At 46.0% G+C, this 55,163-nt stretch carries 69 protein-coding genes (2 of these 69 cut by a window edge); 29 read left to right on the top strand and 40 right to left on the bottom strand.

Going from position 1 to position 55,163, the window contains the following annotated elements:
- A protein-coding gene (locus OGX90_RS00640; protein WP_047744978.1) for a conjugal transfer protein TraG N-terminal domain-containing protein crosses the window boundary here: on the top strand, positions 1-88 show its final stretch. 3,863 nt of this gene lie to the left of the window's left edge; only the last 88 of its 3,951 coding nucleotides appear in the window; its start codon lies beyond the left edge, outside the window; its stop codon occupies positions 86-88.
- Positions 89-210: 122 nt separating this feature from the next.
- Here the strand turns inward: OGX90_RS00640 and OGX90_RS00635 are convergent, their stop codons facing one another.
- The 4 genes from OGX90_RS00635 to OGX90_RS00620 form a co-directional block, all read right to left on the bottom strand.
- Positions 211-717, bottom strand: a complete 507-nt coding sequence (locus OGX90_RS00635; RefSeq protein ID WP_047744979.1) for a YrhA family protein — start codon at positions 715-717, stop codon at positions 211-213.
- A gap of 9 nt (positions 718-726) precedes the next feature.
- A complete protein-coding gene (locus tag OGX90_RS00630) occupies positions 727-1,788 on the bottom strand; it encodes an HNH endonuclease signature motif containing protein (protein ID WP_000902297.1) in 1,062 nt (353 codons plus the stop codon).
- A gap of 123 nt (positions 1,789-1,911) precedes the next feature.
- Positions 1,912-2,469, bottom strand: a complete 558-nt coding sequence (locus OGX90_RS00625) for an HAD domain-containing protein (RefSeq protein WP_072059872.1) — start codon at positions 2,467-2,469, stop codon at positions 1,912-1,914.
- 82 nt (positions 2,470-2,551) lie between these two features.
- A complete protein-coding gene (locus OGX90_RS00620; RefSeq protein ID WP_047744980.1) occupies positions 2,552-3,091 on the bottom strand; it encodes a lytic transglycosylase domain-containing protein in 540 nt (179 codons plus the stop codon).
- 147 nt (positions 3,092-3,238) lie between these two features.
- Here OGX90_RS00620 and OGX90_RS00615 point away from each other — a divergent pair, with 147 nt between their 5' ends.
- The 3 genes from OGX90_RS00615 to OGX90_RS00605 all read left to right on the top strand — a co-directional run bounded on the left by OGX90_RS00615 (position 3,239) and on the right by OGX90_RS00605 (position 4,861).
- Entirely contained in the window at positions 3,239-3,988 is a 750-nt protein-coding gene (locus OGX90_RS00615; protein WP_047744981.1) for a thioredoxin fold domain-containing protein, read from the top strand.
- A 24-nt stretch (positions 3,989-4,012) separates the two neighbouring features.
- Positions 4,013-4,405: a hypothetical protein gene (locus OGX90_RS00610; protein WP_000843244.1), complete on the top strand. Its 393-nt coding sequence runs from the start codon at positions 4,013-4,015 to the stop codon at positions 4,403-4,405.
- Positions 4,406-4,600: 195 nt separating this feature from the next.
- Positions 4,601-4,861, top strand: coding sequence for a hypothetical protein (locus tag OGX90_RS00605; protein WP_001439466.1), 261 nt, complete (start codon positions 4,601-4,603; stop codon positions 4,859-4,861).
- Positions 4,862-4,920: 59 nt separating this feature from the next.
- Here OGX90_RS00605 and OGX90_RS00600 read toward each other — a convergent pair whose 3' ends face one another.
- Positions 4,921-5,376, bottom strand: a complete 456-nt coding sequence (locus tag OGX90_RS00600) for a hypothetical protein (protein WP_233099146.1) — start codon at positions 5,374-5,376, stop codon at positions 4,921-4,923.
- 262 nt (positions 5,377-5,638) lie between these two features.
- Here OGX90_RS00600 and OGX90_RS00595 point away from each other — a divergent pair, with 262 nt between their 5' ends.
- Positions 5,639-6,448, top strand: a complete 810-nt coding sequence (locus OGX90_RS00595) for a DsbA family protein (protein WP_084833451.1) — start codon at positions 5,639-5,641, stop codon at positions 6,446-6,448.
- A gap of 45 nt (positions 6,449-6,493) precedes the next feature.
- Here the strand turns inward: OGX90_RS00595 and umuC are convergent, their stop codons facing one another.
- Both umuC and umuD read right to left on the bottom strand, forming a co-directional pair.
- On the bottom strand, positions 6,494-7,747 hold the full coding sequence (umuC, locus tag OGX90_RS00590) for a translesion error-prone DNA polymerase V subunit UmuC (RefSeq protein ID WP_233099145.1): 1,254 nt from the start codon (positions 7,745-7,747) through the stop codon (positions 6,494-6,496).
- A complete protein-coding gene (gene umuD, locus OGX90_RS00585) occupies positions 7,737-8,171 on the bottom strand; it encodes a translesion error-prone DNA polymerase V autoproteolytic subunit (RefSeq protein WP_047744984.1) in 435 nt (144 codons plus the stop codon). Before umuD ends, umuC begins: the two co-directional genes overlap by 11 nt.
- A 193-nt stretch (positions 8,172-8,364) precedes the next feature.
- On the opposite strand from umuD, the gene OGX90_RS00580 reads away from it, so the two are divergent.
- From OGX90_RS00580 to OGX90_RS00550, 7 genes are all read left to right on the top strand, one after another.
- The gene (locus OGX90_RS00580; protein ID WP_047744985.1) at positions 8,365-8,982 is read left to right on the top strand and encodes a hypothetical protein; all 618 of its coding nucleotides are present in this window, start codon (positions 8,365-8,367) and stop codon (positions 8,980-8,982) included.
- A 150-nt stretch (positions 8,983-9,132) separates the two neighbouring features.
- Positions 9,133-9,489, top strand: a complete 357-nt coding sequence (locus tag OGX90_RS00575; protein ID WP_042896188.1) for a hypothetical protein — start codon at positions 9,133-9,135, stop codon at positions 9,487-9,489.
- A gap of 251 nt (positions 9,490-9,740) precedes the next feature.
- The gene (locus OGX90_RS00570) at positions 9,741-10,175 is read left to right on the top strand and encodes a hypothetical protein (RefSeq protein WP_286622944.1); all 435 of its coding nucleotides are present in this window, start codon (positions 9,741-9,743) and stop codon (positions 10,173-10,175) included.
- Between the two features lie 13 nt (positions 10,176-10,188).
- Positions 10,189-13,056 (top strand): hypothetical protein, encoded by a 2,868-nt coding sequence (locus OGX90_RS00565; RefSeq protein WP_286622942.1) that lies wholly within the window; start codon positions 10,189-10,191, stop codon positions 13,054-13,056.
- A 567-nt stretch (positions 13,057-13,623) separates the two neighbouring features.
- Positions 13,624-14,139 (top strand): hypothetical protein, encoded by a 516-nt coding sequence (locus OGX90_RS00560; protein ID WP_020833778.1) that lies wholly within the window; start codon positions 13,624-13,626, stop codon positions 14,137-14,139.
- Positions 14,140-14,223: 84 nt separating this feature from the next.
- Complete coding sequence (locus OGX90_RS00555; protein WP_047744987.1) at positions 14,224-14,715, top strand: hypothetical protein; 492 nt, start codon at positions 14,224-14,226, stop codon at positions 14,713-14,715.
- Between the two features lie 166 nt (positions 14,716-14,881).
- Positions 14,882-15,409, top strand: a complete 528-nt coding sequence (locus OGX90_RS00550; RefSeq protein WP_001027750.1) for a hypothetical protein — start codon at positions 14,882-14,884, stop codon at positions 15,407-15,409.
- Positions 15,410-15,459: 50 nt separating this feature from the next.
- On the opposite strand, the gene OGX90_RS00545 is transcribed toward OGX90_RS00550, so the two are convergent.
- The 11 genes from OGX90_RS00545 to OGX90_RS00495 all read right to left on the bottom strand — a co-directional run bounded on the left by OGX90_RS00545 (position 15,460) and on the right by OGX90_RS00495 (position 22,722).
- Positions 15,460-15,867, bottom strand: coding sequence for a hypothetical protein (locus OGX90_RS00545; RefSeq protein ID WP_047744988.1), 408 nt, complete (start codon positions 15,865-15,867; stop codon positions 15,460-15,462).
- Between the two features lie 29 nt (positions 15,868-15,896).
- Positions 15,897-16,358 carry a hypothetical protein gene (locus tag OGX90_RS00540; protein WP_065366462.1) on the bottom strand — a complete coding sequence of 154 codons (462 nt, stop codon included), beginning with the start codon at positions 16,356-16,358 and terminating at the stop codon, positions 15,897-15,899.
- An 81-nt stretch (positions 16,359-16,439) separates the two neighbouring features.
- A complete protein-coding gene (locus tag OGX90_RS00535) occupies positions 16,440-16,937 on the bottom strand; it encodes a hypothetical protein (protein ID WP_112924510.1) in 498 nt (165 codons plus the stop codon).
- Positions 16,938-17,418: 481 nt separating this feature from the next.
- Positions 17,419-18,090 carry a S1 family peptidase gene (locus tag OGX90_RS00530; protein WP_047744989.1) on the bottom strand — a complete coding sequence of 224 codons (672 nt, stop codon included), beginning with the start codon at positions 18,088-18,090 and terminating at the stop codon, positions 17,419-17,421.
- A 44-nt stretch (positions 18,091-18,134) separates the two neighbouring features.
- A complete protein-coding gene (locus OGX90_RS00525) occupies positions 18,135-18,440 on the bottom strand; it encodes a hypothetical protein (RefSeq protein ID WP_020833781.1) in 306 nt (101 codons plus the stop codon).
- Between the two features lie 574 nt (positions 18,441-19,014).
- On the bottom strand, positions 19,015-19,290 hold the full coding sequence (locus tag OGX90_RS00520) for a hypothetical protein (RefSeq protein ID WP_000864986.1): 276 nt from the start codon (positions 19,288-19,290) through the stop codon (positions 19,015-19,017).
- Positions 19,291-19,430: 140 nt separating this feature from the next.
- Positions 19,431-19,628 carry a hypothetical protein gene (locus tag OGX90_RS00515; protein ID WP_001371914.1) on the bottom strand — a complete coding sequence of 66 codons (198 nt, stop codon included), beginning with the start codon at positions 19,626-19,628 and terminating at the stop codon, positions 19,431-19,433.
- Positions 19,629-20,614: 986 nt separating this feature from the next.
- Positions 20,615-20,872, bottom strand: coding sequence for a hypothetical protein (locus OGX90_RS00510; protein ID WP_020833785.1), 258 nt, complete (start codon positions 20,870-20,872; stop codon positions 20,615-20,617).
- 73 nt (positions 20,873-20,945) lie between these two features.
- Positions 20,946-21,260, bottom strand: a complete 315-nt coding sequence (locus tag OGX90_RS00505; RefSeq protein WP_001005009.1) for a hypothetical protein — start codon at positions 21,258-21,260, stop codon at positions 20,946-20,948.
- Between the two features lie 47 nt (positions 21,261-21,307).
- On the bottom strand, positions 21,308-22,204 hold the full coding sequence (locus OGX90_RS00500; protein ID WP_000975181.1) for a hypothetical protein: 897 nt from the start codon (positions 22,202-22,204) through the stop codon (positions 21,308-21,310).
- Positions 22,205-22,206: 2 nt separating this feature from the next.
- Positions 22,207-22,722 carry a thermonuclease family protein gene (locus OGX90_RS00495; protein WP_011152982.1) on the bottom strand — a complete coding sequence of 172 codons (516 nt, stop codon included), beginning with the start codon at positions 22,720-22,722 and terminating at the stop codon, positions 22,207-22,209.
- A gap of 214 nt (positions 22,723-22,936) precedes the next feature.
- Here OGX90_RS00495 and OGX90_RS00490 point away from each other — a divergent pair, with 214 nt between their 5' ends.
- The 4 genes from OGX90_RS00490 to OGX90_RS00475 are packed head-to-tail and all read left to right on the top strand — an operon-like array spanning position 22,937 to position 26,150.
- The gene (locus tag OGX90_RS00490) at positions 22,937-24,364 is read left to right on the top strand and encodes a DNA cytosine methyltransferase (protein ID WP_000833380.1); all 1,428 of its coding nucleotides are present in this window, start codon (positions 22,937-22,939) and stop codon (positions 24,362-24,364) included.
- A gap of 60 nt (positions 24,365-24,424) precedes the next feature.
- Positions 24,425-24,592: a hypothetical protein gene (locus tag OGX90_RS00485; RefSeq protein ID WP_000220758.1), complete on the top strand. Its 168-nt coding sequence runs from the start codon at positions 24,425-24,427 to the stop codon at positions 24,590-24,592.
- Positions 24,593-24,614: 22 nt separating this feature from the next.
- Positions 24,615-25,934, top strand: a complete 1,320-nt coding sequence (locus tag OGX90_RS00480) for a DUF1173 family protein (RefSeq protein ID WP_286622919.1) — start codon at positions 24,615-24,617, stop codon at positions 25,932-25,934.
- 12 nt (positions 25,935-25,946) lie between these two features.
- The gene (locus OGX90_RS00475; RefSeq protein ID WP_000121164.1) at positions 25,947-26,150 is read left to right on the top strand and encodes a hypothetical protein; all 204 of its coding nucleotides are present in this window, start codon (positions 25,947-25,949) and stop codon (positions 26,148-26,150) included.
- Between the two features lie 63 nt (positions 26,151-26,213).
- Here the strand turns inward: OGX90_RS00475 and OGX90_RS00470 are convergent, their stop codons facing one another.
- Together OGX90_RS00470 and OGX90_RS00465 are read right to left on the bottom strand one after the other, a co-directional pair.
- Entirely contained in the window at positions 26,214-27,416 is a 1,203-nt protein-coding gene (locus OGX90_RS00470) for a coiled-coil domain-containing protein (protein WP_000571923.1), read from the bottom strand.
- Positions 27,416-28,234, bottom strand: a complete 819-nt coding sequence (locus OGX90_RS00465) for a DUF4942 domain-containing protein (protein WP_000193208.1) — start codon at positions 28,232-28,234, stop codon at positions 27,416-27,418. The genes OGX90_RS00470 and OGX90_RS00465 overlap by 1 nt, the downstream gene beginning before the upstream one ends.
- Positions 28,235-28,876: 642 nt before the next feature.
- Between OGX90_RS00465 and OGX90_RS00460 the strand changes: the two genes are divergently transcribed.
- The 6 genes from OGX90_RS00460 (at position 28,877) to OGX90_RS00435 (ending at position 31,674) form a co-directional block, all read left to right on the top strand.
- Entirely contained in the window at positions 28,877-29,257 is a 381-nt protein-coding gene (locus OGX90_RS00460; protein ID WP_084833453.1) for a hypothetical protein, read from the top strand.
- Positions 29,258-29,314: 57 nt separating this feature from the next.
- Positions 29,315-29,980, top strand: coding sequence for a hypothetical protein (locus OGX90_RS00455; RefSeq protein ID WP_047744991.1), 666 nt, complete (start codon positions 29,315-29,317; stop codon positions 29,978-29,980).
- 59 nt (positions 29,981-30,039) lie between these two features.
- On the top strand, positions 30,040-30,495 hold the full coding sequence (locus tag OGX90_RS00450; protein WP_047744992.1) for a hypothetical protein: 456 nt from the start codon (positions 30,040-30,042) through the stop codon (positions 30,493-30,495).
- A gap of 41 nt (positions 30,496-30,536) precedes the next feature.
- Positions 30,537-30,773 (top strand): hypothetical protein, encoded by a 237-nt coding sequence (locus OGX90_RS00445; protein WP_024143026.1) that lies wholly within the window; start codon positions 30,537-30,539, stop codon positions 30,771-30,773.
- A gap of 25 nt (positions 30,774-30,798) precedes the next feature.
- Positions 30,799-31,092 carry a hypothetical protein gene (locus OGX90_RS00440; RefSeq protein WP_072052371.1) on the top strand — a complete coding sequence of 98 codons (294 nt, stop codon included), beginning with the start codon at positions 30,799-30,801 and terminating at the stop codon, positions 31,090-31,092.
- Between the two features lie 177 nt (positions 31,093-31,269).
- On the top strand, positions 31,270-31,674 hold the full coding sequence (locus tag OGX90_RS00435) for an H-NS family histone-like protein (protein ID WP_001287391.1): 405 nt from the start codon (positions 31,270-31,272) through the stop codon (positions 31,672-31,674).
- Between the two features lie 607 nt (positions 31,675-32,281).
- Here OGX90_RS00435 and OGX90_RS00430 read toward each other — a convergent pair.
- The 12 genes from OGX90_RS00430 to OGX90_RS00375 all read right to left on the bottom strand — a co-directional run bounded on the left by OGX90_RS00430 (position 32,282) and on the right by OGX90_RS00375 (position 42,360).
- Positions 32,282-33,139: an HNH endonuclease signature motif containing protein gene (locus OGX90_RS00430; protein WP_047744993.1), complete on the bottom strand. Its 858-nt coding sequence runs from the start codon at positions 33,137-33,139 to the stop codon at positions 32,282-32,284.
- 15 nt (positions 33,140-33,154) lie between these two features.
- On the bottom strand, positions 33,155-33,463 hold the full coding sequence (locus tag OGX90_RS00425; RefSeq protein WP_001224686.1) for a hypothetical protein: 309 nt from the start codon (positions 33,461-33,463) through the stop codon (positions 33,155-33,157).
- A gap of 550 nt (positions 33,464-34,013) precedes the next feature.
- The gene (locus tag OGX90_RS00420) at positions 34,014-34,439 is read right to left on the bottom strand and encodes a hypothetical protein (protein ID WP_001043851.1); all 426 of its coding nucleotides are present in this window, start codon (positions 34,437-34,439) and stop codon (positions 34,014-34,016) included.
- Positions 34,440-34,692: 253 nt separating this feature from the next.
- Positions 34,693-35,508: an HNH endonuclease gene (locus OGX90_RS00415; protein ID WP_196357423.1), complete on the bottom strand. Its 816-nt coding sequence runs from the start codon at positions 35,506-35,508 to the stop codon at positions 34,693-34,695.
- A gap of 12 nt (positions 35,509-35,520) precedes the next feature.
- Complete coding sequence (locus OGX90_RS00410; protein WP_047744995.1) at positions 35,521-35,931, bottom strand: hypothetical protein; 411 nt, start codon at positions 35,929-35,931, stop codon at positions 35,521-35,523.
- 100 nt (positions 35,932-36,031) lie between these two features.
- Entirely contained in the window at positions 36,032-36,238 is a 207-nt protein-coding gene (locus OGX90_RS00405) for a hypothetical protein (protein ID WP_000134171.1), read from the bottom strand.
- 60 nt (positions 36,239-36,298) lie between these two features.
- A complete protein-coding gene (locus tag OGX90_RS00400; RefSeq protein ID WP_047744996.1) occupies positions 36,299-37,624 on the bottom strand; it encodes a type II toxin-antitoxin system HipA family toxin in 1,326 nt (441 codons plus the stop codon).
- Between the two features lie 4 nt (positions 37,625-37,628).
- Positions 37,629-37,922, bottom strand: a complete 294-nt coding sequence (locus OGX90_RS00395; RefSeq protein ID WP_032636197.1) for a helix-turn-helix transcriptional regulator — start codon at positions 37,920-37,922, stop codon at positions 37,629-37,631.
- A gap of 398 nt (positions 37,923-38,320) precedes the next feature.
- Positions 38,321-39,709, bottom strand: coding sequence for a hypothetical protein (locus tag OGX90_RS00390; RefSeq protein WP_047744997.1), 1,389 nt, complete (start codon positions 39,707-39,709; stop codon positions 38,321-38,323).
- Positions 39,710-39,713: 4 nt separating this feature from the next.
- The gene (locus tag OGX90_RS00385; protein ID WP_047745035.1) at positions 39,714-40,211 is read right to left on the bottom strand and encodes a hypothetical protein; all 498 of its coding nucleotides are present in this window, start codon (positions 40,209-40,211) and stop codon (positions 39,714-39,716) included.
- Positions 40,212-40,414: 203 nt separating this feature from the next.
- Complete coding sequence (locus OGX90_RS00380) at positions 40,415-41,062, bottom strand: trypsin-like serine peptidase (protein WP_047744998.1); 648 nt, start codon at positions 41,060-41,062, stop codon at positions 40,415-40,417.
- A 905-nt stretch (positions 41,063-41,967) separates the two neighbouring features.
- Positions 41,968-42,360 (bottom strand): hypothetical protein, encoded by a 393-nt coding sequence (locus tag OGX90_RS00375; protein WP_047744999.1) that lies wholly within the window; start codon positions 42,358-42,360, stop codon positions 41,968-41,970.
- A 583-nt stretch (positions 42,361-42,943) separates the two neighbouring features.
- On the opposite strand from OGX90_RS00375, the gene OGX90_RS00370 reads away from it, so the two are divergent.
- The 3 genes from OGX90_RS00370 (at position 42,944) to OGX90_RS00360 (ending at position 44,054) form a co-directional block, all read left to right on the top strand.
- Positions 42,944-43,099, top strand: a complete 156-nt coding sequence (locus OGX90_RS00370; RefSeq protein ID WP_167735332.1) for a hypothetical protein — start codon at positions 42,944-42,946, stop codon at positions 43,097-43,099.
- A gap of 330 nt (positions 43,100-43,429) precedes the next feature.
- The gene (locus OGX90_RS00365) at positions 43,430-43,771 is read left to right on the top strand and encodes a hypothetical protein (RefSeq protein WP_047745000.1); all 342 of its coding nucleotides are present in this window, start codon (positions 43,430-43,432) and stop codon (positions 43,769-43,771) included.
- A gap of 91 nt (positions 43,772-43,862) precedes the next feature.
- Positions 43,863-44,054, top strand: coding sequence for a DUF7706 family protein (locus OGX90_RS00360; RefSeq protein ID WP_000398479.1), 192 nt, complete (start codon positions 43,863-43,865; stop codon positions 44,052-44,054).
- 240 nt (positions 44,055-44,294) lie between these two features.
- Here OGX90_RS00360 and OGX90_RS00355 read toward each other — a convergent pair whose 3' ends face one another.
- The 8 genes from OGX90_RS00355 to OGX90_RS00320 form a co-directional block, all read right to left on the bottom strand.
- Positions 44,295-44,750, bottom strand: a complete 456-nt coding sequence (locus OGX90_RS00355) for a hypothetical protein (protein WP_000374058.1) — start codon at positions 44,748-44,750, stop codon at positions 44,295-44,297.
- 90 nt (positions 44,751-44,840) lie between these two features.
- Positions 44,841-46,082, bottom strand: coding sequence for a vWA domain-containing protein (locus OGX90_RS00350; RefSeq protein WP_001053340.1), 1,242 nt, complete (start codon positions 46,080-46,082; stop codon positions 44,841-44,843).
- Positions 46,083-46,511: 429 nt separating this feature from the next.
- Positions 46,512-47,087: a TerD family protein gene (locus tag OGX90_RS00345; RefSeq protein WP_047745001.1), complete on the bottom strand. Its 576-nt coding sequence runs from the start codon at positions 47,085-47,087 to the stop codon at positions 46,512-46,514.
- A gap of 70 nt (positions 47,088-47,157) precedes the next feature.
- Positions 47,158-47,736 carry a tellurium resistance membrane protein TerD gene (gene terD, locus OGX90_RS00340; RefSeq protein WP_000116680.1) on the bottom strand — a complete coding sequence of 193 codons (579 nt, stop codon included), beginning with the start codon at positions 47,734-47,736 and terminating at the stop codon, positions 47,158-47,160.
- A 48-nt stretch (positions 47,737-47,784) separates the two neighbouring features.
- A complete protein-coding gene (gene terC, locus OGX90_RS00335; RefSeq protein ID WP_000255079.1) occupies positions 47,785-48,825 on the bottom strand; it encodes a tellurium resistance membrane protein TerC in 1,041 nt (346 codons plus the stop codon).
- A gap of 22 nt (positions 48,826-48,847) precedes the next feature.
- Positions 48,848-49,303, bottom strand: a complete 456-nt coding sequence (locus OGX90_RS00330; protein WP_000007449.1) for a tellurite resistance TerB family protein — start codon at positions 49,301-49,303, stop codon at positions 48,848-48,850.
- A 22-nt stretch (positions 49,304-49,325) separates the two neighbouring features.
- On the bottom strand, positions 49,326-50,483 hold the full coding sequence (locus OGX90_RS00325; protein WP_047745002.1) for a TerD family protein: 1,158 nt from the start codon (positions 50,481-50,483) through the stop codon (positions 49,326-49,328).
- Positions 50,483-51,064, bottom strand: coding sequence for a tellurium resistance-associated protein TerZ (locus tag OGX90_RS00320; RefSeq protein WP_000254137.1), 582 nt, complete (start codon positions 51,062-51,064; stop codon positions 50,483-50,485). The genes OGX90_RS00325 and OGX90_RS00320 overlap by 1 nt, the downstream gene beginning before the upstream one ends.
- 321 nt (positions 51,065-51,385) lie before the next feature.
- Here OGX90_RS00320 and OGX90_RS00315 point away from each other — a divergent pair, with 321 nt between their 5' ends.
- The 4 genes in view from OGX90_RS00315 to OGX90_RS00300 are tightly spaced (at most 9 nt apart) and all read left to right on the top strand, a layout consistent with a single transcriptional unit that may run on beyond the window.
- A complete protein-coding gene (locus OGX90_RS00315) occupies positions 51,386-52,444 on the top strand; it encodes an ATP-grasp domain-containing protein (RefSeq protein ID WP_012695441.1) in 1,059 nt (352 codons plus the stop codon).
- Positions 52,445-52,453: 9 nt separating this feature from the next.
- Positions 52,454-53,596: a phosphoribosyltransferase domain-containing protein gene (locus tag OGX90_RS00310; protein ID WP_047745004.1), complete on the top strand. Its 1,143-nt coding sequence runs from the start codon at positions 52,454-52,456 to the stop codon at positions 53,594-53,596.
- Complete coding sequence (locus OGX90_RS00305) at positions 53,589-54,362, top strand: HAD family hydrolase (RefSeq protein WP_047745005.1); 774 nt, start codon at positions 53,589-53,591, stop codon at positions 54,360-54,362. Before OGX90_RS00310 ends, OGX90_RS00305 begins: the two co-directional genes overlap by 8 nt.
- A 1-nt stretch (position 54,363) precedes the next feature.
- Positions 54,364-55,163, top strand: partial view of a cysteine protease StiP family protein gene (locus OGX90_RS00300; protein ID WP_047745006.1) — the 5' portion only. Its footprint extends 280 nt past the window's final position; the window shows 800 of its 1,080 coding nt (coding positions 1-800); the start codon lies at positions 54,364-54,366; its stop codon lies beyond the right edge, outside the window.

Genomic DNA, 55,163 nt, shown 5'->3' with positions numbered 1-55,163 from the left:
CATGAAGTCAGAGCTGAGCAACACAAATGAGCCTTACCAGTCACGTGTCGATAAAGCGGATCAGTGGCTTAATGAAAATAAAAAATAAGGGAGGTTGAATATAACCTCCTGAAATGACTATCAATAGATTGTAAATTACTGCTATACAATTAAGGCCGCAAAGTATGTGTTTGCGGCCTTTTTTTCAGAAGTACCGCTCTTGCGGAACATTCAACTGACGGTTTGAATCAGTGAAGACAAAAATCTATCAAACTCTGTATGAGATTCAATAACATAATCAGTAGATGCTTTGTCTCTTATCTGAAAGCAGTCGTCTGCAAAACTATAAGCGAAAAGTGACATGCCATCTTCTCCGATTAACACCTTATCAGTGAGATTTGGGTCAACGTAGATTTCATTGTCTCGTGCTTCAAAGTTGCGTATGTAAATATTTGACCACAATAGATTTTCGTTCTCTGCCTGAACAAGGTTATAAAACGTAAGTCCGTTGTACTCAAAACCATCCATAGCATTAAACACTTGGGCATAATCAAGCCTGGTTTTAATGAGTTTCTGTATATCTATATAGGCGCTCTTTTTGTGATCTGCCCACTCCACTGGAGGCGGATTGCAGATTAAGTCTTTCAAGACTTCCGGGGCTACCGGGCTGGCTAAAGGGTAGTCATCTGCAACCATCAACCTCTTTAGGCTGCTGAGTAGTTGAGTTAAATTTTTCATGAGCGCCTCTTACTTTCCTACCGGGTAGATAACACCGTTCGGCGATGGCCATAGAACTTTGGTGCTTGAATTATACGGTAGATCCTTCGTAATGATGGATTGTGCTTTCGACAGTGCTGAATGGTATGGTGAATTCTGAATAAGTACCAGGTTGTCTATAGCGTTTGTGCCACCATCATCAAGAGGGATCTTGTGGTGAACCTGCCACCCAGAGGGGACCTTGCCTGTTGCAAGTTTCATCAAATCGTTAGGTTCAAACGTAGCCAGGGCATCTGGGTGGTCTGAAAGTGATTTAAGGAAGTTAGGGCGTACAGTATTGTTGAATTGTCCACGGAGAGCTAAATATTCAGCTCTGTCTCGGCGCATGTAGTTCAATTCGCTAACATTCATATCATCGAGCAAAACGTGTGCTTTTTTGTACTTGCCGAGATAACTTGTCAATTCATCCGCAGACCTTGGATTTCGGATAACCAGAAGTGAAGCCGCTGCAACCAGCATACCTGAAGTTGTTTCGTTCAATACCTGGTCATAGCCTTCAACAGCTTCGCCGCCAAGTTGTTCAGCCGTATGTCGAAATCCCTCCACATTTCCATTATAAAGCCCGCCAGCTGCGAGAAGACGACCAGCCGCTTTGGAATTAATGGTTTTTGTTGATTGGGCGTGCTGTGCTGGTGTCGTTGATCGAACGTAATACCCCGGGCGTTTCAACTGACGAGAGATGATATCGCGCAGACGGGTAAAGAGGGACAGGGGCAGGTCATTGCGTAGGTTGCCATTTGATATAACCCCCGGCCCGGCATTGCCGGTTATGTCTTTTCTAAGCAGAACGATCTTACCGTATCTGATGTCGTCAAGCGTATCGCGGTAAGCGAGCCAGGGGCGTTGATGGTGGAACTGGTGATACCGGCTGACAAACTGTGTATATCCCTGCGGTAAATTCCATTCCTGAATAATCCGGTTTGGCAGGGCGGTATCTTCGAGGTCATGTACCGCCGTGGCCGGATGTATGATGTGGGGAATATCCTCAAGGTATATGTCATCCAGTGACTTAGCCTGACAGTGATGCAGCATAATGTCCCTTTCTTGTCGAATTCATATGAGACATTATTGCGTATGGTATAAAACAATCAATCCTAAAGTGGATGGGCGTACGAGATCAGCAGTGACAGGGTAAAAGGAAAGTTACTTTGTTCATCAGCGTCCCATGAGCTGATGGTACCTTGCGTTAAGAGCTGCAAGGTCAGATTCGGTGAGGCCCGTGTAATAATCGGTTTTGTGCAAATGCGGATAACCGGCCGGAAATAATGATTCGTCGTCATCAAGGCAGATAAATGCTTTAACTCGATGTGAAAAGACAAAGTCCTCACACTCGGCAGCCCGCACACCAGTCTGTCCATGTTTTAAATATACCGAACCGGTTGCACCTATGATTTTGTCTCTATAAGGCACCCGGAACAGAGATTTCAGATAACTTGTATTAGCGCACTCACGCCATGAGCTGGAGATAACAATCACCATGGCAGGGCAGTTATCCAGCAATTTCTCTAACAGTGGCATTCGCTCAAAGGTTTCATTTTTACACCTGTGGCAAACCCCATCGAAATCTAAGAAAAGCACGACATGCGAATCAGGGAGAGGGGCCCATAAACCAGCTGTTGTTTCTTCATGAACACATACTTCTTCATGATGAGGGTTTTTCTGGATCAAGAAAGAAGAGAGAAACTTAAATAAATTTCTTGCAGAAAAAGACAATATATTACTCCTGAGTCAGTGCGAAATATTGGTGGTGGTTTACCCAAGCCACTCGATGATCTTCTGTAATATCGGGTTGAATTTATTTAACAACAGGAGTCGGGTTTTGCTCCGGGACATTTTTAGCTATATGGCCATTGTAACGAGGAGGTTGCTGGGTCCATTGATAAAGCTCACCCATCCCGTTACGCTGCTGGATCCGGCGATTGTACTTTACCATGAAGTTAAATATGTACTTTGCACGTACCTTTGGGGTTTTGCTGTTGTAATCTGCAATCCCTTCAAACACATTGCCCTTGCGATCAACAATTTTTCTATAGAGCCACCATGTTCCAACCCAGAAACTTGCGCAAGCATCGTAAGCCAGAACCCGCCACGTTACCGTCGGGAAATGCTTTTTTATTTCAGGTAGATTGGATGAGTTGATCTGCATTGGGCCAATATCATAAGTGCCGTTAGTATTCCTGCTGAAAGTACCAACCTTACCGCCTTCATTGTCAAACAACGTAAAAACCAGTTCAGCATCAATTCCGAAGTAGCGGGCGGCATCCGTAATGCACTGAGTGTAAATCTCATCAGGAACGGGAATAGGTTTCAAATCATCTGCTGGTGGTGTAAACACAACGATTTCTCCACTGAATCTACGTTTTATCTATTCTCCCATATATCTATCGACTTTCTTTCGGCTTTACCCGTTGATTTAAGCGTTTAAGCAAAATTCTGGAATTTTGGGGCGTGATAATATTAGTGCTCGATTTAAGGAGCAGAAATGAAAAAAATTATTAAGGCATCGGTATTACTTCTTTCATTAAGTACCGCCTTCACGATGAATGCCGAGCCGGTTAATACAATGATACTGCCAGATGCAGCCCGGGATAAGCTCAAAGCCATTGGGCTTTCAATCGAGCACGTCGAACCCTCGCCAGTAAAAGATATTTTTACGGTGATTTCCAGGGAGGGGGTAAGTTACGTGAGCAAAGACGGAGATTACATTTTTACCGGAAGCTTATTCCACGTGAAAGGTAAAGATGTGGTAAACACCACTGAGCAGGCCATTTTAATGGGCGTCCGTGAATTCGCATCCAAAACAAAATCCATCGACTACAAATCACCAAACGAAAAATACCGGCTTGCTATCTTTACCGATATAACCTGTGGATACTGCCAAAAACTGCATCATGACCTGAAGTCTTATCTTGATGCCGGTATTTCGATTAAGTTTCTTGCATTCCCACGTGCAGGACTGAACTCGGTAGTAGCCGGGAACATGGCCAAAATCTGGTGTTCAGCAAAGCCAAACGAAGCTCTGGATGCAGCGATGAATCCGGTTTCAACTATCCCGGAAGGACGTCCTGATGAGGCTTGCTTAAACATTATCAAATCGCATTTCCAGGTGGCCTCAACAATCCCGCTGCAAGGTACTCCTACCATGGTGACACTAAGCGGCAAACCGCAGTTATTTACGGGGTGGCTGAGCCCGGAAAACCTGGTGACCCAAATGGGCGCTGCGCAAAAGTAACTTTTCCGACTGTAAGAGGTGTGTATGAAATCTACTTTACTGAGTACGTTAATGCTGGTTGCTGTAGGTGTACAGCCCGTTTTCGCTGCACAATGTCAGTACGGAGCCTGCGGAACGGAAAACGATCCAGGAATCGTATTTCTGATGTCATCGGTACAAATGGATCAAGGTGAACAACTAAAGGAACTCTCTGGTGTTGCGACCACAGGTGACACCATCTCTAAAAAGATGGAAAGCTACCTGGGAAATAAAAAGCTCAAGGTAAACACCGACAGTACCCGCAAGGGGCCGGGTAATACCACCATCAGGCCTACAGATGAGCTCGCCCCAACGAGGCAACTAAAAGTTATCCGGCCCGAACTGGTAAAAAATCCCGATTCGCAGCTCGTGGTAGCTTTCAATGAGCGCCTGGCCTGATTTATTGACTGAGAGCGTCCAGAAGGAAAAAAGATGTCGATACTCAGTAACTTCGTCATCAGAGCAACGGGGATACCTGACAAAAAGTATCTCCGGGATCCCGTAATAAAACGTTGTTATGAACGTCTGAGTCGTAGGGTGCCTGCTCTAATGACGGGGTGGCTTCTGTGCATTCTGGGTTCAGGGTATGTCAGTATGGCACTGGAACAGCCTGATAGCACGGTGTTACTCAGTCTGCTGCTGTTGTATGTTATGTCAGGCATTTTACTGATGCAGTTCCAGTATATGTATTCAGAGCGAAGCATAGGCTACAAGTTCTACCTGGAAGTGCTTATGAATGCAGCTGCCAGTACTCAACATAAAGAACAGTTACAGTATCTATTCATTAATAAGCCCAATTCCATCACGATGGGCGATCTTTACCGACTTTATGATTTTAATGGGGGAGGGCGATAGCCACGTTTATGTGCGTGTCCAAAAGTCACTTTTGAACATTCTCTTCCCGCCGTCTGCTTTCAGTTCCAGGGGATCACTGCAACATAATTTCCGGAACGCAGCGGCGCATCAAATTTATCAGTAAAGGTGTCGATCATTGCTGAATAAGCAATGCTGTCTGACGGCACAGGTGCATTGCTTTGCATACTCACTTTCAGAACCTGCTTTGCTCCTTTCGCTGACGGGTATACCTCGACATCCAGCTGTCGCATATAGTGCATCTGCGACATCGTCTCAGTGCCTATTACCCCATCGACTGGCTTGTAGTCATAGTCAGTATGCGATTGGCCATGCTTGTCAGTTCTCGTTGTCTTTTTATCTACAACGTAGCCTGTCACCCCAGTAAGGAGCTGCTCGCTATACTGCATGTTCTCCTGTGAGCTGCTCATTCGGAACCTGAGCACATAATCTGGCTGGTGAGTGGAAATAATGACTCCTTTTTTTGCTAAGCCATCAGCAAAACGGCCTGAAAACATTCTGAACTGAATACTTTCGTCCGGAGGGACTATCTGAAACCTTTTATTTGTAACAGGACGAGGCATTAGATCGTACGCATCTACCTGGTTTGCGAAATGATATCCGCATCCACTCAAAAGCATTGCGGTTGTGAGTATAAAGCCCTGCCTAATCATCCTTTAATCTCCAAAAAGCATTGTTTCACGAATAATTCCGATTTCCCGGGCCAGTATAATCCATCGCAGGTTAATAACTAACAGGCTGAAAAGCATAAAGGTAGCTATGTCTAAAGAATTTTATTTAAAACCGATGGCCACGATTTTAATTTCTGCGGTAATTGCTACCGCTGCCTCGGCGTTAATCACGGCAACTTATTTTAAACCGAAGGTGCTCAGTGAGGAAGAAATTGGCAGAATTGCCGCTACTTACCTGGTAAAAAATCCCCATTATTTAGTGGAAGCAGGTAAGGCGCTGGAAAATCAGAACGTGAGTGCCTCAGTGGAACGAATAATTCCATATGCGCCAGCTCTGCTGGATACCAAGGAGACGCCAAACATCGGCCCTGATGACGCCGACGTCGCGGTAATCGAGTTCTTCGACTATCAGTGTATTTACTGCATGCGGGTTACACCTGTTGTTGAATCGGTGATGAATCAGAGCAAAGATGTAAAATTCTTCTTTAAAGAATTCCCGATTTTTGCCGGTTCAAAACCTGTATCTGCCATGGGGGCCGCTACGGGTCTGCACGTCTATCAGAATTTCGGTGCTGAAGCCTATCGTAAGTACCACAACAACCTGATGGCTGTGGCTCATACCTTCATGACCTCTCAACGCAAATTCGAACTCACTGACTTTAATACTGTGGTGGAAAAGTCAGGGTTTAACAGCACGTTTTCTGACAGGGAAAAAAACCGGTATGAAAACGTGATCTCCGGCAACATGCAGCTGGGCGAAGCGCTCGGGATCACCGGCACACCCGGTTTCATCATTATGAATATGAAAAAGCCGAATGCGGCGACTACCACATTTATCCCCGGGGCTATGGACGCAGCAACTTTGCAGGGCGCAATCGAAAAAGCTCGCGGGGCCTAAAGTTACTTTCACTTTTGATGAGTACGGCCATGCCGGACATGGCCGCTACGCTTTTACAACGAGTAATTCATCCCAGCGGGTCGTATATCTCGGTGATAGCATGGCCTGCTTCATACGAAAATCCTGTTGAATGCCTTCCCCCAGTAAAAACAAAGATCCGCGCTTTTCTTTATTGAACCGGTCCATAACTTTCATCAGTGCCTGACTGCCAGGCCTGGCCGGGCGCGCATCAAACAGGCTGAGTTGCTCTGTGCCGTCAGTCATAGCGGAGAGCATTACCCCTGCTTTCGCATACGCTATCCCGGGTTTGTAAATGCGGTTCAGGATGGTCATGGCTGCATCAACCAGATCGCGGGTGTCCTGTGTAGCGGTAAGCGGCTCGATACCACAATTGCTGTAGCGGTTTTCACCTTGCGCATAATTGCTGCTCTGAATGAAGACTGTGATTTGACGGGTCCACGAGCCATCCTTGCGCAGCTGCTCTGCCGCCCGGGCGGTAAAAAATGAAACTGCCTCATGTAGCTTGCCTATCTCATTAAGGCGCTGACCAAAACTTCTGGAAACGATAATCTGTTGCCTGACAGGAGGAGACTCGTGCAGCCGGAAACATGGTTCGCCATGCAGTTCCCGCCAGGTACGCTCGATTTCAACGCCAAAGCTTTTACGTAAAAAGCGAACGTCGCTATTATAAAAATCACCGGCAGTGATGATCCCGAAAGCAGACAGGCGTTCACTAATCTTTCGACCAATACCCCATATTTCTCTGGTACTGATCAGGCTCAGGAGCTTCCTGATCCTGGCCTGATCAGTCAAAACTACAACCCCGCCTGTAGCTGCCCATCGTTTGCTCGCATAGGTGCATAATTTAGCGAGGGTTTTGGTGCTTGAACAACCCACACCACAGGTAAGGGACAGATTATGAAGAAGTGTACTTCTGATCAACCGGCCGTAATCTTCATAATCTATTATCTTGTTCATGTTTTTCAATAACATGAAATTTTCATCTATGCTATATCGACTCGATTGAGGCGCGAAGCTTTCCAGCGTTTCATGGAAGCGATTTGAGTAGTCTTCATACAAAGTAAAGTTAGAGCTCCGGACTTCGATCCGGTGTTGCTGAATCAAATCCCTGCACTTAAAAATTGGGGTCCCACGCTTAATACCAACGCTTTTAGCCAGTTTATTCATTGCAATGACGGACGAATCGTTATTGCTGGCTATGATGAGCGGCTTTTTTGACAGCTTGGGATCCATCGCACACTCAAATGCCGCATAGGCTCCGTTAATATCAACGTGCATGTACATGGCTGAACTGATTCAGTGCAAAGGTGACGACGCCCCATATCTCAAGGGATTCAGGATTTACACGTATCGGCTTACAGGCTGGATTAGAAGGCATCAAAAGCAGCTCAGGATACGTGTGTAAGATCTTTACCGTAAACTCTCCATCGACCAGCGCAACGACGATAGAGCCGTGTCGTGCTGTTAAAGACCGATCCACAACCAGTATTGCTCCATCATTGATACCGGCATTGATCATACTGAGGCCCGCCGCCCTGACAAAGAAGGTTGAGGGGCGGTTGCGGACTACATATTCATGCAAATTTAATTCATTATCTTCATGCCCGGCGCACGGACTCATCACTCCACAGCTTATTAAATCACTGAAAAAAGGTGCCATTTCGTAAGGCTTGTTGCTAATGTGCTCAAGGATAACAGACATAGCTACACTCGAATTCTTATACTGTATGTATAAACAGTATTGCGAGTTGAAGAGAAAAGATCAAATCTCTCCGGTAAAGCTATCAAGCCTGACGAAAAATTAAGCTTTATCATAAACACCAAAAACCATCTTTTACCGATAATGGCGAGCTGGCCTACGAAGAAGGTATACAAGCTAGGATGAAAGGATTCTGATGCCCCTACCACCAAACCTTTTCTCGCCAGAAGACCAGGCTGAGTACAATGCTTTTATGGCAAGATTCAGCGAGATAAATCACTATTATGATCATCGCACTGTCCCCGTGATTGACTGGTTCTTTAAACAAGCAACCGAGGCGTTGCATCACGAACTATGGATACCGGCCTGTACGAGCTTCCTGAACGGGATTGAAACATCACTCATGGTTACGTTGAAGTCGCTGATGCTGAAACCAACAGTTAACGATCAGCAGCCAGCTCCTGAGCTGGTGGACTTGGAGGGTATCTCCGTAATGAGTAATGCCTTACTGAAAAAGGCCAAGCAGGAAGGGGTGCCGGTAGAATTACTGTCATTTCCAGCCGAGCAGGATATGTTGGCTAAGGTAGCAGCCGGGAGAAAACCTGAAGCAGAAATTGTCAGGCTGAGAAACAACCTATGCCATGGCAACATTCTGGAGTTCATCATGTCTGTTGATATCGGTACTTCAGGCCCCATACGTATTTTTACTCCTGAATGCTGCCGTGAACTGGCGCATGAACTTTCGTCCATTTCCAGGAACTGGGTGGTAGGTTTGCACCAGTACTGGGTCGACAACAATCTGATTTCCCCCTGAAGCTCCTTGAACCTTGCTTTCAAAAGCCAGGTGTATGAAATCCTATTTGGATAATATTTAAAGCCAAAATATGGGGATCTCGTATTCGGTGACAGGCATGGTATAAATGATGTGTCTGAGCAACCATCATTGATAATCATGGAGTGAGTCATGAAATTAAAATACCTTCTGTTATGTGCAACTCTGTCTGTCGCCTTTACCTCCTCTGCGGTCCTTGCATCTGAAAACGGGAAAAAACCGATCCCGGGCAAATCAGATGTGATGGTTGCCGATATTTGTTTAAAACCTGAAATCCAAAGTGAAACCGATTATAAAAAAACGAAAGAACTGGTAAGGACTGAGTTTGAAGAAAACTTGCCTATTGGATCTAAAATCAAAGAAAAAGACCTGAATGCCGTAATTGAAGCCTTTGCTACTCGTAAAAGGGACACGCCGGAGCGAGCGGACCATTGCCAAGAAAACGTACGTGAAAGATACTGGGAAATGAACCCGGTGAAAGATAAATAAAATTCATTCACGTTGTATAATATAGAGGCTTCAATTCTGAAGCCTTTTTTATTTTCAGATTAACTTGATTCTGACAATAAGGAAATAAAAGTGAGCATCATCGCTTAACATTGGATAAGAAAAAGAGCCATCTTTTTATATTGGACAGGTTTGAATTTAAGGAATTTTGAATTCACTGTTTTCTGCGTTATTAGACGACAAAGGCAATCTGGTATGATTCACCTAACACACGAATCTGTAAGGAAAGGTATATGGGTGACCTGGTCAGCAAAAATAACATTGACCGTTTAGAGCGATTTCATTCTTTGCTGGCGGGTCAGTACTGGACGTCCACTGACAGCATCCCTGAAGAGGGTATTGTGGCAGGGGATACGCTGCTCATTACGTCTTTGCGTTACGTTGAAGATAAGCTGCACACAGTAATTCTACGCGCCCATCCCCGCGTTTACGGTCAGACTGTAGCTATTGTCACTGAAGACAGCAGCGGCAACCGTAGGGAACGTGGCAAAGAAATGCGAGAGCATCGCTTCCTGGTTAAGGATTTTCTGTCCAGTTTTGTATTTGAACCCGACCATAAGGTAATCCGGGATGCTGAACTCAGACAAGCTCAGGAAGAAGTGAATAGCCTACAGGCATCGCTTACAGCCCTCGTGAGCGATGCTCAGGGGCTAATTAGGTACAGATGACCGTGAAAACCCTGTGACGGGCATTAGCGTTGCGTTAGTGCCCTCTCAAGAGCAGCAGGCGATCACCTCCCTGGCAATTGGATCAGTTCAGAATGCTCTATCCTCTGGTATTTCAGATACCCGCATAGAACAAATCAGAGAAGCGGCCTTAAAAGAAGGCCAGATCAGCACAGCCATCAGCAAAATCATCACACAACGAACGCAGGCAATCGCTAATGCCAGCAAAAGAATGCTGCCCTATTTCGAGGAAGTTGCAGCGGCAAGTCTGGCCACTACAGAAGAAGCCATGGAATATGTGAAGAAAATCCACGATGGCGTTGGCAGTCTGGAACTGTATACCGGCAAAGATGTTGAGGTAGTGAATATCGTGAAGGGTGAATCCGCTCCATCACACCTCCCGCTCCAGGTCGTTCAGGCAAAGCTGATGGTGGATGAAGAGCTGGCTGTATGGTGCGATCTCGATAGCTGGTTCGACTTCTCTGATATGGAAAAATTTCATGAAACTTTACGAACCAGCCCCGGGCTGGTGGAGCAGATTTTTCCGTCCGAACGTTCCATCGTATGTATGGCCACAACACGACGTTATATCGATTACCGCGATCCCTGGGAAAATCATGTCCGCAATGACAGGAACCGGGTTGTATTCCTTCTGATCCGGGACGGTCAAAATATTCATCAGGTTTACTCTTCGGTAGAAAGCCATCTTGGGGCTTCGCAGCTATTCCCTTCCGCCAGCGAACAGGAAGCACATTTCCAGGGGATTGATGGCAGCACCATAAAGTTTGAGGACGTCAGTTATACCGACCGACTGAAGCAGCATGATCTTATGGCACTTCACTACCGACGTTTCCTGATCCTTATCTGCGGCCTCGATCACCGGCTCAAACTATTTGGTGATTTCTATGATACCAATACCCCTTTCAGTTTTCTGAGCCTTGAGTTCCAGGAACGGTATTTCCAGTTTCTGCACGACAAAGATGGTTCTGGCCTTTTGGGTATGGCTGAGACACGGCCGTCCCTGCAAAGTTATCTCGAACAGGCAAACTCATGCCTTCAGTCCGGATCCCGGGTAATGTGCAACTGGGATTCGTTGATGAACCCAGTGACAGCACCAGGAGCAGTGCAGGAAGACAACAGCTACTCTGGCTATAAATGGCTTGGGAGAACCCATAAAAACTATGAGCCGGTTATTGCATTCCGCCAGGGAGACGATATCTGTGTCAACGCAACAGTAAACAGATACTCAACGGATCGAGATTTCAATTGTAAGGTGAATTTGTCTTTATTTAAGGAGTCCAGCAGGAATGATGCTGAACTGGGTTTCCTGTGCATGGATACCATTAAAGCGGAGGAGCTCGAATGGTACATTCACAGACGTAAATTCAGGTCTAATCACCTGTTTTACATTCGCTTCTTCAAGATGGCTTTAAATTATATTCGTGCCGAGCGTGAGGCAGAAGAACCGTACCGGCAGATGCTGAGCCAGGCTCTGGCCGATGGAAATATTGGCCAGCCTAATCTGAGATCAGAGTTGATAGATCGATGCATTGTAGCCTGGCGAGCTGATAACAGGGGGGCGACGCTGGAAGCTGCCATGAGTACAGAGAAGGGCTCCAAAGAGCTCCTGAACCAGCTCTATATGCTCGCTGATGTGGGGCTCAAACAACTTCCCGGGGTTCGTAATTTTATCAGCAGCAAAGGCTATGAGCTGGTCAGGTTATCGGTAAATGCTTCAGGGAAACTTGTTGCATATGCCGCACCAGCAAATTTTGAATGCGACAACCGGATGGAAGGGCATGCCTGGGTTCATCGAATGGTACTTGCTACATCCCGAAATGGCTTAAACGTCACTCATCAACGTTTTGCGAAAATGAAACACTTCTTACCAGCTGAAAACACCCTGTTCGAAGATGAACAGCTGGTGGCCACATGGTCGGGCAAAAAGACTGCTTTCAAAAGCTTCGAAGAGAAGCAGCGTTATTTTGATACATGCTCCCGTGGCGCTCAGGCTCTTAAGCAGTTTTTAAAGCTGAACGATCCGGTGATTTACACCAATCTGCTTGGCCAGTGGATTGAGGCCTATGAAAGTATCAATGAAACCAGTGAGTACGTACAGCAAGTAAACCTGATGGCTCCTGTTGCGGTCAAGAGCGAAAAAGGTAAAGCCAGCCTCATCTATATTGGCACTAAAGACCTGGCCGACTGGTTTTATCAGAAAGCGCCGACACCCGAGTTGCAGGCGCTGTTCCTTGAGGAATACCTCTCAAAATTTGAAAATAAAGAGGTCAATAAAGAAAAGCTACTTTCACGCAGAAATACCGCTCCGTCTCTCAGTTTTTACACCATGGACAACGGGGAAGTACCAGATGAAATCCTCGTCACCAAATCAGTTGATAATGCCAGACGGTGGTATTCAGGAATGTTCACAAGCATGCCAACGATGTTAAATGACCAGTGGTCCTGCCATGTTGCGCATTTTTCCCGTAACGGAAAACTCTATTTGACGCCTGATCTGGTCACTGATGAAGGGGAACCTGGCTTTGATGAAATACTCGGGTATCCGCGCCCGGAGGGGCTGGTACCGGTAACCGTGTGTGAGTTTGAAATTGACCACTTTAACCGACGTGGCACTGATGCGAATGGTGATAAGGTGAATATTACACAATGGGTCGATATTTATCAGGGTGAGCGTGAGGTTACGGAACTGCTGGGGCCTATTTCTGAAGAAGGGGTGAACATCAAAACCTACAGGATGGACTCTCTTGAGCAGGCGATGAATAACATCTCCCGGGGCTCAACGCGCCTCAGACCGTCAACGGAGAATAGCGAGTGGCAACAACCAGCAGAAGGTGTGAGCCGCTATGTACTTCGGTCATGGTAGAACGCGGGGGCAGATGCCATCAAAACATCAAACAAAAAAGCCATTACAAGCACAAAGACCCCTTATCACTCAAATTTGAAAGAGGGTAAGGCTTTATGATGGGAACCCGGATTATCGCCCATATCGCCGGAGTAACAGGCATAAAAATTGTTTAATCTTTATGCCAGCGCTTCGGCATTTGCTGGCAAGGAGACAGTCTTGAAAGACCATATCGTACCCCCACGAAAAACTAGCGCGAGTTTATCTTATCAACTCAAACGTATTGGGCGCATGCTCCTTCTTTTACTGAGCTTGGCTTTTATAGTTTACGGATTCGTACTGGCTTTCCATCCGCCGCTAACAACCTGGCTACTTCAACCCGGTGGACACTTTGCCCCAGATGATCGATTCATACTGGTTAGTGTTAAGGTTCAGTTTACAACCGGAATAATGGGGCTAATTGTTTGGCGCTTATGGTAACAGTGGCAAGCAATGATGAGAGAAGGATAACGTTGCTCAGCTCCATCCGGTTTACTGATTGCTTTAAATAGAAGGCAGTCATTCCTACATCAGAAAGGAGAAGTATAGATGGTAGAGGCACGTTATCAAGGCAAGCCTGTTAACAGTCTTCCTGAAGAAGCTTTTGCTGAAGGGTTATCGCGATCCGGTTTAAGCCCCGTTCTGCTACTGACATCCCCGACCACAGTACCCGTTACTACGGATGAGCGCTGGTGGCTCGCAAAGGAAAACGTGTCAGGACATTACGGCAGGATTTTTTATGCTGCGGTGCGGGAACTGGTCATAAGGTCGGAAATCCTGTCAGCAGTGAAAAGTATTGCGGATGAGAATTTCACGTCCGAACACATGGGTTACTTCGAGCGACTTACATCTAATGAAAAAGAAGTCGTGTTTAGCGATTATCTTCGCACTCTCGCTGAATGCGGTCTTACCTGCACTGCGAAGAATCTTGTCAAACTGACGCAGGATTTATACCCGATTGATGCCACTCCTGACAACATTAGAAAGCTATCCACGGACAGGGATGCACTGAACGAACTACACATTAATGGTATGGTACTTTTTATTACCGGCCCTGCGCTTTGACTATGGAGATAAAACACGCGGTGTTATCCCTGTTAAGGGTTTAGGTAACATTCTTCTATAACTACAGAAAAATAGAGGTCTAACATGATAGTAAATAAAAACAGGTTTATGCATAAAAACGGGAAAAGGTTTAAGTCCATCGGAAGGTATTTAAGATTTTGGCAAGCAGTAGCGTCCTCTGGTTTACCCATAAACATGGTAATACGGGAAAAACCATACCAACTTATGGTCGCTTTGATTGCTTTATATACGGCCATCCCTGTTGTTACAATAGTAATTTTATCTGGTCAGCAATCGCATAAGTTGGAACTAATTGCTGTGCATTTCATTACATTTATCACGATGGTGTTTGTTTTGCGTCGTAAGATGGGGAAACGTTGGCTGGATTTATTTGAAGAAAAATTAGCCATTTATAAACCTAATGATAAGCTCGCGCTTAGCGAATTAGACGAAAGCATACGTGAGAAAAATGGGCTAGACTTGCAGGATCTACAAGATTGGTACTGGAAAGAGAAGATGACATATGCGTATCACAAAGAACATAAAACAACCATAAGCTATCAAAAATTCAAGTAGCATTTTAAAATGTCAGGGGAGGGCTATTGTGATTTATTAAGTCGGCAAGGTTATTAGGTAGGGGTGTTCAATATGATAAATTCTTCGAGTGTGGTTATTTCAAGAGTTGTTATGGTCCTTTGAGATAGCTAATTATCATTACAGACTTTATCGAAAGGTATGAATTATGAACATTACCGACAAAGAACTTAGCTCAAATACAGTGAGTCAGTATGGATGGAACTTAGGAGAGTTCAATCACTCAACACCTTTTACATCTCATTTTATTTATATCACCGACTATCATAAAGATAATACATGGATGATTTCACTTTCGCAGGAGGATTTTAATACGACCAAAATTTCAACATCGTTAAGTCTAGATGCCTGTGTGTCCATGCTCGGAAAGATACTAAAAAAAATGTCTAACAAAATCGGTATCTCACAAACGGAAGAATCTGAATTCGCATTTCTTTTAACAAACTATATTAAACAAACTTTGACTTTTAGAGAATGGCAACGCAATGCTGAAGGAAATCAACGACTGCACTTTCTTATTAATATCTACGGTGCAAAAGAAGACGGTGGCGAAGTGGTTTTAAGACCATTTATTGTAAATCCTGATGAATTAATGCTTACTCCAGCGGATGTCGTTGAATTTAATTCGCAGGTTATCAAAGTTGATCGGCAGCGTCATCCTGAGTGGTTCCGTTAACAGGTCACAAGGGTTAAGAGCCTGAAAGGCTGCGATAGGGGATACGCAGCCTATTCTGTATAGCCGTCGAGTAATAATTGTTCTAAATGACTATCGACCGTTTCCTGATCACCAGGAATATAACGAGGCCATCCTGTTATATCGTTGACGCGTTTCACAATGTATGGATGAAACCCAAACTGCTCGGAAGTGATGTCAATATAATATTGCACTTCTTCGAAATTTAATTCGCACCAATAATGGCCAAAGCCACCACTCTCTGTAAATATACCGCCATCATCTGCACCGTTACCCCCACGAACAACAGCATCTAGACCTTTAGATTTTGCGAAATAACATACAAGATAGCTTGCAAAAAGGCATGTGCCTGTCGTCTTCTCTGTGCCGCACTCCGTTAAAATTGAAAGTAGCTTTTCATGCGCCACTCTTGCAATGTCTGATACCAAATCCCGGGACATGTTAGCTCCAGTGAAATTGTTAGATCGACTTAAACAGATAATAACTCAATATTTTCATGAAGTACTTGTGGGTTCTTAAACCAATAGCCGGAACCACACATCCAGGGTTCACCTGGGAAAACAAAACCTTCTTGAATAAGGTATTTGCGGAATAGGGGAGGCAGTACATTTTCAATTTTCAAAATGTAATTTTGTTCATCTGCAATACATTTCAATTCTGCAAGAAGCGCTCTTAAAATGCCTGTGCCGGGCTCTTTAACTGAGATAGTAGAAACAACCATGACCGGATATCCCAGGACCGAACACATGCCTGCTCTTGCCCGGATGTAGAGCTCCTCGAAATGGTGTAAGCCGTGTACATGAGAAGACCTTATGGGTATCTTACCATCTGATGCCTGCGTTATAAGGTCGGCGAAAACCTTTTTGATTTTCAGCAAATCTGCCTGAAAATTTTTATCGTTTAAAGGATAATCGGAAAGCGAATTTGTCATGTGATATCTTATGTTTATAAAAGTAAACGATTATCTTAATTCTATTCTAAGACCTATAAAAGTAACTTTCTTCATTACCACTCAGTTCTTAATTTCAGGGATATCATGTGAGTGCCGTTTGAACCAGTCTATTGTCGACTCAGGAATAGTTAGTCTGTCCGAAAAACCATCTGAGATAAAGCTAAGGAGGTCTTTATCTAACAGCTTAGCGGGGACGATTTTATGTTTTTCATACAGATAATTTATCTCATCCGAATTGGCAGGAAAAATCCCATGCGGAGCAGTGTCGGAAACTGACGTCCCGTCAGAAAGGTTTACCCACATCCTTAACCGGTAGTCGATTATATAACCATCTAGCATCAGCCAGAGATGAGGATACAAACAAAATCCATTGTGCTGGCCGCGAACGGTGCCAAGAATTCGTTCATGAGGGATACAGGCTTTTACAAGAGCATTACTTATTATCATGGTATGCCCATCGCATTCCAGTGGAGCCTCGTCCATTAAAAGGAAGGCATTATGAAGGTCAACAAGATGGCTTGGTAATATAATACTCATTTTATTTTTTAATAATTTCACACGGTTTTCATCGAAAATAGTAATCCCGCCAGTTATATTCTGATTCGTCAATATTAGTCGCAAGAGTCTGTAGCATTCGATGTCCATCAGGGACTTTTGAAATGAAAGTCTGCATCATTTCAAATGATATATTGTCAGAAATATCAATTCTAATGAAGTCCTTTTCTTCAATATAGGTTATACAAAAGTGCTTAAATACACCATTTATAAAATGCTGAGATAGAATTGATTGAAGGTGCTCTCTATCAGATTCAACTTCGGAATGTAAAAAGTATGTTTTCATTTAGACGCCCTCACTTTCATAAATTGATAGTACTTACAAATGCACTTAAAAGCAAGGGTGAAAAAAACAAAGAGTTTGACCTTTATGAGGATTGCTAGGTTAAAGGAGGCATTCAAATCCTCCATATGAAATCTCATTCCTGTTTTTTAGGAATTAAAGGCCACAAAGGAAAATGTAGCCAAATTAAAAGTCACCCAATTAGTAATTATTATGATCGATGAACCCGCGTATAATCTCATTTGTTGTAATTCTCGTGATATATATCTGATAGACATTTATTTTTTTAATGTCTTGTTGACTCACAACACCATATAAGCAACTCTTAGACTGGTTTAACACGGCGCTTCCACTTACTCCATTTTGGAAAAAACCAGTCAAACCATCAGAACCCACGATGCCTTTATAATAGTAGGTAGAGTCGGGAGAGGCATACGTATTTGAAAGAGTATTATACATGCCAGATAAAACCCAAACAGACTCACCTGGAGCAAGCGGTTTTTCACATACTGGAAGCCTCCAATTAGGTGGGGCTTTAACAAGACTATTTTTTTCTACTTTTAATAGAGCAAGATCCCGGTTCTGAGGATTATCAATATTGATAACTGTTGCTTGTTGACTCCCATTCCTTGTTATTATACTTAGACTATAATCCTTGCTTGCATCAAGCCATAAATGTGAGGCGGTAAGAATATGTTGTTCATCGATCCAAGTGCCTGAACCGGAAATTGTCATATTTCCAGACTTTATTTGAATTTTTACAGCAGAGTCCGAAAGCTCAAAATCATTGTGGTGCATACTTTGTTCATGATGATTATCGGTGGAACAAGCAGAAATCATTAAGGCTGAAAGTGCTAAAACCGTTCTATACATAGTCAGTTTCCTTCGAATGAGGCGAGTTTGGTTTCAAGAATATTTTATCCAGCGAGGAATTGTGCTAGCGTGTTATCTTCGTACTGTGGATATATCTGCTTCATCATGCCAAAAGCAGCAACCGCTACGCTTTCTAAGTCGGAATAGAATTTAGGCTCCGTATTAAGATCATCACCATTCTTCAGAACGCCCTCGAAGCAGCTATAATCATTTCCGAACTCCTGAACAATAATCCAGCGACCATCACGGCAACCAACGAGCATAACCGCTGAATTAGGATAGTCGCCAGCAGGCGTTAGCCAATCAAAGTGATAGTGGTCTATCGTGTCATATTTCAGATGTACATTCATTATTCCTCCGCTGTCGATTACATTATTTAAGTTTTTTCAAGGCCTCAAAAGATGCGAGGTAGGAATTATAGCGATCACCAAATTTTTCTATCGCACGCTTAACGCGCATTTTCTCCGCGAGTTCAGTCTTGTTTTCGGCCTGGTAGGACCTATTATTTTGCATCTTTAATTCTTCCCCTGGGCCTGCTGCGTACGTTTTGTTTTTCTCACTTAATATGGAGTGCGTAACTCGTCGGCTGGTATGAGGTTTGCTCATTGCCGACCGTAAGGATGAGTGGAGCAGGGAACAACATGGCCGGGGGCGATAAGCTTGAGACAACTGAGACATCCTCAGAGAGGTTCGTGGATATGAAGAAAATAGCTCTTAAACATAACGCCAGCAAACTAAAGATTAAGAGGGGGCTTAACCCTATGATTTTATGCGAGCCATCTAAGTTCATGAAGTAAGTTAACAATCAACATGATTTAACATAATCCTCGTTATGTGCACTTAAGTTATTGATTCATATATGGTTATTTTTTAACATTTACGTTTCAAGTACTGATAGATTGCCTTTGAAGCCAACGCTGACCGTCATTCATCTTGATCAGGAATTTGGGCATCTTCTAAAAACACCTTTGTACGGTAATCATCTTTCCAGCCTAACCAAACTGAATCTTCACCACCGGAAGAAACAACTTTACGGTTTCCTGTGAGATTATCAGCCTGTTCTAAGCATATTGACTGCATATCAATGAGCAAATCAGCTTCTGCGACTTCCGTGCCGCCGATCGTTTCATAGCCGGAAATCAGAACAATTGCCTCAGGGTCTCTTTCGTTCAGCATGGCGATCAACTCTTTCACTTTCATTTTAAGATACCAGTAGTTTATTTGTGTGCATTGCTGATGGATTTTATAGTGCTGCCGACCTTTTTCAAGGTGCTTCCGTTGCTTCCAACGATCATGCTAACGACCTTGTTGTCTGACCTGGTATTGCCGTGGTCATCCTTTTAGAGAAATGCTCCAAAGATCAACATGGCGGCATAGGTTTTCCAGCTTGACCAATCAATCGTGGAACCAAGCAACAGATAGAATGCCAGGGCTACCAGCCCCAGCTTTACTACTAGCGCGATTATTATGGTGAAGATAGACTCATCGCGTTCGCCTTTAAGTATTTTATACCGCGTAATTAAACTGTCGTTTTTCATGTAGCATCCGTTATAGTTATTAAAGTCCTGCATTAGAAGTTGTTATTTGCCGAAGTTACCTTGTATGAGTTAACTGTGGATCCAAAAATACAAAATATAAGCTGTGCCAATTGAAAGGATTAGAAAAGCACAGTTACTAATAAAATCTACTAATGCTTGTAGCTTCTTTATTCTCACAATTGCTGGACCGTGTTCAGTAGAGGTACTACTCAGCCCTTTTGTTCTGGCACTCTCTGCTTTTCTGAAAAAATTGTAATGCAATCCTGACCGCAAGCAAAACCATGCCAAACCAGTCGTTATTACGATATTTATGTAGAAAGCATATTGAATCATTTGTTCAGTTTCGAAGCTTTCCATTGAAAACCCTTTGTTGAAATGTTGAATAAAATTATTTTTAGTAAATGTAAGCAATAAATAGAACGAATATTAATAGTGAAAGATGCAATGCCAACATCTGCTTATGATGCCTTATGAGGATTTCTTCCTTCGCATTCATTAAATCGTACATCTCATCAATATTTTTATTGCTGGTATATTCGAGACGTTCATCACGAAGTAATTTGAACTTTACCAATACGACAAGTGATTTAATAATAAAGCTCGTAAGCATAACAGTTATAGACAAAAATAAAAAATAGGCCAAATTCATATATCACTCCATGGAGATTAATAGAAAAATTTATAATAAGTAATCTCATAGAGCATTACTTGAATCTTCTTCCCATACTAAGGACTCACCGAGAAACTTAGTTAAAGATGATTTGGCATACTGTGGTTCGGAAAAAAAACGTGGGAACCAGCCGTCAAAGCTTTGGGTACCATTGTGACGATTTTCAGGCGAGACTGATAAGCGGTACCCGTCTTCGTAAGGTGAAATGCTAAATGTGTATCCATCATCTGTCTTTGAGATCAGCGTTTTGCATGTCATATGACTGTTTGCTCACAAAGTTACTTTTCTAAGATATCGAAAAGTGTGGATTAGATCATCATTCAGATAGTCTTTTCATCACAAACTTTCCTGCCCACATTATCACAATTATAAAGGTAATAAAACCGATCTGCTCCCAACCTAAATTGGTTTGCTGTTCGGAATCATCCAAATGAATTGCATAAATGTAACATCCGAAGGTAAGCGTGAGTGGAACAACAAGCATCCCTACCTTTTTAGTAATATTTCCAATAAACCACCAATAAAGAACCCAGGAAATAATAGAAGAATAAAAAATTGCTTCTGAAACTATCATATGTAACCTCTTGAATTAGTCGATGCTGTGGGTAAATAAACCCGGACCGTCAAATGATGCAATTGCAAAATATTTAGTAACCATGAATCCTTCGGTTATCTATTTCAGCCATGTATGCAGTAGGCTTTTTTAAGAGATAGATTGGTGAAACGACATTCGTTTTGACTTTATAAGCCAGAATGAAAACACCTGCGGAGCTTGCCATAAGTACCGCAAGAAGAATAGATACCGTTAACTCCTTTGGTGTTTGTATCACCGAAAGAAGAAACAATGCGCTTATGGCTGCAAAAATCCAGCAATATAATGATGCATCCATAAAACCAGCTACAACACTCGATCCAAAAAAAAACCAAAATAAACTTATTAAGATTACTGAGTTTTCATTCATGTCTGTTCCTTGTTATTACTAATTATATTATGCTTTATAGTTGACCGTCAGACTACCCACGGGTTTTGACGAACAAAGTCACGCACTCCATTTATACATGCTTTTGAGATGACTTCAAAATAAGGATGGTTTGATGGAATCATATTCCCGGTATTATCAAGAAGCATAATAGTCCCTAAAGACCGAACCAGTTGATATTCATTGAGCTTACGCTTTAGCAAAGTTTGCAATCTATAAATTGTCTCACCGGAACTGTTACCTTCGATACCTACAACAGAGACCGTACAGTTCACTTCCTGATTATCAGATTGATAATCGAACCAGTAATTTTCGTTGCAATTTCCTTTTTGCGCATGCTCAATTTTGCCAGGCCATTTTACCCATAAAGAAGAGTTGTTTTTAGATCGTAAGATCTGCTTCAGCGTTTCCAATGGATTTTTTTCATCAACCTCAGACCAGGCCGAAATAAATTCTTTCTGCATTGCCTTAGGGTCTATAACGGCAATGAAATCAAATTCCTCTTTATTGATAGAGTTGGCTCGATCTTTGAGATAAAACAGACCGAGTTTATATCCCTTTTCACTTTTCCAGTTTGCTCCCACAGGCTGATAGTCTGTATTTATAAACGGTTTGAAAGTGTGAGTGTCGGGAGAAAAAATTACTGAGGGTGCCAGCACCCGGCCTCGGTATCGTATTGGATTTACAAATATTTTTTCCCCGTCACATAACATTTCAATAATTGCTTTTGTCACAACTACTGAAATAGAAGGTCTACATGTATTTTGATTTATTTCCCCGAGGTGCGCCAAACTTCCATCCTCACTCTTCAACACCTTTGTAAGGCAAGTCGGGCAATACTGTTGATCTCTATAATAAACAGGCATGGTTAGACGACCGGAATCGTTTAGTACCAACTGAAGTAACGGATGAGGCTCTTTCATCATGGTTATTTCTTCTCTTTCACCTTTCTGGGCTTTTCGTTTGCCTGTCTCCACTGCCATGGTGGGACAGGGTTGGTGTCTGCCCATAACCCTTTTGCCTCCTTTTGTGCTGCGGATTCATATTTGATATAGCCAGGGACAATGGCGTTATCTTCGAACCGATAAACCCACGCATATCCACTGTCCACCATAGAGGCATTGATATCATATCCATCTAACCAGATGGTACCTAACATACGGCCATAGATATCCGTACCATGGTCTATCACGGTAACGATTTTAGTTGCTATAGCTGTGGTTAAGGCCTGTTTTGCTTTTTGGCCAAAAGCCTGTTTAGATTCAGGAGCGTCTATACCATACATCCGTATTTTGATGGTTGTGTTTTGAGCATCCAACGCAGTTATGGTGTCACCGTCAACAATCTTAACCACCTTTGCCTCAAAAGTTGTTGAGTTCCCCCAGGACGCCACTGGGAATACAACAATCATGATGGGCAAAAGTAACTTTGTAAAAAAAAACATCATTTCACCTGGATTTGTTGAGTACAGACATGTATCCACAAGCCTATTTACAGGCAGTATTTTAACAAGTCATTATTTCATGGGCGGGCTTAAAACCAATCTTTTTGCAACTTAAAGGCAGAATAATCACAATAAATTTAGAACCTGAACCAAAAAATAATCCAAATTAAGCGTGTTAATCTATCTCAAAGATATTATTCCTGAGAGAGTTTGGATGAAACGTTACACTCATGATCTTGAGACAGACCTGAATGATGTGGATAAAACACCATCTCTGATCCACAAAACTTTGTTAACAGCTTCGACTATTTATGACCTGAAATATCTGGCTCAGGTATTAAATGATGAAAATGGCAGTAATTGGTCCCGTGCATCCCTTAAACGTCAGGTTACATGCATACCTGAGCATTGTGATCTGAGTATCGCAGATGGACGCTATCTACAGACTTTAATACCTTCACGACCTGCTGATTATGAGGACAGGCACTTTAGCTTTATCGATCTGTTTGCAGGGATAGGTGGACTGCGAAGCGGATTTGATGCCATCGGTGGTAAATGTCTTTTCACGAGCGAATGGAATACTTATTCCAGCCGTACTTACCGGGCGAACTGGTATTGCGATGAGAACGAGCACCGCTTCAATTCAGACATCCGTGACATCACTCTTAGCAACCGGCCCGAGGTTACTGATGACGAGGCATACAAATTTATCGATGCCTCTATCCCGGATCATGATGTTCTTCTTGCGGGATTTCCATGCCAGCCATTCAGCATCGCCGGTGTCAGTAAAAAGAACTCTATGGGTCGCAAACACGGTTTCGAGTGCGACACTCAGGGTACGCTCTTCTTTGATGTGGCCAGGATCATCCGGGCAAAACAACCTGCAATTTTTGTTCTGGAAAACGTAAAAAATCTGAAGAGTCACGATAAGGGTAATACCTTTAACATCATCATGAAAACGCTCGATGAGCTTGGCTACGACGTCGCAAACAGCGAAAGCACGGGCGCGGATGATCCTAAAGTCATCGATGGCCGTCATTTCCGACCCCAGCACCGTGAACGTATCGTCCTTATTGGTTTTCGCCGCGACCTACGTCTGAAAGACGGTTTTACTCTGAGAGACATTAAAGACTTTTATCCGGACAAGCGCCCTTCTCTCTCAGATTTACTGGATCCGAGCGTAGATAGTAAATACATCCTCTCCCCTAAACTCTGGGAGTACTTATACAACTATGCAAAGAAACATGCGGCAAAAGGCAATGGTTTTGGTTTTGGACTAGTAGATCCTTCCAATGTTAATAGTGTCACCAGAACCCTCTCAAGCCGCTATATGAAAGACGGATCTGAAATTCTTATTGATCGGGGCTGGTCTCATGAGCTGGGAGAAACTGATTTCCATAACACATACAACATGGACCGTCGGCCACGCATGCTAACGCCACGTGAATGCAGCAGGCTAATGGGCTTCGATAAACCCGGGGAAAGTGTTTTCCGTATCCCTGTGTCCAATACACAGGCTTACAGACAGTTTGGGAACTCCGTGGTCGTTGATGTCTTTGCGGCCGTCGCCAAACTGCTGAAGTCTCGAATTGAATTTGCAGCCTCCCAGCGCTTGCGGCAGTTTTACGACGAAGTCAGCTGACCTGAGCTCCTTCATCAATTTAAATGCTTAAGATTGTTGTAATAATGTCAGAGGTCAACCATGACGTATTTCGAATCAGCTGAAGGTGAGACGGTATCTAAAGAACGAGCATTACAAGAACTGTCCAGGCATTGCGTTCCCGAAACAGATTTCGAAGAATTCTTTAGCGACATGGGCGTAAAGGAACAGTATGACGCTCAGGAAGTGTTGCTTTGGTTGGGATATTAAACTTCCTGTTTAGGAGACTACTATGAGCCAAAAATTCGCAGTGATGATTGCTTACGACGACGATCCAAACGTCAAAAGGTATTCACCTGACTTTCAAACGCAGGATGAGTTTGCTAAAGGGTGGCAGTCGGCTCTTAAAAAGGCACACCACACCTCAGGTCAAAAATCAGTCATCACCTGCGGATGTCGTGGAAAAGGAGAAAAGCGACTTTATGTTCGTGCTTTACCGAACGGTGATGCCTTTATTCTCGTCAAAGCCGCTAACACGGGCATTGAGCATGATCCTTCCTGTGTATTCTTCTCCCTTGATGCCCGGCATACCGGCCTGAAAGGATATGCGAGTGGTGTGGTCCGGATTACAACCGAAGGTGATATGGCTGTAAGGCTCGGTATCGGTATGACAGAGAAAGATCCTCCTGAAAAATCAGAAGTGCCTCCCCTGCCCCATGTTCAGCGACCAGAAGGAGGTCAGGCCTCAATGACCCTCCTGGGCTTGCTTAGTCTTTTGTGGACAGAGTCTGGTCTGAATGTCTGGTACCCGAAAATGGCAGGGAAACGTAACGATTCACTGGTACGGTATCGTCTGCTTGAAACCGCTAAACAAATTCGTACCGGCAGAGCCTGCATAGGTGACCATTTATTCATTGGTATACCTGACCCGAAACAACCTGTCGCTCAGTCGCAAATTCAGCGTCTTTCATCACAGGCGATGAGTGATAAACGTCTCATGCTCCTGTCAGTTTTACCTCGCTACGATGCTGAAAAGCATGAGAAGCCACTTAAATTTTTACCCCTGCGGAATTTTGGGGGGCTACCGCTGATTTTTTTCAATTCAGAAGGCCATTGGGATAGCGTAAAGAAACGATTTTCATCGGAGTACGCAGCATGGAAATCCGGGGCGAAAATAGTTGTCTTTGCGTTGACGTCACCAGCTGCGGTAACCGGCAGAGGCCCTTCTGTAAGAGCTCATCAAATTGTGCTGATGCACGTTAGCGAGAACTGGATACCTCTGGACTCCTCCTATGAGGCGGTTGTTGCAGAAAAGCTGGATGCAGAGCACCGGCAGTACGTTAAGCCCATGCGTTATGATGCGAGTATTAGTGAGGTGTTCCCTGACTTCTACCTGCTCGACACAAAAAGCGATAAGCCGTTCCCGATGGAAGTATTTGGTATGGCCACTCCTGCTTATCTGGCCCGAAAGCAACTCAAAAAAGATTATTACAACCGTGAATATGGGCCTTATGGATGGTGGCACTGGGATGCGACCACAGCATCTGAAACTATGGTGCTGCCTCATTTTCCAGAATCACGTAAACCTCTTTCAACTGGCACACCTGCTTAAAATGGAGAAAAAATGTCATACATGCTTTCACTAAGCGAACAGACAAAACTGAACGCTTTCCTGTCAGGGATCCTTGATGATTACAAGACTGGGGTTATCACTCAGATACAAGCTGTTGGTAAAATCGGTAACGTGTTTTCTGCACTGGAAAGTGGAGACTCAAAAAAGGTAGTGCATTTGTTGACTGAAGGACGAAAACTCCTGCGGACGGGCTGAATGTCCGCAGAAGGTCTACTGTGCCAGGGGATGCAGAGAAGTCTATCAACCTGGCTTCATTTATCATGATGTTTTTCTACTACGCGGCTGTTTTGACTTTCCAGTACCTCCCCCTGCCATTGCACCAGTCAATGTATCAATGGTGCCTTTCAGGGATTCTGAGATTGTTTTCTCTGCCTCCAGGGTAGCTTCCAGCTTCATTACTTTGGACTGGAGCGTTTTTAATTCACTGCTTTGTTCAGCCACTTCCGCTTCATAGCCCTGGCTGACCAAAGTTACTTTTTTCAGGTCGGCGCTCAGCGACTCGTTTAGTTTATGGAGTTCAGTAAGCTCGGCATTCACCGCCACCAGGTCACCCTCCTTCCCGGACAGTGCACTTTTCAGCTCAGCACAGAGGTTCTGTGCAGCAATCAATTCCTGTTCAAACCTGTCCCTCTCTGCCTTTGTATCTGACACAGTCTGACTTAACTGGTCGCATTGTCTGGAAAGACCGGCATTATCAGAACGCTGAGTGTTGATCTCTTCGTTCAGCTTTTTTTGATATTCAAGGTGACCAGCGATCTCTGTTTTACGTTCAGCCAGTTGCTGGGAGAGTGAGTCATTTGACTGCTGTGCGAGGCTTAATTCATGCCGTGTGCTATCTAACTGGTGATGGCAGGTTTCGAGTTCTGCTTCGGCAACATTCAGCCTTGTTTCTAACTCCTTGACGGTACTGTCCCGGATCTCTAATCGACCCTGTAGCGCCTGATTCTCAAGTTTCAGCTCATCCATATCGGTAGCGCTTTGCTCAAGCCGCTGTAAAAGCTGCGTTACCTCCTCCTCCAGCTGCATGCTACGTGCTTCAGCTTTTTTAACACTATCACTCTGTATTGCGGTATAGCTTCTACGGTAGTGCCAGGTGATGTACGAGATAATATCGCCGAGTGCAACCTTCACCTCATCGGGTATATCCAGGTAACGGGCCTCTTCAGGAACCTCTTTAACATACTTCTGGTACTCAGCGAACATCTCCTGTGACCTTGCAAACGAGCCGCCAACAGCGTTTCTGAGCCAGTGAACTTTGAAGCTCAGATCGATATTTTCCGGGTTAATTTTTTTCTCTTCGCACAGACGTTCGATTGCATTGAAGTAATCGATCATCGCAATAGATGAGTACCTTGAACGACCCATTTCCTTTGATTTTTCTGTGGATTCGCTGCGGATGTCATTCTGCACCTCTGGCGAGGTAGCATCGTTCAGGCTTTTTTCTTTATCGTTTTCGATCATCATTTTTTTCCTGCGGCCGGAAGCTGGTTTGCAAAATATATGCTGATAAGATCGTTCAGAGCATTCAGAAGCGAGATACTGTCGATACAAATATGAACGTTTCCATTCTCAAACAGGCGACACCGCCAGCCATTCTCATCGCAGACCTCGCCTGTGAAATCTGTATTTCTCATGGCCGTCAGCCTGTCGACCATACTCAGCCCACCGCCGGTTGCAGGTGTTGGAGTATCAGAACAGATGCATACAATATTCTCAAAGTCGCGTAAACAAAAGTGATTGTCCTGCGAGAAACCGTTGTACCTCAGTACGTTCACACCAGGAAAAATCCCCCGAAGAACAAGCTTTTTCGGCATTGTATATTGCCGTGCATTGCTTTTAAAACTTCGGTCAAGCTTGTTGAGAACATCAACGAAACCTTCTGCAAGCGTGTCTCGTCTGTTAGCCAGTGCATGCTGTAATGTTCCCTTAACAATCTCCAGGGAAGCGACGGGCGGATCCGTACGTAGGGATTCGTTAAAGGCTTCTTTTTGCTTATGGTTCCAGTACCGGTCCATACCTGTTTCTTCAAAGAGCCTTTTCCACGTTTTACGGTCAATTTCCTTACGCCCCTCCTCGATGGTGCGATCCAGTGACGACGGAAGACCAAATGCGTTGGGCTGCATAATTCTGCTGGTGAAGAGAGAGAGACCGCACAGTTCCGACGCTTCCGAGATTAACCGCATCCCTTCTTCGAATTTCTGCATGGCCATATCCCGGGCGCTGATGAGCTGCCCTGTCCGGCTCGCCGGTACTGGCTCAGAACCCTGGTTTTGAGTCATTTTACACTCCATTTTGGTATGTCAGAACATTTTGATTTGAGCAAAGGTAGGGACCCTCTAAAACTAATAGAATTTACGTAGAAACGCGTTTAGTAAAGGCTTTACTAATTACTAATGACTAACATATTAGCACTTTCAGATCTGTCAGCAATAACCCCGGGCGGCGAAATAATGAGAAGAGTTCTTACGGAGAGCCTTTTCTTTCTATCTGATTGATTTTTAACACTTTTAAATGTCAGCTTTATGTAAACCTGTGGGATTTACTCCTAATTAAATCCCATAGTATGAAAAACGGGCAATTTTATGCCTTTATGACGTGACGTTGTCACGTCTTGCGATAAAATTTAGTCACTAGTAAAGAGTTAACTAGTGACTACCTGCCTGATCGGAGTGCTTGAACGGTGGACTCCAGGCCGGATATGCAAATGGTGAGAGATATACAGAAAATGATGGACCGGTTTAATAAGCCAGCCTTTCTTGGGCGGATTGATGCTGTTGAACACGCTATAAAGCGAAAATGCCCCTTTTTAACCTATAGGTAGGGCACTATGAGTAAGATACAATCAAATCGCCAGTCAGATGGCTAATTTCATTTTGACCAAAGCGTGCTATTACTAGCGCTCTCGGTGAGACGAGGCTTCAATGACAAGTACACTTGACCCATCACACGAGCAAATCGAAATGTGGCGCAGAGCTACCGGTTCCGAAGGTGGACTCAACGAATACCGCAACTGGGTTCTGGAAAATAGTATGAGATTTACAGCATACGGTATCCATACCGTTATCGTCGAAGGTGAGGCGAAGCATATAACAGCGCTTGATGATGTTACCCTCTGTAACGAGTGGGCGAAGCTTAAAAGAGAAAACAATAGGCTTTACGCAGCAAATGAAAAAATTTGCTCTGGCTGGCGTGGTTTTGTGTTGCGTTTGTTAGGAATAACACTGCCATGCAGAAAACCGGTCATCTTACTGGGGGTAGATGGGAAGAATCAAAATGATGCCGTGAAAGGGGCTGATTTGTAATTTTCAGGCGAGCCCACCGTTCTTAGAAAGCTGTTCTATGGGTATGTAAGGAAGATAATGTTCTCTGAACGCTCAGTACACTTAATCACTTCCTGTACAAAGGGCAAGAATCATCAGGGCCACGTCTGGCCGACATTGAACATAGATCCAAAACAAACCCCGGACGACGCAGCATATGCCTGGAGTAACATTGTAGACGACGCCAGAAGTAATCAGGCGGTACCGGCATTGTCCTTGTATTCAGGTAATCACTGGTCTACGGCAAAGGAAATTTTAAACTCAACCAGAAATCTGGAGTTGTGGATAATCTCTGCCGGGATGGGGTTTTTAAATAGTCGAGATCGGGTGCCCTCTTACGAGGCGACATTTCATCAAGTACCATTCAGGCATGATCTCTGGTGGAAAGCCATCACAAAATCACTAGGAAAGCATAACCGTTGCGCAACTATAAGCCAGTTAATGCAGTCCAGTCCGAATGATGAATATTTGATTGCGGCTTCGCCTGTTTATATTGCTGCTGTCCAGAATGACATCCTGAAGGGCATTGAGAGTTTGACTCATCCTCTTACACAACTAACGATCGTGACATCAGGGGCATATGCTGGCCCACTTGAAGAATACTTAATTAAGAGTTCTTCAAGAATGATGAAAGACCTGGAGTGCAATATGGTGTGCCTGAATATAAAACTGGCTCAATACATACTTAAAAGTGGTAGTCGTTAGAACTAGCCTGTTAATGATACAATTCTCCTGTTATTTTATTTTTATAAAAGGTCCCAAATATGCTCAAAAACAGATTTTCTTTATTGTGTCTTGCTGTGGCATCGTCACTTACTCTTACTGCTTGCGATGTAGTTGATGCAGCCTATGACGAGACTTTAAATGATAATGCACCCGAAATTGTAATAGCTGGAGGATTCAAAATTGATATCCAAGGTAATGCAGTTCCGGTTGAGGGATATGATAATTGCTCTTTGAATACTCTTCAGGGAAGCGTTGATACGGATAAATCAAATTGTATTGTTCTGGATAGAACGCGTAAAAAAGTACCGGTTCTAGTTCATTTGTCATCCGGTCCCGTCAAAGAAGAATGGAAGATCGAGTACCAGGTTGAAAAAACCAAATCCGGCAAAAATTTCATCCAAACTCGTATGATTAGACCTGACGGTAACTTTGTAGTGCCTGCATCCTCAGAACGAGGGATCTTTAGTGGCAAGCATTACAGTCAAGCCAGCTAAGTCAAGTCTGTCCGTTCAAACAGAAAAAAGGTTTCTTAAAAATGACGTTATCCGCTGCGTTGCAAGGTACTTTTAAAGAGATGAGGAAAGACAATACAGTAGGCATCTCAGTTCAAACTTGTTCTGATATTTTTGATAGCAATGTTCCTCCGGCTTATGTTTTCTGGCTTTATCGTCTCAAAGCGGGAGAAACTTTACCGCGCGGAAGGTTTTTTAGAAAAAGAAAGCCAATCATCAATGTTATGGCAGTTGTACATGATACTGCATCCGAAAAATAAAGGCGCTATCAGGAAAGTTACTTTTATGAACGTAATTGCAGCTGGGATTTTTTGCTTTATTTTTTACCCTTCAGCTTTCGCTTATGCTTGTTATAAAAAGAGATGGCTAGAGTGGATTTTTCTTACTTTAATTATGATTTTTGCTTCTGCCATTTCGATTCAACAATACAATGATGCGAATTTTGTAAGTGAGTTAAATTACCCTATGTTTATCTCCGCCATATATGGACTGTCACTGGCATGGTTTCCTTTTCCGATTGCTTATGTTGTTCTGCGCTTCCTTCTTGATGATTTACAGCATGAATACCCTAAACAGTGAGCAGATTTTAAGACTCACGAACAACATCGAAAGCACGAATCAGTCTGCACAAGGAAGATAAGGAGTATTCTTAGCAAGATATCTTTGTACCTGAAGACATAAAGCTGGCATCTTTTTCCTTATAGAGTGTATTATGATTAAGTAAATCCTTATCAAAGAATTAGAAAGTGAGGTCGTATGTCTGAAGCACTCAAATCGTTAAACAATATTCGTACTCTTCGCGCCCAGGGCCGCGAGCTGCCTTTAGAAGTACTTGAGGAAATCCTCGAAAAGCTTAATGTCATTGTTGATGAGCGTCGTCAGGAAGAATCATCCAAAGCTGCCGAACTGCAAGCTCGTCAGGAGAAACTTGACGCCCTGCGTAAGTTAATGGAAGAAGATGGTATCAACCCGGAAGAGCTGCTTGGCTCATTCCAGGCCAAATCTACGGCTACCAAGAAAAGCCGTGAACCACGCCCGGCCAAATACTCATTTACTGATGAAAATGGCGAAACAAAAACGTGGACTGGACAGGGCCGTACCCCCAAAGCTCTGGCAGAACAAATTGCAGCCGGTAAAAGTCTTGATGATTTCCTGATCTAACTTTTGCCACCAGTTTTGATAGAGGCCACTTCGGTGGCCTTTTCTCATACGGAATCAATTTTCAGGTACAGAACATATGAAAAATTCAGAACCTAAGAGCTGTGATCCCTATGTGGACAGTTTGATTAGAAATGCAGATGCAAAGGAAGCCAGGTCATTTCTCAAAATATTGAAGCCCTTACCATTCCTTATCGTTATCATCGCTGTATTCTTTTTTTGGGTATCGTTTTCCCGTTTATTATCCCAGGTCGCGTAAAACCTTTTTAAAGACTCTTCTTTACCAGATATGCTCCCTCACCGGGATGGTTTCAACCTCTTCAGTTTCCCATATTGGCAAAATCGTCAGGAAATAAGACGATACCCTCCACGCTTTCCATTAAAGCGGGATGACGACGCCCAGTTCTTACGACCAGACTCCACGTTTTCGATTAGGATGCCTTTGGGCCCTTCTAACGAGGCCACCTCAACAACTCGCACTTTCCGGATCAGTCTTGGATCCACTTCTTCCCAGATCTGGCCAACTGTAATTTCTTTTTGGGTTTGCATTTAATCTCTCGCTATCATTTAGTGAACAAGACTAATCCTCGCCGTGGTTCAGCTTATGGCTTTATTTACGCTGACGATCCTTAGCCTTAAATTTTTGCCATCGTATCCGAAGGTTTTCGATGTTAACCGGAACTTGCATGCGTGTCGTCTCTATCTCATCGCCATGCCATTTCTGGAGATCATCATCCAACTCCCGGGCCTCCCGGCTGAAGTAAATTTTCATAGTGTCAGGGTTTATGGCGCAATGGTCATTGTCGAACAGTGTATGGATATCACGGCGAAGTAAAATTCCGTTCGTTACGTCGGGAATGCCTTCTTCATGACGGGGCGTTAAGTGCGCGGCTTCAGTACGCCAGGGGGACCTTACGCCGGTGACAACACATCGCCCGTAGCAATTCAACCTAACATCCCGGGCGAAAGGACCTTGGTCAGGGCTGGTGACAGAAGTACATTCCTGGCCCTCTTTGTAGATACGCTTCGGGAAGTCGATAGTGGTTTGAGCTGTTTGGGAAAGTGACACATACGTAACCCCTTTAAATCTCCTAATCCCCCCATTAAAAGTGGTAGGAATCGAGCTAGTTATGGCCACCAGTTTCACATCGCCCATTTCTACGATCTTTAGGCTCTTATTAGCGGCTACATGTAACTGGATGAATTTACCTACGAACACATCATGGTTCTCATCTTGTCTTTCAACACACAAAACGACATGGTCGAAGGTTCTCTTGTCAGAGATTACCCAGTTGCCGGTTTTCACACGGCCTGCTTCACTCACCCCTGCGGTAAGATCGGGTATAAGCGTCCCCTGCATGCCGTCAGTTCGAATTGAAAGAATTTCACCCGATAAACCCAGTTCTGCAAGCTCACTAATAAACGGTCTTTTCATCCGGCTTACTGGTTTTGGCTTCGTCATTTTCATCTTTGCTGTCGCACCTTAGTACCCCATTGCTCGTTCCTGGCGGGACAGCCGTTCATCAGCTGCCTGAAGACGCTCATCACGCCGCCGTGCTGCCAGAACCCGTCGTTCTGAAAAAGACATAGCCGCTACGTTTGGTACGCTGAGCTTACCGTCACCGGCACAAACGTCACAGCGAACATCGAATGCTCCGGCAAAATACTTTTCACGCATTTCTGGCTCCCACTCAGCCATTTCTGATTGGGTGAATCCATTTTCAAAGGCCGGGTTTTCCATGGTCCCGTGGCCTTCGCACTGGTGACAGATTATGTACTTAAATTTGCGCATATAAGCTCCTGTAGATGATGGATGAGCCACTCTCGCTCAGTGTTATGGCGAAACATTTTATCGCCGTTGCAAGACATTCATGCTTATTAGCAGTATTCTCGGAGGTTGTCCGCCTGATTTCAGGGTTAGCAATATTTAACATGGCCAGCTCTACCCTATCATTCATACCGATAAAAGTAGTTATGCCTGTAACTTCGCTCACCTTCCTTGACAACGTATGCAAAGTTTGAAAAATTAAACACCAACGAAAGGCTCATACCTTCGTTAGTGTGCGAAAGCCGCTCGCGAGCGACGGAATAGGTGAAAGCTTTAGTCAGGGTTAATTACCCTGTCTGCGGTGATGGGATGGCTCAGGCGTATATCATCACTCCTTCCAAAGTCCGTACACACTCTTACAGCCCTTGCAGAAATGCAGGGGCTGTTTCATATCAGACAAGCGCAATAAAATCTTCAAATGTTTTCCAGAATTTAAAGCCCTTAAGCTATATCTGTATCTCACGGTTCCCGCACGGAAAAGTAACTTTCCTGATCAGGAACCGCTTCGCCAGTCTTAACTTTCGAAACGGTTAAAGTTACACCAGGCTGTAAATGGTGAAACGGTTTTTGAAGCCCATGTAACACCGCTGTCAGAAAGATAACTAGCCCCAAGACGTCTAACCTCTTTTTGATGAAGAGCTAATTCTTTCGGATCGGCAATATCTTCCACCACACTCATCATGGCCCTCTGAACTCCGGGAGATGCCATTGAATAAGCTGTCGAGCTTACAACTGCGTTTTTCAGGATTGCCACTCTTTCTTTTTCTGGTCGTCCATTGTCAGACGTATTCGCATAAGTTGTACCGGCAATTAACAACGGAAGGCTGGCATTGGCACAGAAATGCATAACGCGTTTTTGCTGGAGCTGTAATTCAGTGGCTGCAAATGCTTTACCACATCCGAGGATTCCCAGAATCATAACTAACGCTGTTTTATTCATATAATTGAAACCGTCCTTTTTAGCTCTTTAACTGTTGCGTTTATCTCGGTGTGGATATTTATGAAGTGTATGATACCCACTTACCTGAGACTGCCAGTATACTGGCTCAGGTATTAAACCTAAGAGGTCTGGTGCACCGGTTTTAACCTTTTCATTTCGCTTTTATCTTGTGCCAGGCTCTTGAGTCAGAATTTAAAGGTTTGTGGCATGCAGGTTTTACTACCAGGTTTTGGCACAACCTGGCTGACACCCTTCATTGGTCCTGAGCAAGGCCCTGGTATTCTGCCCAGCGTACGGCCAACCGCTCTAAGTCCAGATCGTACACCAGCGGTGTGATTTTACGGCCTTCAAACAGCTCGCCCACCTCAATGCCTGGCTTAAAATGAACGGTCAGGGTGGCCGGATCTATGCCCATAAGATCGGCATCAAACAGCGCATGCATTGTTGGAGTCATCAGGATGCCATTAGACGGATTGTACCGGGTTCCATGTTCAATGTGTGCCGCATCCAGGACACCGCCATTAACCCAACCGGTTACCGCACAACGGCCCGCGAAATTCTCGATGAGCAGAGCTTTAAATTTACCCTGTGCCACGCCACTACGTTGCGTCACTACGCGCTCGCAGCGCTCACCCTGGATGTCTACGTCAGGTTTCCGCATTGGTTCGCTGGTGGCCGTCTCAGCTTGTTTTAGGGTGGAACGTGGATAGGCCAGGTTATATGCTGCGCCTGTGGTCATTTGCTCGATGACCGCAGGTGCATAACCTTCTGCTTCCAGCTTACGATATGCAGCCCGGTAGTCTCTTTGGGTTTTCAGCGGGTAAATCTTTCCGCCTTTACCATCGAAAGCGATAAACCAGAAATCGTCCTTGCCAGTTTCCAGATTTCTGCAACGTTTCAGATGCCATCCGCCTTCTCTCGCCCAGATGGTACGGTTATTTCTGGCATTCGTTTTGTCATAACCGTTCTCGTCAAGCCAGCTGTCAAAGCTGGTCAGCCCCAGATCCTGAACCTCCAGAGAAGGCACTCGAATGACTTGCAAGGTATGGCGGGGTCTTGGCTCTCTCATCTTGATCTCTTTCTAGCGCTGGTCTGGGAAATACGGATATTGCGGGCCATATTCATAGTCATGTTGGCCTGGCTCAACTTCCCAGAACGGACGGCCGCTAATTGTCTTTGGACCGCGCTCGTTTACGATGTCTTCTACATCCTGGATATTAAATGGCATCGTTGACAGTAACAGCTGATCTTCGGGTGTCAGCGTCACAGTTGTACCGTCAATACGGCTGTAAAGATCGGCAAACTGTTTACCTGCACCGTGTAACCGGTGCTCCGCTACGCTTCTGATTGCGTGTAAGTCCAGCTCCGCCGCTTCCATGCGATCCACGTACAGTTTCATTTCTTTACGTAATGCACCCAGTTCACGGACTTTAATAAATCCGTAGACGTATCCACCCAGGGCGATAACTGCAATGATTGCTAAAATTGCCATTTTTTTCTCTCACGTGATTGCGGCCGTCGCTTTAGTCTTAATGTGAAGTCTGGGAATTCGCTGGATGTTAAGTACGTTTTCATCCCCAGACCGACAGATGCTAAGGCGCGATCCCAACACTCCATTTGTAAGTATCAGGCCCATCTTCTCCGCTGGTGGCATCAGCTACAATCTGTGCATAACGTTCTCCAGCAAGTTCTCTTACCATCTGATCCACGACCCATTGCAGATGATGCATTTCATCGGTTCCACCGTAACGACAAGCCAACTCAATAGCCCGCTCAATTCTTTTTTGTTCTTCAGTCATACTGAATCCTCACGCTTAAATCAGCTATTCTGAAAACATGCACACTATAAATTGCGGCTGTTATTTCTCAGCCAGGCGCCTGCATTGCTGCCTCATTCCATCAAAAATACTTTCGGCAAGCTGCGGGGGGAACTGGTCCGGAAGAAGCCCGCTAACACGTTCAATGACTCCCGGGGTTCTGGCGATGATTTCCTCTATCATCGCCTCCGTCTGCTGTTTACTCAGGCCGGTTATCTCACCATGCCTGATCCAGTGGCGTCGTTGTATTCGATATATCTGGTAATAGTTGCTACTGCCACGTACGGCCATTGCCAGTTTGCACTTCTGCCAGGATATCTGATTGTTCCCATGACCGATCACCGGCCATGCCGACAACACATCATAGAGTGGTGTAAGGTGATAACGTCCCTGTGGCCCAATAGAAATACTGAAATTTTTAGCGTGGCCATCTGTTGCGGCCATCATCCAGAAAATTATCTGCGTCATAAAAAACTGCGCTTTGTCATGCTCTGCGCGGTCTGAATTACTCAGAACTTCCATAATTTCCGATATACCTGGCCCGCCGTCCGCCTGATATTTTCGTAATGGCGAAACGCCCAGGGCCTGACACATATCCTCCTGGGGTAAACGAATGATCCATTGTCCGTCTCCTGACCATTTTCGGTCAAAACGTTCTACCACCAGCGCTTTCTGATCTTCAAAGTGAGCAATCTGCGTTCTTGCCACGGGGAGCCCGTACTGTTCGAGAAGTACCGAGCAGAGCCATTCATTTTCAACCGACGAGCTCATGTCGGCTTTCATGTTCCCCACAAGTCCGAGTGGTAGCTTGAATATATGCGTCGTTGGTGTATTACCCTCCGGCATGCACCACCGATCTTCATGCCACAGTAGGGCTGTTTTCTCCTGAGCACCGGCAATAGATAAACGTAAGTCGTCATTATCTTCTGGCCTGCCCGGTAGCAATGTCTCCGTGGTATTACGCAAAGTTGCCGCAATTTCTGATTCAGTAAGAGGGTGACACTTCACGGAATATAAATCTGTGGGTTCGTCTCCGTCATGAAGCAGCTGTATCGCGCCCACGCAGTCTTTTCCCAGCTCCGTCAGCAGATCAAAAGGCTCCAGGCTATCGGCCTTGTAACGCATTGCCAGACGTCTGCGTATGCCTTCGCTGTCCGGGAGTAAATTATCAAAATAGTCACGTACCACATTTCCACGCCAGACCTGGTTCCCGGGAGTAAAAGGAAGGGACAATGACAGCGGCCTTCCCTGTTCGTCTGCACTCCAGTCAGGAAGGTATTGTAAGCTGTCTACCCCTTTACTTTTTTCCCAGTATCCGACTTTGATTCCGTTCATCCAGATTGCCAGACGCTGCTGTTTCCGGCTCATATCGTTACCATTTCTCCTGTCGTGCAGGTGAGTTTGATTTAAGCATTTCTTCCGTCTGCTTCCTCTCTGAAGAGGTGGTTGTCGAGGAGAAGCTGATTTTTACGCCCAGGATAGAAAACACCTTGAATAGCCGTTCAATGCTCGCACTGGCAGGGTTGGCTTCCAGACGTGAGTATGTCTGTTGAGTGACCCCTAACCTTTCGGACAGGTCTTTTTGCGTCAGGCCATTCGCCTTGCGAAAACCAATGAGCAAGGGACGCAACTGGTTGAGCGTGTTTAACGGGTAATCATTATTGATCATAAGCTGGCCTCGGCAGTTCCTCTGATACACCTTGCAGGCTGTTTTCTAAACATACACCCTAAAAGCTGTAATATCAAATTAACAGCCTAAAAGCTGTTAAGCAAGAGAAACAACCTTTAGGCTGTTACTAAGTGGCAGCATAAATCTTTATGACGTTTGATATGAGAGAACTATCAATAATAAGCCGTTACGCTCGTACAACATCCGGGAAGAGAGCTGACAGGTCAGGATCATCGGTAAACGAGAAGCGGAGTATCTTGTGGCCCTGTTGTGAGCTGTATAAATAACTATGACCTACTATCTGCCTCGGGGAGGAGGCAGATAGTATTAAAAGCAAAGGCAGACATTTTTAGCAGCTGGTGGGCTATGGGGTTCCAGAGGTGCTCCGGTGAATGTTACTTGACTGGCAAGTTTCCTGCTCTGATGGTCAATGCCTCGATGCTGTCTATATTATTCTGAAGCCGTTCCAGTTCTGCCTTTTCAATACCGGCCCAAAGCTTTAAGTGTCGCTGATAAAGGGACCACTTGAGTGAGTGAAAACCATTCCAGGCCAACCCCATCCAGGAGGCGTAATTCGCATTGAGAATATTGCCGGTGATATACATTTTACCTGCGTTAACAGCACTGGAAGTTCCATAACCCAGGGCAAGCATCATCCGGAAGCGTGGATTTAGCCGCAACGGCATGGTATCCAGTAAGGTCTCCCCAAAAGCTCCTTTTCCCAGCGATACCTGTTTCGCCACATAGAAAACCCGCATCAAAACTTCCATTATGGTCATCGGAATACTTGTCACGATAAACTGACGAAAGTCATACCCGTTGACATACATGTACTCTATTTGTTTGCCGAAGTTAGAACTCCCCACAGGGATCCCCTCAAGCATGCGAAGTAGCCCCATAAAAGGAGCCGGTAAACCCATGCCACGGTTTCCTCTTGCTGAGGGGGCATTAACATCCGATGCCAGGTGTCCAAACATTCTGGCGATGAGCCTGAAAATATTGGTTTCGTCAGTAACGCCTTTACTGGAAGGATAAACCACGATCTGTCCATTCTGAACCACCGTACAGGTCCCGTTCAGCATATCCTTTATGCCGATAATAATGCCCAGTATGGGATCGTGTGACAAAGCACGTAAGCGGTGATTTGTGGGAGACAAAACGCCACCGGCCGCGCCCACTAAATCGCTGGTGATCGAACTGTCCGGTGCCCCTATAGGGAACATTTCTGAGAGTTTTTTACTCAGGTCCTCCGGCAAAATGGTATTGAAGGCTTTCTGCACCTGTTTATTAAAAATACCATCCACTTCTGTCGTAAAGCTTACCGTAGGTTTTAGCGGGGCTCTGACGCACAGTAAATCCAGCATGGAGGCTATAAGCCCGCATCCACAGGCAATGGCATAGTCCCAGGGGTCAAGCGCGTAGCGATCATTAAACTCTTGAATATGATTCTGGATCCGGGCATCTACAATGGACAGGTCACCCGTGGAGAGGATAGTGGCCAATTCAATATCACCACTGACACGCTGGTTAGCCTCGCTAAAGATGGTTTTGAGGCCTGCTGATGGCATGGAAGCATCTGAGGGGGTCATTTCTCGAAGATGATGTTCTTTGAGCGCCTGATGCTCCGCTTCATCAGGTTCAGTGCCGTTCATCAGCCCGGACAACTGTGCCTTAAGGCTTTCTATATCACGGTTTATTGTCTCGTGTGCCTTCGAGATATCCTGGCCACGAAGCTGAATATAACGGATGGCCCTGAGCTCATCATCATAAGGAGACTGACTCATGTGTTTACCTCACCGCGACCAGACTACCTTTGGGAGCTTTTTTAGAGAGCATGTCGATTGTTGCCTTGATCCCAGCAATTTCTGCCTTAAAAAACTCCGCATTCGACATTAACCTTTCCTGAACTTCATAGAGCTTTTGAATGGCCTGACTGAGGGCGGCTGTCAGTTTCGCATTTTTTTGGTGTTTCACTATCGCGTACCCGCCAATCCCTAACACAGCTACAGGTGCGGCCAATACCGCAATGCCTGCAACCATACCACCACCGACGATAGACCCTGCTGTAGCGAGCCCGGAGGTAATGCCAGCTGCTGACACTCCCGTTGTACCAAGCGTATAGAGAGCACCGAAGGAAGCCGCAGCGCCGACGCCGGACCCCGCCAATGCTGCTGCGCCCTCAGTAATACCCGGGAACTTTTTTTCAAGCGCCTGAAGAGCGCTTGTAACTTCATCCATTGCATTCTTGCGAATTTTTTCGAGCTCTTCAGTTTCGGTAGTGTCCATTACAGGCCTCGTATTCATAACTTGCTGTGTGATAGGTGAAAAAGTGCACCATATAAATGATGCAGAAATCATGACTTACTATTGGGGTTCTTTCCAGTTCAAGGTGGTCAGATTCAAAGCGTTTTGCTGATAATAAATGCTGACACCATATTTATCGGCCTCGAAAAATTATCACGCCGGGCACCAGTCGAAAACTGGCCGTACTAGAAGCCGGACGACGATTGAACTGACAGGAAAGGAGGTTTAGAATTATTCATTGCCCCAATTAAACTACCGATTACATAATACTCACCTTCATCAAATATTATATAGGGTCCACCTGAACATCCTTCCTCGTTGTAATGCTTAATAGTAAAACGAGTTGTGCAATGCTGGTTAAAGTGTTTAGAGCAGTTGCCGCAAGTGACTTCTTGAATTTGCCCAAGAACTGATGAAAGTGCAGTCTGACCCAATGGATATCCCACTCCGAATGTAAGCATGTTGTCGACGGGGGGGCGACGCTTAAAATAATTGAATACAGGTTGTTGCATCTCAGGTGGTAAAACCATTTTAGCACTATCTACAAACGGCATATTGCCTTGAAAGTTGCTTTGGTCATTACAGTCCTTAAGAATGAATTCCACAGGTACGGGGATGGTGTTTACTGGTCCGAGATGATTGTGGAATATCACGTAAAGCTTATTGTTGTTGCTACTGGGGTATTTCTTGCCAAGTATATCCGTCACAACATGAGCTGCGGTGAGGAGATGTTTACACTTACCATCATAGAAGCCAAATGCCGTCGCTTCGAGGGATTTACTAAAGCCTGGAGTGTCACTCACATAGATTTTGCAGACGTAGTTTTCAAGCATTTTAACTTCTCCTTCAGAAGGCAGGTAACCACCAGGTCATACGACCGAAGATATGCCTGCTGAGCAAGTCAGGGCAAACAAATGCCTTGGGTGATTTCCCGCCAATTCGATTAGTCTGACCCTCTATGGTACTGCCGCTCCCCCGGACGGGTATGCACAACAGCGTAGGTCAATGACGCCCTCTATTTAGAGAGCAACAGACAAAATTATCGGCAATGTACATGAAATCATTAATCCATTTATCGGTGTACCAGGCTCAACGTATGATCTTCAACCAACCGGCGAGGGCAACGGAGTGCAAACAAAGTAGTAACCGTAAATCAGGCAGTCAGACATTCGTCAGGTCCATCGACTTACTCAGTAAAGGTCTATAAATTCAATTAGTTAAATCTATGAGGAGCTGTAAGTATACAACTTTAATGTCACGACACGAAAATAGCGATACAACTTTAATGTTAGCGATACAACTTTATTGTCTCATCGCTCGTCCATGCAATCAGATGCATACGATCATAAGTGACACAACTTAAATATGACGTGACATCCACTTGAGCAACCTTTGTCCTTTCAGATAGTTATCTCATTTGCATGTCCTCATCCCATAAAGGGGAGGGCCTACCCCTGGCATCGAGCAAACCTGACCACCCTGCCCTCATTTAGACCCCACATGCGGCAATGGTGCCCTGTCCACGCCGCCCGCGAACTTTGAGGAAATGGGGAGAAAATAAAAAGAAAACAAAAAGTTATCGGCTGAAGTACCGGCGCAGATCGGGAATCAGGCGAAGCCTGACAGCACGTTGGGGCCTGGCAGGGGGCTTGAGGGATGAGGACATGCAATTGTGGTAACCTTCCCGCCACGGGGTCGGTTAAATTCGTATCCTGCCGGTGCAATTCCAACGGCCGCGTTACCAGTTCGCCGGGTAGCATGGCCAGCAAAGCCAGGCATCGAGCACCCGGGTTTCACTGACGGCCGCTGCATAGACGCCGGTATCCGGGAAGAAATAAACCGGGGTGGCATTGTTCAGCTGGTCGCCTACATCGGCCAGAGCGCCGATCACCTCATGAGGCTTCAGCAGCATATCCGTTAAATATTCATCCGGGTGGATGGCATTCAGCGATATGGCCATCTCCAGAAATTCATCCAGGGTGTGGCGGGTACGATACCCCCGGAAAACCTCGTATGAAGGCGTGACGCATTCACCATCCAGGGAACAGGCATCGTACCCGGCCAGCTGCTCTTCGGTGAGTCCGGAGGCATGCTTTGCCACAAGATTCGTAAACTGCTCTTTATCGTCCATCACAATCCTTACGCTGTAGGGGCCTGTTTGTGTTATCACTGCTTCCGGTTTTTACTTCGCACAACCCGGCAGGAATCCGGTCGCCCGGGCGTCCTTTGCGGTCTTGTTCGCCCTTAGCCTGAATTACGTCAAATTCCTTTCACTACCCTACCGCAGGGTGACACCTCCCCTTTTCTCCGGAAGCGAAAGAGGAAGAACAGTTTAACAGCCCGGATCCTTAATAATTTTCGCGTAACGGACTAAATGACCGGTTTATGCAGCTTCTGATAACCACAGACCGCGATAGAATAAAACGTCTGGTGAAGAACCGGAGTGTTATGTAAGCGGGTTTTAACTGGGTATCTGTGTAGTCCTGTTTAGCCAGATATCCCGAATAAAAACCTCAACGATTAGGTAAAAGAAATGGATGGATTCTGGTCGATGTTCTGTTTGTTTGTCGTGGTAGTTTCACTGCATAAAGCCCTTTCTGTAGCAGCAGTACGAGCAGACGCAACGAAAATAAATACTCTTCTCAGAATGAGAAAGTTTAAAAAGTAGCTTTCAAGACATCTGAGTATTCTTTTAAATCCGCAGAGGAAGTTATATGTTTATTACAGATGGTATGGTTCGTGTTTTTGTTTATTCGATTGCAATTGTACTCTTTCTGCCGCTTGGCTTGTTGAAAAGCACGTGGTGGTTTTCACCATTGTTTGCGATAGCTGCTATTGATTACTTAATGTTTCTGCGTCGACAAGGCTAGTTGCTGAACCTCATACCTCAGAGCAATCTGTATGTTTTTTTCACCACTGGTTAAAAGGTCAGGCTACGTTCCTGACGTTTTTTAAAAAACAGTTTTATGTTTGATGCGTTACTGGTCTGTCTGGTAACCCAGTGGTACATTACCATTATTAAGGCTGGCTGGCGGTGGTGCATCATGCTTAAACGACCCTCTCTGAGCGTACTTTCCGACAGTCCTGTGCACCACTTACCCGGCAGGCCTATGTCCTGGTTATTCTTCGTTGTACCTTTTTCTTCAGCTTTATCCCTGAGATGTCTGTCTGAACAGTTCTAAGCAAACCGGAATGTTGTCATGGCCAAAGTACAAGGGCTCTTTGTTGGATACCGAAAATTCGCTGTTGATCGCGACTGGCTTCGTCAGCAGGAAGAACAACGTTATCGGGATCGCCAGCGACAATTTGATGAATGGTCCAGGAAATGGGTCACTGTAACCAGGCTCAAAGAGACTCGTTTATGGACTGACGGAGCCATCAGGCGATGGTTGGGTGAACCTCAGCAGCAGGGTAAATATAAAGCTTTCCCCGTTGAAGCGGTTTTGGCTGCTGAGAAGTTGAATGAGTTTCGGCTCTGGCTTAAACCCCGACTGGAAAAGAAACGTGCCCAGCACCACCACTTTTTAATTCCATTTCTGTAAAGTAGAAACAACGGCAGTTCCGGCCGCATTCAAGGCTTCGGCATCTGGTCAGAAATAAAGCGCCATTTTTCAGTATAAGGGAGGTTAGATAGTGGAAGGTATTGAGACACTGAGTTTGCAGCTTGATGAGAATGAAACTATGGCCCTTGCTCAATTAGTTAAACGTCTGAGCTGGAGCGATCTTCGTGGCTGTGCTGTGAGTGACGAAGAAGCCTGGGTAATGAAAAGCGCAATTGAAAAATTACAACAGGCGTTAAGGGAAGAAGGTTATGCGCCTCGATGAGGCTGGCTTCGTTCTTTATTCCGATAACAAATTTGCTTAAGGACTAACTTTGAGCCAGCACTGGTATGAGGTGAAAAGCAATCAGGGAATTGTTCAGGTGATTGTTGGGAGAAGATATTAATGTAATGCGTTTCTGCATTACATCAAGCAGATTAGCTTTTTCTGGTCAAAATAGACGATGTGATTTTTCTTTAGCCGAAGTCCATCCGCTCCCCACGCAACCGGTAAAGGTTCGCAGGTTTAATAAAGATAGGTTTCGTATCTCCCTAAGGGTGGGATGGGTAAACTCATAATGGCATCTGTGTTTACTATGTAAGTATTCGGGTAAAATTCATCTAATACAGTAAAGTTTAGTTTCTTACAAAAGCTTAATAAATATGGGTTTTTCACGTCTTCTATTACAACATCGCACCAGGGATTCGATTCACAGCAAAGCTTCAGAAAAGACTTAAACCATCCCTTGTTTTGTATTTCTTCCGGAAGCCGTACCACATGTATGGTCAGACAATCTCCATGATAACGATTAGTACTTTGTCTAAGCCCTACAACAATCCCCTTTTCTTGAATCTGTACACCTGCCTGATGCTCTTTCATGTCTGGCGTATAGTGCCTTGCTCTGTTTAACCAGGCCACCAGCTGCTGAGCCGTACTTGGTGATTCTTCAGCTATCCATTTCAGGTACTTGATGCGGTCCATATGCGCCTCCCTGTACGATTTCCAATGAACAAAGGCTCTACAGTATTAAGCTGCTGTAGAGCTCATTCAACCAAGCTCAAACTGTGCGTATTAAAGGATGCCTAACCTTTTTGTTTCATCGATCCACGGTCTGAATTCTTCCAGTAGATTATCATATAACTTTTCATCGCTAATCGAACCGAAATCATCCATGGCAAAGAAGTGGGTGTTATCAACCCGGCGGTCAGTAAAGTCATCCAGATTTTTGAGGATACCGTAGCTTGAACCACCCAGGCCGACAAACTTCCAGAAGATGGGGTAGTTGGCAGAACGCCGGATTGCATCTTTAATCGCCCGGGTCTTGCTGATCCCGCCATCGGTAATAAATACAACATACACCGGGATTTTCGAGTCCTTAAAGTAGTCGACTATTTCTTCCATCACAGGAGGCTCGTTGTTTGTCCCTCCGAGGCCCGGCAGGTTCTCCCAGGCTGAACGCTTTCCAGCCCCGCGAATGGACTGAATATATGTGTCCAGGTTGTCCAGTGTGACGTTTGGATACTTCTTATGCTTCTCTCCAAATCCCCAGACATCCATTTCACCGTCGTCGTCGAACTGGGCGGCAAGAACGGCGATGCGGTCCAGCACAGACTGAACGTTACCCTTACTGAACTGGCCACTCATTGAGCCGGATGCGTCAAGTACAAATGCAACCGCTGCCTCAAGGGTGTCCAGTTTATTTTTAGTAAGACTGACCGAGGCTTTTTTAGCGAGGCTTACAAGGCGCGGAGATCTGGTTTCCAGTTTCTTTTCCAGACTGATACGAGCAGGCTTTGCTGGCTGCGGAGCTGGCTGTGCGACATCAACGCCATAGCTAATGGCCAGAGGCTCAAGACCACCGTTGAAACCCTGCCCGAGCGCACGAAGCTTCCAGGCGCCATTGTGCCGATATACTTCACCCAGGATAATTGCTTTCTCACTGCGGCCCTGAGTCTCAGCCTGGAACTCAGCGATTCCTTGAGCCTGCATGCTCAACGAACTGAGCCCACTGATGGTATCTTCACCATCAATGACAACTGTGATTGCAATTTTACTGATGTTCGCAGGAACACGATCCAGTGCTATCTCAATGCTGGACTGCTGAGAACCGGTAACGAGCTTTACTGCCCCTTCAGGAGAAGACAGATTATTGTAAAAGATAAAGTCAGAATCGCCGCTGACCTTTCCCTGAGCATTAAGCAGGAACAGGCAGGTATCGGGTTCGCCTTTAAAGCCGGATTTGGTAGGGTACTGAAGATTCAGCCTGATCGCAGATTGCTGAAGTGGTATGTTTTGTCCGGATTGTAGATTCACATTAACTCTCCTGATTTTTGATTATTTTAAAGCGCAGCGTTTATATAGGTTCCCCTGGCTTAGTTCAGGACGCTGGATTTCTGGTGAGGCGTATATATGGTGTGACACCATATTTCATCACGTTGAAGTTTCTATACCTGTTGAATTGGAATTTCCATTGGTCGGGTATTTTATCTTCCAGAACCCGTGCCTTCATAAGTCGCAAACGTAACATATATCAGAGGGGCATGCTGTTGATATAAGGCACAGAATACAGGCTTTAACCAGCAACCAGAGAAAAATCCGTTTCCTGCCTTTAAAAGGCTCACGTCAGAATTAACATCTCTCTGCTTTCTGAGATTCCCGAACCCTTTCTGCCCCCCCCCCTCCTGATAGCGGATCGCAACCAAAAAAAACCCCGGCATTGCCGGGGTATGATTCAGCGTTATTTTAGATGTTAACGCCGTGCTGGGAGGCAAGAGCCGCCAGGCCACCGGCAAAGCCCTGACCGACAGCTTTAAACTTCCACTCAGCGCCATGACGATACAGTTCACCGAAGACCATTGCGGTTTCGGTTGAGGCGTCTTCAGACAGATCGAAACGGGCAATTTCCGTGCCGTTGTCGTTGTTGTAAACGCGCATGAAGCTGTTGCTCACCATGCCGAAGTTTTGTTTACGCGCTTCTGCATCATAGATGGTAACGGCAAACACCAGTTTTTTGATGTCTGCTGAGACTTTGGTCAGATCGATTTTGACCTGCTCATCGTCGCCGTCGCCTTCACCGGTACGGTTGTCGCCCTGGTGCTCTACTGCGCCATCAGGGCTGGTTTTATTATTGAAGAAAATGAAATGGGCATCTGACAGCACTTTACCGTCTTCACCTACTGCGAATACGGAAGCGTCCAGGTCAAAAGCCTGACCATCGGTTACACGGGCATCCCAGCCCAGGCCAACCATAGCGACATTCATGGTTGGTGCTTCTTTAGTCAGAGATACGTTGCCGCCTTTTACGAGAGAAACTGCCATTTTTTTAGCTCCTGCAAACAGTTGAATGAGGCTGAATTAACAGCCCCGGATATGAAAAGTTACTTTTCGATCAGGACGCGTTAATGCCGTACTGAGCACATACAGATGCCAGACCACCAGCATAACCCTGGCCTACTGCGCGGAATTTCCACTCACCATTGTGACGATACAGCTCGCCAAACAGCATGGCGGTTTCAGTGGACGCATCTTCGGTCAGATCGTAGCGAGCAACTTCAGTCTGGTTATCGTCATTAACCAGACGAATAAACGCACCGGATACCTGACCAAAGCTCTGGCGACGAGCCTGAGCATCGTGGATGGTCACAACGAAGATGATCTTGTCAACTTCAGACGGGACGGCGTCCAGTTTAATTTTCAGCGATTCATCATCACCATCGCCCTCACCGGTGCGGTTATCGCCGGTGTGCGTTACGGAACCGTCGGATGACGTCAGGTTGTTATAGAAGATGAAATCTGAATCGCCGCGCACTTTGCCGTTTGAGGCCAGCAGGAATGCTGAAGCATCCAGGTCAAAGTCCTGACCGTCTGTTGAACGCGCATCCCAGCCAAGGCCCACCAGGACGTTTTTCATTGACGGAGCTGCTTTACTCAGGGAGACGTTCCCGCCTTTGGAAAGAGAAACACTCATAAAATAACCTCTTCGATTAGTAATTGTTCAGGTTAACACTTAAGGGGATTAACTCCCCTTTTCCTCAGATTCAGGTTTGCCCGGGAACATGACGCTTGCGAGAATGCCCAGCGCCAGTACACCCAGTACAACATACAGGCTGGTTGTTGCCGCGATGCTGTAACCATGATGCCAGATGTGATCGGTCGCATTCAGGCCGAGTTTTGCCGCGATGAAGAACAGCAGCACGATTACGGCCTTCTCCAGATGAACCAGGTACTGTTTCAGTGCCTCAAGGACAAAGTACAGAGTACGCAGGCCCAGGATAGCAAACATCATGGCACTATAGACGATAAGCGGTTCACGACTGACGGCAATGATTGCCGGTACCGAGTCAAACGCGAACATTACGTCCGAGAGTTCAACCACAGCCACACACAGGAACAGCGGGGTCGCATACAGCGCCGCTTTTTTACCACGGCCAATGGTGACATCGCTGTTTTCTGGTTTCGCCAGTTCAGCATCCACTTCCTTCTGGTTAAGCAGGAAGGCATGCCCTCTGAGCTTCGGCCAGATAGGGAAGAAGCGTTTAACCATGCGGTAAGCCAGATGCTGGGAGTAATCCTCAATTTCATCATCGTCATCACCGCTTTTAAGCATCATGACCGCTGTCCAGGCAACGATAATAGCGAAGACAACTTCAACGTACGGCCCCAGACTCAGCAGGCTCGTACCGATGGCGACAAAGATGCCCCTGAAGACAATGGCACCAATGATCCCCCAGTAGAGAACACGGTGGCGATAACGATCCGGAACGGCGAACCAGGAGAAGATGGCCATCATGACGAACAGGTTATCGACCGACAGCACTTTCTCCAGCGCATAACCCGTGACAAACAGACTGGCAACCTCAGCACCGTGGTGGATATAGAGGAAACCGGCAAATGCCATCGCAACCACAACCCAGAATACGGACCAGAGCGCCGCACTCTTCAGCGAAATAGGCTTGTCATCACGGTGCATAAACAGGTCAATAAAGATGGCACCGACTGAAAGCGCAATAAAAACAATGACCGTTTCAGTCGGGAAGCCGATGTGTGTGGAAACCATATTTTACCCTTAGGGATGTGGATCAGAGGCCAAATTCAGCCGGGTCGAAGCCCAACGCGATAGCGATCTCGCGGGAGGCCAGTTTCTCGTCCTGATCGAAGTTACCGTCACTTTTCGCAACGGCAATACCAACACGTAAGGCCAGCTGAGCGGCCTCAGGCTGATCTTTCAGCGCCAGGATGTATTTCATGGTTTCGCCCTTGCCGATTTCAACATCGAAATCGAAGCTTGAAACCAGTTTATTGAAGAACTCAATCACCTCATTGGTATCGAAGACCTTCAGCTCTTCTGAAGAGCGCAGAAAGCCCATCATTTTCTGCTTTTCTTCCGAACTTACGCCGTCACTCGATACGGCAATACGGGCACATACAGCAACGGTGCCCTGCATGAATTTTTTGTTTTTGAAACGGCCAACCTGGCGGGTCAGTTCGTCACGGCCTGAGTTAATGGCACCTTTAACTTTGTCGAAAAAGCTCATACCTGTTTCCTTTGTTGCTGTGTTATTTAGAACCGGCGCTCCAGCGAAATCCCCAGCCAAATGCCCGGTCCATTTCGTCCTGGCCTTTGAAGTACTGGTTAATTCGCTCGACCTTAATTGCGCCGTTTTCGTTTACGAGTCTGGCAATGGCGCACAATGTGCGACGGTTTTCACCTTCGGTCAGGCGGGTCTCAATGGGCGGTTGATCCGGCACATGAATGGTGACCACACCATCAGTCTTGTCCCAGCTGGGAACACCTTCATAAATAAAGGCGTAAATCAGCACTTCGCGGATATGCTTCCATTCACGTCCATTGATATGCAGCCACTCGCCGTCTGATACATCACCCGTCCGGTCATCGCCCTTGAGCTGAACATACGGTTCATCGCGATAATCACCGAATGCATTACCGAGCGCCTGAATGACCGATTTATACCCGTCCTGAAGCTCAACAAAGGCCCCCAGATCCAGGTCGATTCCTTTGGAGCCGAACATGCCTGCAAAGCCTGATTTGCCGCTGCCCCGGTGCCAGTTCAGGTTGATCCGGATTTCACCGAAGTTATCCCGTTTGGTCAGGCTGATTGCAGGCTTCTCTTTTGTCAGCGATACCTTGCTCAGGCTGATTTTTGTCTCAACTGGCGGAGGGGTTACAACCGGAGGAGTCGGGGCTGCGGGAGCCGGTTCGTCGGCAATATTTACGCCGAAATGCTCTGCCAGCGGTTTAAGTCCACCGTTGAACCCCTGCGCAATGAAGCGGAATTTCCAGTCATTATTACGACGGTAAAATTCACCCAGAATTAAGGCTGCTTCCTGACGGCCGCTCAGTTCGACACTGCCGCTAACCAGGCCGGTAGCCCCTTGCTCCACGTCGATGGAAAGATTACGAAGACCGGACACCGTCTGCCCACCGTCACAGGTCACGGTGAACGCAATTTTCTGGACATCAGGTTTCAGCCGGTTGAGCGCGACAGTAAAGGTTGAGTACTGGCCTTCACTGACCAGGCTGACGGTACCATCATCGTTACGTGGCTGACCATAAAACACCATGTCCGCATCACCCTGCACCTTCCCGTCGGCATACAGGCGAAACGCCGAAGCATCCACCTGGCCGCCCGAGGTGATCCGGACCCGCAACTCCTGGGCTGGAACGGGGGCATTGCCCCCCGGCGTCAGGTTCATTAGCGAATAACCGCTGAAACGATATCGGAGTGCATATCGTCAATTGTGCGGCCGCGACAGGCATGGCCAAGGGCGGTAAAGTCCCAGTTGCCGTTATTACGGCGCAGCGAAGAAATAACGATCCCGGTATGTGAGCCCTGCTCAGTCAGCTTGTAGCGAGCCAGCTCTTTGCCGGTTTGATCGACAACGCGGCAGAACGCGTTTTCGACGTCATTGAACGACTGACCACGGAAGCTGTTTACCGTAAACGCCAGGTATTCAACGTTTGCAGGCAGTCGGGAGAGGTTGACATTAATCACCTCATCGTCACCGTCACCTTCACCGGTCAGGTTATCGCCACTGTGCACAACAGCGCCGCAGGTGGATTCCAGTTTGCGGAACCAGATGGTGTCAATTGTTTTACCGGTGCTGTCCATTAATACGCAGCCAGCATCGAGATCGATTGAGTCGTTGCCTCCAAACAATCCTCCAAGAAGACCTTTTTTCTTAACCGGATCCCAACCGAGACCGAAATGAAGCTGGCTTAATGCAGATGATTCTTTGCTGAGTGATACCGTCTGGTTCTTAACTAATGAAACCATGTTTTATTCCTTAAAATGGTAATGACCGAGACAATCAAAGGTATATTTAGTAACTGACGAAGAAAATCATATCATGATGAAGTTCTCTGACAAGGGAAATTTTGGTAGTTTTCTGTAAAAACACAAAAAGAAATCCTTTTCAGGGTGTTAATTTTCTAAGTTTAATTTAAATATCAATGTGTTATCAGGAATCCAAAAAACACTGACGCACTCCATAACCACAGGAGTTATTAATCATATTATGATTGACATGTAGCTTAGACACTCATAGACTCACTTCTCAATCATAAATTTGCATGGCGTTCCGGATAATTAAAAAAAATGAACAAGAAAATTTGGTTTATGGAAGGTTTATCCTCCCAGCGAGATATTATTCAGGGGGTAAAATCATTTGCAAAAAAAAATAATTTTGCCATTACCGTTTTTGCCTCCCACCGTAACGAAAGAAATGAAATCCTTTCCGTTGCCGACTATTCTTTGACTGAACCTGAAGATCCTCAAAAACGTCTTCAGTTTATCCAAGAAACCATTCAGTCCTACGGCATCCACCATATTCATACTGGCCGTAACAGCCAGTGGTTTGAAGAACACCGTTCAGCCATTGAATCGACCGGTGCCACCCTTACTACCGGTGCAACGGGCGTCGACTGGTTAACTCTGGCTGACGAAAAAGTTACTTTTGCTCAGTTTATGGAGCAAAAGGGTCTCCCGGTCGTACCATCCTGGCGGGTGAATACGCTGGCAGAATTAAAAACACACCTCGCGGCCCCGCCGTTCACTGACAGCCCGGTATGCGTGAAGCCGGTGACGGGTATCTATGGCATGGGATTCTGGCGCTTTGATGACAGTGCTTCGCCTATGGCCGTCTTTAATCATCCCGAACATCGTCTGGTCAGTCCGCAACAGTATATTGCAGCAGCATCAGCTGCTGAGTCGTTTAAACCCCTTGTTTTGATGCCGTACCTGCCAGGCCCGGAATTTTCCGTCGATATCCTCGCGGATAAGGGCGAAATACTCGCAGCCGTGGGACGCCGTAAGGAAGGGGTTATCCAGTATCTGGTAAACGAAGGAAGCGCCTGGGAACTGGCGTGTGACTGCGCCAGGGTTATGAAGGCCGACGGGCTGGTGAATGTTCAGACGCGAAACGATGTGAATGGCAACCCGGTGCTGCTTGAAACCAACATGCGTCCGTCAGGGGGGGTGGGTTATACCCTTCACAGCGGGGTGAACCTTCCTGGGTTATTTGCTGCCTTTAAGCTCGGTCTGATGTCTGAAGATATGGTGCGCCAGAGCGCTAAAAACACCTTTTCTCCGGTTGCGGTGAGATCCATTACGGATGTAATTGCATACCCGGAATCACTCTCTAACCTTCTGAATTAAGGCGTATTTATGTCTGATATCCTCGAAGATATGATTTATCGCCGTACCCTCTCATGCGGTACGATTCAGGTAACCCGTGACCAGGGTGAAGTTTCGCTCGATGACCTGTTTGACATCGCTGAAAGACGTAACCCGAAACGCGCCTTTCTGTTTGTCAGCAAAGTACTCGGCAGGCACATTCCCGTGCCACCCTCAGTCATGCGGCAGGCCTACAGACAGCTTGCCAGCCAGTTCCCCGCAACGCTGACAGGGCCCGTACTCTTTATCGGTATGGCTGAAACCGCCGTTGGGCTAGGGGCCGGTGTGTTTGATGAAGTGCGCCACCAGCATCGTGAATCTGTCTATCTGACCTCTACCCGTCACCCGGTTGATGGCACGTTACTTTGCGAGTTCAGGGAAGAACACAGCCACGCCACCGATCATCTGATCTATCTGCCAGATGATGAAGAGAAAAGACGTCGTGTTACCAACGCACGAACGCTGGTTTTGATTGATGACGAGGCAACCACCGGTAATACCTTTATTAACCTGCTTTCTGCCCTGCGTAATACCGGCAAGCTTCAACATATTGAACAGGTTATCGCCGTAACGCTGACCGACTGGAGTGGCAACGCCCTGTCGGAGCGTACCTCCTTGCCCGTCACTTCGGTTTCGCTTGTAAGCGGTCAGTGGGGATGGACCCCATTACCTGATGCACCTGTCCCGGACATGCCGAAAGTCAACGTAACTTCACGCGGAGAATGGGACATCCAGGGAAAACAGTCCTGGGGTCGACTGGGGATGCTCGCACCTGCGGCCGATCTCGGCCATGAGGTCTCCGTCCGCAAGGGGGAACGTATTCTGGTTCTCGGGACCGGGGAATTCGTCTGGGAGCCGTTCCTGCTTGCTGAACGGCTCGAAGCTGCCGGAGCACAGGCACTTTATGGTTCGACCACCCGCTCCCCTATCGCCGTTGGTTATGCCATTGAGTCCGCCATTTCCTTTACGGATAACTACGGGCTGGGCATCCCCAATTTTGTCTACAACGTCGCCCACCAGCAGTTTGACCGCATTCTTGTGTGTACTGAGACACCCGCAGAAAGTATTGACGCGCAGCTTCTTAAAGCGCTGGCTGAGGTTGCGCCCGTCGTGGAGATTGTTACCTATGAATAAACCCGTTGTTCTGAGCGACCTTGACGACACGCTCTTTCAGACCCGTCGTAAAATGGTGGACGAGCTCGCCCTGGAGCCATTCCGTACCGGTGCCGTTGATCGTACCCTGAATCCACGAAGCTTTATGACGGAAGAACAGTCCATGTTAGTGGACTGGCTTCTGGAGCAGGCTGAACTCATTCCCGTTACCGCACGGGGAACTGAAGAAATCAGCCGCGTACGGATCCCTTTCCACTCCTGGGCAATCACCACGCACGGGGCCGTCATTCTCACGCCTGAAGGCAACCCCGACGAGGAGTGGAAGGCCCATATGCTCGGCCAGCTGGCTCCCTATCAGGAAAAGCTGACATCGATGCAGCGTCTGATCACTGAAATGATGGAGGCCAAAGGGATTAATGCCTGGGCAAGACTGAACTTCGAATACGGTGAAACGGCGGTTTATATGGTGATGAAACACCGCGACAGCACCCGCCTTGACGAGCTCAATGCCATTGCAGATGAGATAGAAACGGTGTTTCCGACCGAGGGCTTCTACATCCACCGCAACAGTAATAACGTGGCCTGGCTTCCCACCCCGGTTGAGAAAGGGCTGGCCGTCAGCTGGCTGCTTGAAAAACTTCGGGCTGAACGCGGCGTTTTCCCCGTAATTGGTCTGGGCGACAGCCTGAGCGATCATCGTTTTATGAAACTGTGCAGCTGGTTTGGCATCCCGCGTCAGAGTCAGTTTGCAGATGCCATTTCACAGCGAATTTTTGGAGAAAATTAAAATGCAGCCACATGAAACATTTACCGGCTCATACCAGCCCGGTGACGTGGAATTTCTGCTAAAGCCGGTTGTCATTGAGATGACGCCGGTTGATCAAAAAGAAGAGCTGATTCAGTCCGGGAAGAAACATTATTCAGACATGCTCAGCCAGGAGCCAGCACCAACACAATGGCATCTTGATTTGTTTCACCGGGCGCTGGATCGGGGCGCAGAGAGGCTTGCAAAAGAAGTCACACAGCTCGCTATTTCTCTGGCCGAACGCTTCGGTGATGAGCCCATTGTACTGGCCAGTCTTGTCAGAGCTGGCGTACCGCTCGGCGTTATGCTGCACCAGGCCCTGCGTGACATGGGGAAAACCTCATGGCATTACGGCATCAGCATCATCCGGGATCGTGGAATTGACGGTGCAGCACTCGACGTCATTGAAGAGCGTCATGGTACAGGCGGTATTGTCTTTGTTGACGGATGGACAGGTAAAGGCGCAATTACCGGAGAGCTTGTACGCGCACTGAAAGATCGCCCGGGCTATCCTGAGCAGCCGCGACTGGTTGTCCTGGCCGATCCCTGTGGCTGTTCCTGGCTTGCAGCCAGTGATGATGACTGGCTCATTCCTTTTGGCATCATGGGTGCGCCGGTATCAGGCCTGATCTCCCGCTCAGTATGGTCCTCTGAAGGATTACATGGGTGTATGGTTTGCGAGCATCTCAGTGAATTCGAATGCAGCCGGATGCTTGTCGATACCGTCGCTCATTTCCGTAAGAAGTTAACCCCGTCATCCCTCGCTCCCCTGAGCTGGAATAC

The sequence above is a fragment of the Citrobacter sp. Cpo012 genome (genome assembly GCF_030333015.1).
GTDB classification, from domain to species: domain Bacteria; phylum Pseudomonadota; class Gammaproteobacteria; order Enterobacterales; family Enterobacteriaceae; genus Citrobacter; species Citrobacter portucalensis.
Note: the sequence above shows the minus strand (reverse complement) of the source record. Positions and strands in the feature narration are given on the sequence as shown.

Excerpts from the sequence above, each read along its gene's own strand:
- OGX90_RS00410 (WP_047744995.1), bottom strand. The coding sequence starts at position 35,931 with ATGGCAATTTTAGCAATCATTGCAGTTATCGCCCTGGGTGGATACGTC.
- terD (WP_000116680.1), bottom strand. The coding sequence starts at position 47,736 with ATGAGTGTTTCTCTTTCCAAAGGCGGGAACGTCTCCCTGAGTAAAGCA.
- OGX90_RS00530 (WP_047744989.1), bottom strand. The coding sequence starts at position 18,090 with ATGTATAGAACGGTTTTAGCACTTTCAGCCTTAATGATTTCTGCTTGT.
- OGX90_RS00545 (WP_047744988.1), bottom strand. The coding sequence starts at position 15,867 with ATGTCCCGGGATTTGGTATCAGACATTGCAAGAGTGGCGCATGAAAAG.
- OGX90_RS00380 (WP_047744998.1), bottom strand. The coding sequence starts at position 41,062 with ATGCTTGAAAACTACGTCTGCAAAATCTATGTGAGTGACACTCCAGGC.
- OGX90_RS00470 (WP_000571923.1), bottom strand. The coding sequence starts at position 27,416 with ATGATCGAAAACGATAAAGAAAAAAGCCTGAACGATGCTACCTCGCCA.
- OGX90_RS00435 (WP_001287391.1), top strand. The coding sequence starts at position 31,270 with ATGTCTGAAGCACTCAAATCGTTAAACAATATTCGTACTCTTCGCGCC.
- OGX90_RS00370 (WP_167735332.1), top strand. The coding sequence starts at position 42,944 with ATGTTTATTACAGATGGTATGGTTCGTGTTTTTGTTTATTCGATTGCA.
- OGX90_RS00595 (WP_084833451.1), top strand. The coding sequence starts at position 5,639 with ATGTCTAAAGAATTTTATTTAAAACCGATGGCCACGATTTTAATTTCT.
- OGX90_RS00400 (WP_047744996.1), bottom strand. The coding sequence starts at position 37,624 with ATGAGCCGGAAACAGCAGCGTCTGGCAATCTGGATGAACGGAATCAAA.
- OGX90_RS00415 (WP_196357423.1), bottom strand. The coding sequence starts at position 35,508 with ATGAGAGAGCCAAGACCCCGCCATACCTTGCAAGTCATTCGAGTGCCT.
- OGX90_RS00480 (WP_286622919.1), top strand. The coding sequence starts at position 24,615 with ATGAGCCAAAAATTCGCAGTGATGATTGCTTACGACGACGATCCAAAC.
- OGX90_RS00540 (WP_065366462.1), bottom strand. The coding sequence starts at position 16,358 with ATGACAAATTCGCTTTCCGATTATCCTTTAAACGATAAAAATTTTCAG.
- OGX90_RS00450 (WP_047744992.1), top strand. The coding sequence starts at position 30,040 with ATGCTCAAAAACAGATTTTCTTTATTGTGTCTTGCTGTGGCATCGTCA.
- OGX90_RS00525 (WP_020833781.1), bottom strand. The coding sequence starts at position 18,440 with ATGAATGTACATCTGAAATATGACACGATAGACCACTATCACTTTGAT.
- OGX90_RS00575 (WP_042896188.1), top strand. The coding sequence starts at position 9,133 with ATGAAATTAAAATACCTTCTGTTATGTGCAACTCTGTCTGTCGCCTTT.
- OGX90_RS00635 (WP_047744979.1), bottom strand. The coding sequence starts at position 717 with ATGAAAAATTTAACTCAACTACTCAGCAGCCTAAAGAGGTTGATGGTT.
- OGX90_RS00420 (WP_001043851.1), bottom strand. The coding sequence starts at position 34,439 with ATGAATAAAACAGCGTTAGTTATGATTCTGGGAATCCTCGGATGTGGT.
- OGX90_RS00495 (WP_011152982.1), bottom strand. The coding sequence starts at position 22,722 with ATGTTTTTTTTTACAAAGTTACTTTTGCCCATCATGATTGTTGTATTC.
- umuC (WP_233099145.1), bottom strand. The coding sequence starts at position 7,747 with ATGCACGTTGATATTAACGGAGCCTATGCGGCATTTGAGTGTGCGATG.
- OGX90_RS00310 (WP_047745004.1), top strand. The coding sequence starts at position 52,454 with ATGTCTGATATCCTCGAAGATATGATTTATCGCCGTACCCTCTCATGC.
- OGX90_RS00500 (WP_000975181.1), bottom strand. The coding sequence starts at position 22,204 with ATGATGAAAGAGCCTCATCCGTTACTTCAGTTGGTACTAAACGATTCC.
- OGX90_RS00600 (WP_233099146.1), bottom strand. The coding sequence starts at position 5,376 with ATGTTTTCAGGCCGTTTTGCTGATGGCTTAGCAAAAAAAGGAGTCATT.
- OGX90_RS00325 (WP_047745002.1), bottom strand. The coding sequence starts at position 50,483 with ATGAACCTGACGCCGGGGGGCAATGCCCCCGTTCCAGCCCAGGAGTTG.
- OGX90_RS00485 (WP_000220758.1), top strand. The coding sequence starts at position 24,425 with ATGACGTATTTCGAATCAGCTGAAGGTGAGACGGTATCTAAAGAACGA.
- OGX90_RS00550 (WP_001027750.1), top strand. The coding sequence starts at position 14,882 with ATGAACATTACCGACAAAGAACTTAGCTCAAATACAGTGAGTCAGTAT.
- OGX90_RS00505 (WP_001005009.1), bottom strand. The coding sequence starts at position 21,260 with ATGAATGAAAACTCAGTAATCTTAATAAGTTTATTTTGGTTTTTTTTT.
- OGX90_RS00385 (WP_047745035.1), bottom strand. The coding sequence starts at position 40,211 with ATGGACACTACCGAAACTGAAGAGCTCGAAAAAATTCGCAAGAATGCA.
- OGX90_RS00510 (WP_020833785.1), bottom strand. The coding sequence starts at position 20,872 with ATGATAGTTTCAGAAGCAATTTTTTATTCTTCTATTATTTCCTGGGTT.
- OGX90_RS00615 (WP_047744981.1), top strand. The coding sequence starts at position 3,239 with ATGAAAAAAATTATTAAGGCATCGGTATTACTTCTTTCATTAAGTACC.
- OGX90_RS00365 (WP_047745000.1), top strand. The coding sequence starts at position 43,430 with ATGGCCAAAGTACAAGGGCTCTTTGTTGGATACCGAAAATTCGCTGTT.
- terC (WP_000255079.1), bottom strand. The coding sequence starts at position 48,825 with ATGGTTTCCACACACATCGGCTTCCCGACTGAAACGGTCATTGTTTTT.
- OGX90_RS00465 (WP_000193208.1), bottom strand. The coding sequence starts at position 28,234 with ATGACTCAAAACCAGGGTTCTGAGCCAGTACCGGCGAGCCGGACAGGG.
- OGX90_RS00430 (WP_047744993.1), bottom strand. The coding sequence starts at position 33,139 with ATGAAAATGACGAAGCCAAAACCAGTAAGCCGGATGAAAAGACCGTTT.
- OGX90_RS00605 (WP_001439466.1), top strand. The coding sequence starts at position 4,601 with ATGGCACTGGAACAGCCTGATAGCACGGTGTTACTCAGTCTGCTGCTG.
- OGX90_RS00315 (WP_012695441.1), top strand. The coding sequence starts at position 51,386 with ATGAACAAGAAAATTTGGTTTATGGAAGGTTTATCCTCCCAGCGAGAT.
- OGX90_RS00580 (WP_047744985.1), top strand. The coding sequence starts at position 8,365 with ATGCCCCTACCACCAAACCTTTTCTCGCCAGAAGACCAGGCTGAGTAC.
- OGX90_RS00515 (WP_001371914.1), bottom strand. The coding sequence starts at position 19,628 with ATGAAAAACGACAGTTTAATTACGCGGTATAAAATACTTAAAGGCGAA.
- OGX90_RS00475 (WP_000121164.1), top strand. The coding sequence starts at position 25,947 with ATGTCATACATGCTTTCACTAAGCGAACAGACAAAACTGAACGCTTTC.
- OGX90_RS00630 (WP_000902297.1), bottom strand. The coding sequence starts at position 1,788 with ATGCTGCATCACTGTCAGGCTAAGTCACTGGATGACATATACCTTGAG.
- OGX90_RS00440 (WP_072052371.1), top strand. The coding sequence starts at position 30,799 with ATGAACGTAATTGCAGCTGGGATTTTTTGCTTTATTTTTTACCCTTCA.
- OGX90_RS00610 (WP_000843244.1), top strand. The coding sequence starts at position 4,013 with ATGAAATCTACTTTACTGAGTACGTTAATGCTGGTTGCTGTAGGTGTA.
- OGX90_RS00520 (WP_000864986.1), bottom strand. The coding sequence starts at position 19,290 with ATGAAAGTGAAAGAGTTGATCGCCATGCTGAACGAAAGAGACCCTGAG.
- OGX90_RS00570 (WP_286622944.1), top strand. The coding sequence starts at position 9,741 with ATGGGTGACCTGGTCAGCAAAAATAACATTGACCGTTTAGAGCGATTT.
- OGX90_RS00460 (WP_084833453.1), top strand. The coding sequence starts at position 28,877 with ATGACAAGTACACTTGACCCATCACACGAGCAAATCGAAATGTGGCGC.
- umuD (WP_047744984.1), bottom strand. The coding sequence starts at position 8,171 with ATGTCTGTTATCCTTGAGCACATTAGCAACAAGCCTTACGAAATGGCA.
- OGX90_RS00390 (WP_047744997.1), bottom strand. The coding sequence starts at position 39,709 with ATGAGTCAGTCTCCTTATGATGATGAGCTCAGGGCCATCCGTTATATT.
- OGX90_RS00320 (WP_000254137.1), bottom strand. The coding sequence starts at position 51,064 with ATGGTTTCATTAGTTAAGAACCAGACGGTATCACTCAGCAAAGAATCA.
- OGX90_RS00555 (WP_047744987.1), top strand. The coding sequence starts at position 14,224 with ATGATAGTAAATAAAAACAGGTTTATGCATAAAAACGGGAAAAGGTTT.
- OGX90_RS00560 (WP_020833778.1), top strand. The coding sequence starts at position 13,624 with ATGGTAGAGGCACGTTATCAAGGCAAGCCTGTTAACAGTCTTCCTGAA.
- OGX90_RS00455 (WP_047744991.1), top strand. The coding sequence starts at position 29,315 with ATGTTCTCTGAACGCTCAGTACACTTAATCACTTCCTGTACAAAGGGC.
- OGX90_RS00405 (WP_000134171.1), bottom strand. The coding sequence starts at position 36,238 with ATGACTGAAGAACAAAAAAGAATTGAGCGGGCTATTGAGTTGGCTTGT.
- OGX90_RS00305 (WP_047745005.1), top strand. The coding sequence starts at position 53,589 with ATGAATAAACCCGTTGTTCTGAGCGACCTTGACGACACGCTCTTTCAG.
- OGX90_RS00330 (WP_000007449.1), bottom strand. The coding sequence starts at position 49,303 with ATGAGCTTTTTCGACAAAGTTAAAGGTGCCATTAACTCAGGCCGTGAC.
- OGX90_RS00355 (WP_000374058.1), bottom strand. The coding sequence starts at position 44,750 with ATGGACCGCATCAAGTACCTGAAATGGATAGCTGAAGAATCACCAAGT.
- OGX90_RS00375 (WP_047744999.1), bottom strand. The coding sequence starts at position 42,360 with ATGGACGATAAAGAGCAGTTTACGAATCTTGTGGCAAAGCATGCCTCC.
- OGX90_RS00490 (WP_000833380.1), top strand. The coding sequence starts at position 22,937 with ATGAAACGTTACACTCATGATCTTGAGACAGACCTGAATGATGTGGAT.
- OGX90_RS00345 (WP_047745001.1), bottom strand. The coding sequence starts at position 47,087 with ATGGCAGTTTCTCTCGTAAAAGGCGGCAACGTATCTCTGACTAAAGAA.
- OGX90_RS00445 (WP_024143026.1), top strand. The coding sequence starts at position 30,537 with ATGACGTTATCCGCTGCGTTGCAAGGTACTTTTAAAGAGATGAGGAAA.
- OGX90_RS00425 (WP_001224686.1), bottom strand. The coding sequence starts at position 33,463 with ATGCGCAAATTTAAGTACATAATCTGTCACCAGTGCGAAGGCCACGGG.